Annotated in this window: 53 protein-coding genes (2 of these 53 only partly in view); 26 read left to right on the top strand and 27 right to left on the bottom strand. The window is 51.0% G+C overall.

All coding sequences use genetic code 11. The features are described from left to right. From ACO0LI_RS03590 to ACO0LI_RS03580, 3 genes are all read left to right on the top strand, one after another. Nucleotides 1-257, top strand: the final stretch of a protein-coding gene (locus ACO0LI_RS03590; protein WP_423030899.1) for a DUF2076 family protein. Its footprint begins 505 nt before the window's first position; 257 of the gene's 762 nt are visible here — the last part of the coding sequence; its start codon lies beyond the left edge, outside the window; its stop codon occupies nucleotides 255-257. 221 nt (nucleotides 258-478) lie between these two features. Further along, a complete protein-coding gene (locus ACO0LI_RS03585; protein WP_423030897.1) occupies nucleotides 479-2,215 on the top strand; it encodes a DUF1800 domain-containing protein in 1,737 nt (578 codons plus the stop codon). A 19-nt stretch (nucleotides 2,216-2,234) separates the two neighbouring features. Next, a complete protein-coding gene (locus ACO0LI_RS03580) occupies nucleotides 2,235-3,437 on the top strand; it encodes a DUF1501 domain-containing protein (RefSeq protein WP_422949285.1) in 1,203 nt (400 codons plus the stop codon). On the opposite strand, the gene ACO0LI_RS03575 is transcribed toward ACO0LI_RS03580, so the two are convergent. Beyond that, the gene (locus ACO0LI_RS03575) at nucleotides 3,409-5,670 is read right to left on the bottom strand and encodes an ATP-binding protein (protein ID WP_422949286.1); all 2,262 of its coding nucleotides are present in this window, start codon (nucleotides 5,668-5,670) and stop codon (nucleotides 3,409-3,411) included. The genes ACO0LI_RS03580 and ACO0LI_RS03575 overlap by 29 nt on opposite strands. A gap of 487 nt (nucleotides 5,671-6,157) precedes the next feature. Here ACO0LI_RS03575 and ACO0LI_RS03570 point away from each other — a divergent pair, with 487 nt between their 5' ends. Continuing rightward, nucleotides 6,158-6,418: a DUF1161 domain-containing protein gene (locus ACO0LI_RS03570; RefSeq protein ID WP_422949288.1), complete on the top strand. Its 261-nt coding sequence runs from the start codon at nucleotides 6,158-6,160 to the stop codon at nucleotides 6,416-6,418. Nucleotides 6,419-6,519: 101 nt separating this feature from the next. Here ACO0LI_RS03570 and ACO0LI_RS03565 read toward each other — a convergent pair whose 3' ends face one another. Together ACO0LI_RS03565 and ACO0LI_RS03560 are read right to left on the bottom strand one after the other, a co-directional pair. Then, nucleotides 6,520-7,014, bottom strand: a complete 495-nt coding sequence (locus tag ACO0LI_RS03565) for a GNAT family N-acetyltransferase (protein WP_423030895.1) — start codon at nucleotides 7,012-7,014, stop codon at nucleotides 6,520-6,522. Between the two features lie 32 nt (nucleotides 7,015-7,046). After that, nucleotides 7,047-7,385 (bottom strand): hypothetical protein, encoded by a 339-nt coding sequence (locus ACO0LI_RS03560; RefSeq protein ID WP_423030893.1) that lies wholly within the window; start codon nucleotides 7,383-7,385, stop codon nucleotides 7,047-7,049. 302 nt (nucleotides 7,386-7,687) lie between these two features. On the opposite strand from ACO0LI_RS03560, the gene ACO0LI_RS03555 reads away from it, so the two are divergent. From ACO0LI_RS03555 to ACO0LI_RS03510, 10 genes are all read left to right on the top strand, one after another. Further along, a complete protein-coding gene (locus tag ACO0LI_RS03555) occupies nucleotides 7,688-8,191 on the top strand; it encodes a hypothetical protein (RefSeq protein WP_423030891.1) in 504 nt (167 codons plus the stop codon). Between the two features lie 135 nt (nucleotides 8,192-8,326). Next, nucleotides 8,327-8,671: a DUF1840 domain-containing protein gene (locus ACO0LI_RS03550; RefSeq protein ID WP_422949292.1), complete on the top strand. Its 345-nt coding sequence runs from the start codon at nucleotides 8,327-8,329 to the stop codon at nucleotides 8,669-8,671. A 4-nt stretch (nucleotides 8,672-8,675) separates the two neighbouring features. Beyond that, the gene (locus ACO0LI_RS03545) at nucleotides 8,676-9,560 is read left to right on the top strand and encodes a lysophospholipase (RefSeq protein WP_423030889.1); all 885 of its coding nucleotides are present in this window, start codon (nucleotides 8,676-8,678) and stop codon (nucleotides 9,558-9,560) included. Nucleotides 9,561-9,777: 217 nt separating this feature from the next. Further along, nucleotides 9,778-11,244 carry a 16S rRNA (cytosine(967)-C(5))-methyltransferase RsmB gene (rsmB, locus tag ACO0LI_RS03540; protein WP_423030887.1) on the top strand — a complete coding sequence of 489 codons (1,467 nt, stop codon included), beginning with the start codon at nucleotides 9,778-9,780 and terminating at the stop codon, nucleotides 11,242-11,244. Between the two features lie 56 nt (nucleotides 11,245-11,300). Continuing rightward, complete coding sequence (locus tag ACO0LI_RS03535) at nucleotides 11,301-11,888, top strand: DUF4390 domain-containing protein (RefSeq protein ID WP_423030885.1); 588 nt, start codon at nucleotides 11,301-11,303, stop codon at nucleotides 11,886-11,888. Beyond that, nucleotides 11,885-14,299 (top strand): ATP-binding protein, encoded by a 2,415-nt coding sequence (locus ACO0LI_RS03530; protein WP_423030883.1) that lies wholly within the window; start codon nucleotides 11,885-11,887, stop codon nucleotides 14,297-14,299. The genes ACO0LI_RS03535 and ACO0LI_RS03530 overlap by 4 nt, the downstream gene beginning before the upstream one ends. Before the next feature lie 241 nt (nucleotides 14,300-14,540). Then, nucleotides 14,541-15,263: a response regulator gene (locus ACO0LI_RS03525; protein ID WP_423030881.1), complete on the top strand. Its 723-nt coding sequence runs from the start codon at nucleotides 14,541-14,543 to the stop codon at nucleotides 15,261-15,263. 74 nt (nucleotides 15,264-15,337) lie between these two features. Then, nucleotides 15,338-15,739 (top strand): GTPase, encoded by a 402-nt coding sequence (locus tag ACO0LI_RS03520; RefSeq protein ID WP_423030879.1) that lies wholly within the window; start codon nucleotides 15,338-15,340, stop codon nucleotides 15,737-15,739. Nucleotides 15,740-16,029: 290 nt separating this feature from the next. Next, on the top strand, nucleotides 16,030-16,287 hold the full coding sequence (locus tag ACO0LI_RS03515; RefSeq protein WP_422949299.1) for a BTH_I0359 family protein: 258 nt from the start codon (nucleotides 16,030-16,032) through the stop codon (nucleotides 16,285-16,287). Between the two features lie 320 nt (nucleotides 16,288-16,607). Next, nucleotides 16,608-17,639, top strand: coding sequence for an adenosine deaminase (locus ACO0LI_RS03510; RefSeq protein WP_423030877.1), 1,032 nt, complete (start codon nucleotides 16,608-16,610; stop codon nucleotides 17,637-17,639). A 36-nt stretch (nucleotides 17,640-17,675) separates the two neighbouring features. Here ACO0LI_RS03510 and ACO0LI_RS03505 read toward each other — a convergent pair whose 3' ends face one another. Together ACO0LI_RS03505 and ACO0LI_RS03500 are read right to left on the bottom strand one after the other, a co-directional pair. After that, nucleotides 17,676-18,842: an NAD(P)/FAD-dependent oxidoreductase gene (locus ACO0LI_RS03505; protein WP_423030875.1), complete on the bottom strand. Its 1,167-nt coding sequence runs from the start codon at nucleotides 18,840-18,842 to the stop codon at nucleotides 17,676-17,678. 17 nt (nucleotides 18,843-18,859) lie between these two features. Further along, nucleotides 18,860-19,873, bottom strand: coding sequence for a GlxA family transcriptional regulator (locus tag ACO0LI_RS03500; protein ID WP_423030873.1), 1,014 nt, complete (start codon nucleotides 19,871-19,873; stop codon nucleotides 18,860-18,862). A gap of 124 nt (nucleotides 19,874-19,997) precedes the next feature. On the opposite strand from ACO0LI_RS03500, the gene ACO0LI_RS03495 reads away from it, so the two are divergent. The 6 genes from ACO0LI_RS03495 to ACO0LI_RS03470 all read left to right on the top strand — a co-directional run bounded on the left by ACO0LI_RS03495 (nucleotide 19,998) and on the right by ACO0LI_RS03470 (nucleotide 23,634). Then, nucleotides 19,998-20,264, top strand: a complete 267-nt coding sequence (locus tag ACO0LI_RS03495; RefSeq protein WP_422949303.1) for a tautomerase family protein — start codon at nucleotides 19,998-20,000, stop codon at nucleotides 20,262-20,264. Then, nucleotides 20,264-20,692: an MAPEG family protein gene (locus tag ACO0LI_RS03490; protein WP_423030871.1), complete on the top strand. Its 429-nt coding sequence runs from the start codon at nucleotides 20,264-20,266 to the stop codon at nucleotides 20,690-20,692. Before ACO0LI_RS03495 ends, ACO0LI_RS03490 begins: the two co-directional genes overlap by 1 nt. 76 nt (nucleotides 20,693-20,768) lie before the next feature. Continuing rightward, nucleotides 20,769-21,350: a gamma carbonic anhydrase family protein gene (locus tag ACO0LI_RS03485; RefSeq protein ID WP_423030869.1), complete on the top strand. Its 582-nt coding sequence runs from the start codon at nucleotides 20,769-20,771 to the stop codon at nucleotides 21,348-21,350. 151 nt (nucleotides 21,351-21,501) lie between these two features. Next, on the top strand, nucleotides 21,502-22,752 hold the full coding sequence (locus tag ACO0LI_RS03480; RefSeq protein WP_423030867.1) for an HDOD domain-containing protein: 1,251 nt from the start codon (nucleotides 21,502-21,504) through the stop codon (nucleotides 22,750-22,752). A gap of 49 nt (nucleotides 22,753-22,801) precedes the next feature. Beyond that, nucleotides 22,802-23,338 (top strand): DUF6985 domain-containing protein, encoded by a 537-nt coding sequence (locus ACO0LI_RS03475; RefSeq protein WP_423030865.1) that lies wholly within the window; start codon nucleotides 22,802-22,804, stop codon nucleotides 23,336-23,338. After that, nucleotides 23,338-23,634 carry a hypothetical protein gene (locus ACO0LI_RS03470; RefSeq protein ID WP_423030863.1) on the top strand — a complete coding sequence of 99 codons (297 nt, stop codon included), beginning with the start codon at nucleotides 23,338-23,340 and terminating at the stop codon, nucleotides 23,632-23,634. Before ACO0LI_RS03475 ends, ACO0LI_RS03470 begins: the two co-directional genes overlap by 1 nt. Nucleotides 23,635-23,643: 9 nt before the next feature. On the opposite strand, the gene ACO0LI_RS03465 is transcribed toward ACO0LI_RS03470, so the two are convergent. From ACO0LI_RS03465 to puuE, 10 genes are all read right to left on the bottom strand, one after another. Continuing rightward, nucleotides 23,644-24,834: a hybrid sensor histidine kinase/response regulator gene (locus ACO0LI_RS03465; RefSeq protein ID WP_423030862.1), complete on the bottom strand. Its 1,191-nt coding sequence runs from the start codon at nucleotides 24,832-24,834 to the stop codon at nucleotides 23,644-23,646. Next, the gene (locus tag ACO0LI_RS03460; protein ID WP_423030860.1) at nucleotides 24,831-25,382 is read right to left on the bottom strand and encodes a chemotaxis protein CheB; all 552 of its coding nucleotides are present in this window, start codon (nucleotides 25,380-25,382) and stop codon (nucleotides 24,831-24,833) included. Before ACO0LI_RS03460 ends, ACO0LI_RS03465 begins: the two co-directional genes overlap by 4 nt. Before the next feature lie 41 nt (nucleotides 25,383-25,423). Then, nucleotides 25,424-26,242, bottom strand: coding sequence for a CheR family methyltransferase (locus ACO0LI_RS03455; protein ID WP_422949311.1), 819 nt, complete (start codon nucleotides 26,240-26,242; stop codon nucleotides 25,424-25,426). Further along, nucleotides 26,232-29,744 carry a response regulator gene (locus ACO0LI_RS03450; protein ID WP_423030858.1) on the bottom strand — a complete coding sequence of 1,171 codons (3,513 nt, stop codon included), beginning with the start codon at nucleotides 29,742-29,744 and terminating at the stop codon, nucleotides 26,232-26,234. Before ACO0LI_RS03450 ends, ACO0LI_RS03455 begins: the two co-directional genes overlap by 11 nt. 442 nt (nucleotides 29,745-30,186) lie before the next feature. Beyond that, nucleotides 30,187-30,666, bottom strand: coding sequence for a NuoB/complex I 20 kDa subunit family protein (locus ACO0LI_RS03445; RefSeq protein WP_423030856.1), 480 nt, complete (start codon nucleotides 30,664-30,666; stop codon nucleotides 30,187-30,189). Between the two features lie 118 nt (nucleotides 30,667-30,784). Next, a complete protein-coding gene (locus ACO0LI_RS03440; protein ID WP_423030854.1) occupies nucleotides 30,785-31,681 on the bottom strand; it encodes a lysostaphin resistance A-like protein in 897 nt (298 codons plus the stop codon). A 123-nt stretch (nucleotides 31,682-31,804) separates the two neighbouring features. Next, the gene (locus tag ACO0LI_RS03435; protein WP_422949315.1) at nucleotides 31,805-32,248 is read right to left on the bottom strand and encodes a carboxymuconolactone decarboxylase family protein; all 444 of its coding nucleotides are present in this window, start codon (nucleotides 32,246-32,248) and stop codon (nucleotides 31,805-31,807) included. Between the two features lie 229 nt (nucleotides 32,249-32,477). Further along, nucleotides 32,478-33,398, bottom strand: coding sequence for an RNA polymerase sigma factor SigJ (gene sigJ / locus ACO0LI_RS03430; RefSeq protein WP_423030852.1), 921 nt, complete (start codon nucleotides 33,396-33,398; stop codon nucleotides 32,478-32,480). 95 nt (nucleotides 33,399-33,493) lie between these two features. Then, the gene (locus tag ACO0LI_RS03425; protein WP_422954473.1) at nucleotides 33,494-34,585 is read right to left on the bottom strand and encodes a porin; all 1,092 of its coding nucleotides are present in this window, start codon (nucleotides 34,583-34,585) and stop codon (nucleotides 33,494-33,496) included. A 129-nt stretch (nucleotides 34,586-34,714) separates the two neighbouring features. Next, nucleotides 34,715-35,671 carry an allantoinase PuuE gene (gene puuE / locus ACO0LI_RS03420; protein ID WP_423030850.1) on the bottom strand — a complete coding sequence of 319 codons (957 nt, stop codon included), beginning with the start codon at nucleotides 35,669-35,671 and terminating at the stop codon, nucleotides 34,715-34,717. A 349-nt stretch (nucleotides 35,672-36,020) separates the two neighbouring features. Between puuE and ACO0LI_RS03415 the strand changes: the two genes are divergently transcribed. Further along, nucleotides 36,021-36,866 (top strand): DUF817 domain-containing protein, encoded by an 846-nt coding sequence (locus ACO0LI_RS03415; protein WP_423030848.1) that lies wholly within the window; start codon nucleotides 36,021-36,023, stop codon nucleotides 36,864-36,866. Nucleotides 36,867-37,183: 317 nt separating this feature from the next. On the opposite strand, the gene ACO0LI_RS03410 is transcribed toward ACO0LI_RS03415, so the two are convergent. Further along, nucleotides 37,184-37,726: a hypothetical protein gene (locus ACO0LI_RS03410; protein WP_423030846.1), complete on the bottom strand. Its 543-nt coding sequence runs from the start codon at nucleotides 37,724-37,726 to the stop codon at nucleotides 37,184-37,186. A 692-nt stretch (nucleotides 37,727-38,418) separates the two neighbouring features. On the opposite strand from ACO0LI_RS03410, the gene ACO0LI_RS03405 reads away from it, so the two are divergent. Then, entirely contained in the window at nucleotides 38,419-40,308 is a 1,890-nt protein-coding gene (locus ACO0LI_RS03405; RefSeq protein WP_423030844.1) for an erythromycin esterase family protein, read from the top strand. 44 nt (nucleotides 40,309-40,352) lie between these two features. On the opposite strand, the gene ACO0LI_RS03400 is transcribed toward ACO0LI_RS03405, so the two are convergent. The 6 genes from ACO0LI_RS03400 to ACO0LI_RS03375 all read right to left on the bottom strand — a co-directional run bounded on the left by ACO0LI_RS03400 (nucleotide 40,353) and on the right by ACO0LI_RS03375 (nucleotide 45,182). Further along, entirely contained in the window at nucleotides 40,353-40,622 is a 270-nt protein-coding gene (locus ACO0LI_RS03400; RefSeq protein WP_422954466.1) for a hypothetical protein, read from the bottom strand. Between the two features lie 208 nt (nucleotides 40,623-40,830). Continuing rightward, the gene (locus tag ACO0LI_RS03395) at nucleotides 40,831-41,283 is read right to left on the bottom strand and encodes a hypothetical protein (RefSeq protein ID WP_422954465.1); all 453 of its coding nucleotides are present in this window, start codon (nucleotides 41,281-41,283) and stop codon (nucleotides 40,831-40,833) included. A 7-nt stretch (nucleotides 41,284-41,290) separates the two neighbouring features. Then, nucleotides 41,291-42,295 carry an ABC transporter ATP-binding protein gene (locus tag ACO0LI_RS03390; protein WP_423030842.1) on the bottom strand — a complete coding sequence of 335 codons (1,005 nt, stop codon included), beginning with the start codon at nucleotides 42,293-42,295 and terminating at the stop codon, nucleotides 41,291-41,293. Continuing rightward, on the bottom strand, nucleotides 42,288-43,274 hold the full coding sequence (locus tag ACO0LI_RS03385; protein WP_423030840.1) for an ABC transporter ATP-binding protein: 987 nt from the start codon (nucleotides 43,272-43,274) through the stop codon (nucleotides 42,288-42,290). Before ACO0LI_RS03385 ends, ACO0LI_RS03390 begins: the two co-directional genes overlap by 8 nt. Before the next feature lie 14 nt (nucleotides 43,275-43,288). After that, nucleotides 43,289-44,200, bottom strand: coding sequence for an ABC transporter permease (locus tag ACO0LI_RS03380; RefSeq protein ID WP_423030838.1), 912 nt, complete (start codon nucleotides 44,198-44,200; stop codon nucleotides 43,289-43,291). Between the two features lie 4 nt (nucleotides 44,201-44,204). Next, on the bottom strand, nucleotides 44,205-45,182 hold the full coding sequence (locus ACO0LI_RS03375; RefSeq protein ID WP_423030836.1) for an ABC transporter permease: 978 nt from the start codon (nucleotides 45,180-45,182) through the stop codon (nucleotides 44,205-44,207). A gap of 257 nt (nucleotides 45,183-45,439) precedes the next feature. On the opposite strand from ACO0LI_RS03375, the gene ACO0LI_RS03370 reads away from it, so the two are divergent. From ACO0LI_RS03370 to ACO0LI_RS03355, 4 genes are all read left to right on the top strand, one after another. Further along, complete coding sequence (locus ACO0LI_RS03370; RefSeq protein ID WP_423030834.1) at nucleotides 45,440-45,916, top strand: hypothetical protein; 477 nt, start codon at nucleotides 45,440-45,442, stop codon at nucleotides 45,914-45,916. Between the two features lie 284 nt (nucleotides 45,917-46,200). Further along, entirely contained in the window at nucleotides 46,201-47,397 is a 1,197-nt protein-coding gene (locus ACO0LI_RS03365) for a M20 aminoacylase family protein (protein ID WP_423030832.1), read from the top strand. 72 nt (nucleotides 47,398-47,469) lie between these two features. Next, nucleotides 47,470-48,048, top strand: a complete 579-nt coding sequence (locus tag ACO0LI_RS03360; protein WP_423030830.1) for an ATP-dependent Clp protease proteolytic subunit — start codon at nucleotides 47,470-47,472, stop codon at nucleotides 48,046-48,048. Nucleotides 48,049-48,462: 414 nt separating this feature from the next. Further along, nucleotides 48,463-49,440, top strand: a complete 978-nt coding sequence (locus tag ACO0LI_RS03355; protein ID WP_423030828.1) for an alpha/beta hydrolase family esterase — start codon at nucleotides 48,463-48,465, stop codon at nucleotides 49,438-49,440. A gap of 163 nt (nucleotides 49,441-49,603) precedes the next feature. Here ACO0LI_RS03355 and ACO0LI_RS03350 read toward each other — a convergent pair whose 3' ends face one another. The 5 genes from ACO0LI_RS03350 to dnaN form a co-directional block, all read right to left on the bottom strand. Then, nucleotides 49,604-50,410, bottom strand: coding sequence for a PmeII family type II restriction endonuclease (locus ACO0LI_RS03350; RefSeq protein ID WP_423030826.1), 807 nt, complete (start codon nucleotides 50,408-50,410; stop codon nucleotides 49,604-49,606). Nucleotides 50,411-50,446: 36 nt separating this feature from the next. Further along, nucleotides 50,447-51,613 (bottom strand): DNA cytosine methyltransferase, encoded by a 1,167-nt coding sequence (locus ACO0LI_RS03345; RefSeq protein WP_423030824.1) that lies wholly within the window; start codon nucleotides 51,611-51,613, stop codon nucleotides 50,447-50,449. An 825-nt stretch (nucleotides 51,614-52,438) separates the two neighbouring features. Beyond that, on the bottom strand, nucleotides 52,439-53,311 hold the full coding sequence (locus tag ACO0LI_RS03340) for a hypothetical protein (protein WP_423030822.1): 873 nt from the start codon (nucleotides 53,309-53,311) through the stop codon (nucleotides 52,439-52,441). A 760-nt stretch (nucleotides 53,312-54,071) separates the two neighbouring features. Further along, on the bottom strand, nucleotides 54,072-56,567 hold the full coding sequence (gene gyrB, locus ACO0LI_RS03335; protein WP_422954395.1) for a DNA topoisomerase (ATP-hydrolyzing) subunit B: 2,496 nt from the start codon (nucleotides 56,565-56,567) through the stop codon (nucleotides 54,072-54,074). 226 nt (nucleotides 56,568-56,793) lie between these two features. Next, a protein-coding gene (gene dnaN / locus ACO0LI_RS03330) for a DNA polymerase III subunit beta (protein WP_110254682.1) crosses the window boundary here: on the bottom strand, nucleotides 56,794-57,671 show its 3' portion. The gene runs 229 nt beyond the window's last position; 878 of the gene's 1,107 nt are visible here — the last part of the coding sequence; its start codon lies beyond the right edge, outside the window — the gene reads right to left on this strand; it ends in the stop codon at nucleotides 56,794-56,796.

Genomic DNA, 57,671 nt, shown 5'->3' with positions numbered 1-57,671 from the left:
TGATGGGTGGCCAGCATCATGCGGCCAGTACTGACAATGCCGCCGCGCAACTCAACCAGGGTGGTGGTGATCTGATTCCCGGTTATTTTGATACAGGCAATACCAGCAATCCTGGCAATGCCAGTGACACCAATACCAATATCAATACCAATACTGACAGTACCGCCCATGCATCTCCTCTGGCTGATGCTGCTCCTGCAGAGTCTGCATTTGCGGATGACAATTATTTTGATGGTGATGGTCTGGATCTGGCCTGACACCTTATCCTCTGCCGGCTGATGAAAACCCACCTCATCAGCCCGGTTCGCCAGCAGGCTTGCTTTCCAAACAGGCAAGCCTGTTTGTTATCTTCCAGTTGACAGGCACGTATTTTTGTTACAGCGCGTTACGAAAATGTGGGTAAATATACATATACTGCGTATCACGGTTTATCGATTGATGCGTTATAGATGGATGTCAACGGAAAAGGCAGAGCGAAATGACGACCCGACTGAATTTGCAACATGCCCTGGCTGCCAGCATGCTGGTCTTGCTGAGTGCCTGTAGCACCACTTCCCAGCAACAGGCAACGGATAACAGCAAACTGCCGCCGGTAGGCAATACACTGAGCAAAGCCGCAGTGGCACCAGAAGCCTTGTTGAACCGTCTGAGCTGGGGCAGCAATCCATCCACATTGCAGGCCATGCAGACCGTGGGCCCGGACCGTTACCTGGACCAGCAGTTGCGCGGGCGCAATGCCACCCTGCCTGCTGCGATACAGGCGCAGGTCAATGCGATGACTATTTCGCGTCAACCTTTCATGGATACCATGCGCGACCTGGAAGCACGCCGCGTTGCCTCTGAGCAGCAAAAAGGCACGGACGACACGCTGCGTAAGGAATACCAGCAGGAAATGACACGCCTGGCCAGGGAAGCCGCCAACCGCGCTCTGCTGCGTGACATTTACTCTTCCAACCAGTTGCAGGAACAGATGAGCTGGTTCTGGATGAATCATTTCAATATCCATAGCGGCAAGCACAATATACGGGCGATGCTTGGTGATTTTGAAGAGCAGGCGATACGCCCGAATGCCCTGGGCAACTTCCGCGACTTGCTACGCGCGACGGTCATGCATCCGGCCATGCTGCGTTATCTCGACAATGAATACAATGCCGTCAACCGCCTCAATGAAAACTATGCGCGAGAATTGATGGAATTACACACCATGGGTGTTAATGGTGGTTACAGCCAGAAAGATGTGCAGGAGCTGGCCAGGGTACTCACAGGTGTTGGTGTCAGCCTGAACAAGGATGCGCCGCGCATGAAACCTGAGCAGGAAAAGCTGTATGTCAGGAAGGGCATGTTTGAATTCCAGCCACAGCGTCATGATTTTGGTGACAAGCAAATCCTCGGGCAAACCATCAAGGGGCGCGGCATTACCGAACTCGATGATGTCTTGCTGATGCTGTCCAGGCAACCGGCCACGGCGCGTTATGTGAGCCAGAAACTGGCGCAGTTCTTTGTGGCAGACAACCCCTCGAAAGACCTGGTAGAGAAGATGGCGCAGCGCTTCCTGCAAACCGATGGCGATATCCCGGCGACCCTGCGTACCATGTTTGACAGCCAGGAATTCGTCGCCTCGCTGGGCAAGAAATTCAAGGACCCGATGCACTATATGCTGGCCTCGGTACGCCTCGCGTATGACGGCAATACCATAGTCAATACCGGCCCCATGCTGAACTGGCTGAACATGATGGGCCAGCAACTGAACGGCAGGCAGACTCCGGATGGTTATGCCCTTGATGAAAGCGCCTGGGCCAGTTCAGGCCAGATGACGGTGCGCTTTGATATTGCCAGGTCACTCGCGAACGGCAACCCTGGTTTGTTCAAAGTTGATACGCCAGCACCGCTTGCTACAACGGCCGCCGCCATGCCAGCAGCATCAATGACACCGCCAGTTGCCGCAAGTGGCATGCAAGCCCCGGTAATGCCCGCACCGGCAATGTCACCGGCACCTGCAGCACCCGCATTACCGGCAACAGCAACAGCTCAGGCAGCAACACCTGCGGCGCCGGCTGCACCTAAGCCACCGCCGCCGGCGCTGGCAACTTCGGGCTATGTGAAAAACTGGAGCAAGCAATTCAGCCCGGCCACGCAAACTGCTCTGAGCCAGGCAAGTACACCGCAGGAGTGGAATGCCTTGTTCCTCGCCTCGCCTGAAATGATGCGCCGCTAATCCTCACGGAGAAACAGACATGAAACGCCGAGACTTATTGAAAGCACTGGCCTTACTGCCATCGACTGCCATGCTGGGCATATCCAGCCAGGTGATGGCTGCACCCGCCACACAAAACCGCCTGCTGCTGGTTTTTTTGCGCGGTGGCTATGATGCCAGTAACCTGCTGATACCGACATCGAGCAATTTTTATTATGAATCACGACCCAATATCGCGATTGCCAGACCAGGCTCGACACCAGATGCTGCTCTCGCGCTGAATGCTGACTGGGGCCTGCACCCGGCCTTGCGCGAGACAATTTACCCTATGTTCCAGCAGGGTGAAGCTGCCTTCATCCCGTTTGCCGGCACCGAGGACCTGACGCGCAGCCATTTTGAAACCCAGGACAGTATAGAAATGGGCCAGCCCTTGAATGGCAGCCGCAATTTCCATTCCGGCTTCATGAACCGTCTGGCCAAGGTGCTGGGCAATAATGGCAAGATGACAGCCATGTCCTTCACCGACCAATTGCCACTGGCGATGCAGGGTAGCGCCCACATTGCCAATACGGCACTGCGCAATGTCAGCAAGAATAATGTTGATCAGCGCCAGCGCGACCTGATCCTGCAGATGTATGCCGACACCAGCCTGTCACAGGCAGTCAAGGATGGTTTTGCCATGCGCGATGAAGTTGCCCGCGAAATGCAGGAAGAAATGAACAGCGCCAACCGCAATGCGATTTCGACCAAGGGTTTTGAGCTGGAGGCACAAAGGATAGCCAGGCTCATGCGTGAGAAATATGCGCTAGGCTTCATTGATGTCGGTGGCTGGGATACCCATGTCAACCAGGGTGGTTCCAGCGGTACTCTGGCGGTCAAGTTTGAAGAGCTGGGTCGTGGCCTGGCAGCTTATCGCAAGGAAATGGGCGACAACTGGCGCAATACCACGGTAGTGGTCATCAGCGAGTTTGGCCGCACCTTCCGTGAAAATGGCAAGCACGGCACCGACCATGGCCATGGCAGCGTGTATTGGGTATTAGGTGGCGGCATCAAAGGCGGACAGGTCGCTGGTGAACAGATTGCGCTGGAAGCTGGCAAACTGTTCCAAAACCGTGACTACCCTGTGCTCAATGAATACCGTGCTGTGCTGGGTGGCTTGTTTGGCCGTATTTATGGCTTGAACGCGAACCAGCTTGATCAGGTATTTGCCGGAGTCAAGGCAAGGGATCTGGGTTTGGCGTAGGTAATTCCAGCCCGCCATTGACTTCTGTATGCAGGGGCAGGTCTATATAAAAATGCGTGCCAGTATGCAAGACATCCTGGCCCTCACCACCTACCTGCACAGCGTCATGCCCGGCATCCTGCGCCATGTAATAGCCTATATCGCCATGCATTTGCCGTATGATGGCCTGGGATATCGCCAGACCCAGGCCTGTGCCTCCCTTGGCGCGGGTGTCTGAAGAATCTGCCTGGGAGAATTTCTGAAACAGGCGGTCGCGGAAGTTCTCGGGTATGCCTGCGCCCTGATCTATCACCTCGATACGGATAAGATTGTCGTCCCTGGCCATGCTCATTACCTGCACCACAGCCCCCTCGGGTGAATACTTGCAGGCATTCGACAAGAGATTGGCCATGACTTGCTGGAAACGCCCTGTATCCACCATCACCATGGCTTGCTCCAGCTGGCTGCCAAGTACGATTTCAGTATTCATGCTCTGGGCAAAAGCCTGATTATTGCTAATCGCTGTTTGCAAGAGGTTTTGCAAAGGCAGGCATTCAAAGACGAAGTCCATCTTGCCAGCTTCGATTTTCTGGATATCAAGCAAATCATTGATGAGCCGCGTCAGGCTCTCGCTATTCTTGTGCGCCATACCCATCAGGGCAGAGATTTTGTCAGGCACAGCCCCCATGGCGCCGCCCATGATGAGACCTAGCGACCCGCGTATGGCGGTCAACGGTGTGCGCAGTTCATGGCTGACGGTGGAGATGAATTCGCTCTTCATGCGCTCCATCTTGCGGCGTTCGGAAATATCCCTGACGATGACGATCAGCTTGCGTCTGCCCGCATGGTAATACTCGGTGATCGCCAGTTCTGCCGGGAACAGGCTGCCATCCTTGCGCATGCGTTCAGCCTCGGTACGCAGGCAGCCTGTTTCCAGGAATTCGCGGCGGCTCATGGCCAGACCCAGCAAATCAGGCTGGCCGGGTGGCGAAAAGAATTTGCCATTCTTGCCCACCACCTCACTGGCCGGATGTCCGTAGATCGCCACAGCAGCCGGGTTCAGTGCTTCTATCTTGCCGGTATCATCGATCATGATGATACCGTCCGCCGCATTCTGGAAGATGGCTTGCAGGCGGTCGGATGAATCTTTGAGCGCAATTTGCTGCTCGGTCAGGTTTTTGAGTAGATGCGCCTGGTTGCGGTTGATGACTTCAGCCTGTTGCTTGAGTTCCGTCGTGACGACCAGGTCCTGCTCGCGTCTTTCCAGTAAATTCACCAACACACTAAAGGCGGCGACGATAGCCAGGATGCCACTCATGGCGACAATGACGATGCCTGTACTGATTTTGCGCCAGTCAGCCAGATATAAATCTTCATCGACAGAAAAATTGATGATCAGTGGATATTTTTCGAGTGACTGCACGGCAGCCATCCGCGTAACAGATTTACCACCTTCTGACATACGCGGATTATTGGTGATCAGCACACCTGATTTCTTGTTTTTTTCATGTACCAGTTCATAGGTGCTACCCGTCAGATTACGCATGCCCATGACTTCGCCACGCTCTGGCCAACGCGCCAGATAGGTAAAGTCATTGCGTAGCAAGCCTATGGTGGCATGGCCATCGGCACTGAGTTTTTCATAAAACTGTGAATAGAAAGAAGGCGACATGCCAAGGATGACAACGCCTATGAATTCACCATCACTACCCGTCAGCCTGTGGCTGAGGAAAAACATCCATTTGCCGGTCGTTTTGCTGCGTACTGACGAACTCAAAAAAGTACCCTGTACCGGATTATCGCGCTGGGCGATGAAGTAATCACGGTCCGCCAGACTATAGGTAGGGGCGGGGAAGTTGCGCGAAGTATTGATGACATTGCCATCGACATCCAGCACGGAGATGACTTCTACAGCGGGCGATAATGCAGCTTTTTCACGCAGGAACTGGTGAAAATCATGGGTAGATAATTTGCCTGACAAATATTCAGCACTGACACTCCAGCGGTCCTGTATGCGCTCGGCGATGCTATCGAGTGCCGTATAGGCAAAATCCATCTGCTGGCTGACGGTTTCTGCCAGTACGACACTGAAGGTTTCAGTCTGCTTTTCCCACTTGCCGATTTCCTGTATGCGCAACATCCAGATAGCAGTCGCTGCACCGACGATGATGGCCAGCACCAGACTGGCCGCCAGCGCAATGGCTAAACGGCTGGTAGGCAATCCCGCTGGCTTCAATTCATGTCGTCCGGTCACGCTCAAAGCTGATCCTTGTGCTCAAGTCTGGCAAGTTGATAGACCCGTAAGTTGATAGACCCCTATATTGCCTGAAGTGTTGGAGTTTTGATTTTCAAATAATACTGTAATGTAAATATATTCTATTCCGGCGCTCAACAGTGACTGATATGTTTTTATATCGACAAGAAATAGACATAATCAAGGCAGTCTGGAACAAAGCGCAAGGTGCACGGCCAGTCGGCGGGATCGTGCCGCAACATGTGAGCCAGCATCAGCATGCCATCATGGCTTAGTCCCAGTTGCTGAAATGCACTCTGCAACACCGGAACTTTAACAGTCAGCAGCAAATTTGCAGACGATTTACCACGCTTTCTATGAAGAAACTATTTATTCCTGTTAAAAATATCCGGGAAATGTTACGGTTTTAAGAAGATACCCCAGAGACGAAGCAAGCATGGTTTGCCAGGGGGCGTATATAAAAAAACTTGGAAAGGGAACGGGCAAAATGAGAAAAAGCGTTTGGATCAAAAGTCTGGCCATCAGTTTATTGCTCAGCAGCGCACCGGCCTGGGCCGAAGTCACTTCCTGCGAAACGATCAAGGACAAGGTGGCGGCAAAGCTGGAAGGTAAAGGAGTTAACAACTACAGCCTGCAGGTAGTCTCCAAAGACACTGAAACCAAACACCGTGTGGTTGGCACCTGCGAAGGCGGCAAGAAGAAAATCATCTACAAGAAGGAAAAGGCTGGCAGCAAGGCCGAAGAATAAGCATTACGCCAAACTGATCAGACTGACCAGACTGATCAGTTTAACAAAGCGGATTTGCCCAGCCACCCTGGCTGGCAAAGCCGCTTTTTTCTTTTGCTGCCTTACAGCTCCCTGATCATGTAACAGGCTGGCCCGACATAAGTGCCCAGCTTTGCCTGTTGCTCTTCATTCAATTGAGTCTGCTCCATGAATCCCTGGCCTTGCCAGTAAGACTGGGTACTTTGCACAGACACCAGGCAGACATATTGCCAGCCTTGTGCGCCTGCATATTCCAGCGCAGAGGCAAGCATGGCACGCGCCAGCCCTTGTCCGGCCTGTTCAGGTGCAACCGCCATATCATGCAGGTAAAGCGCATTGGCTGGCTGGGCCGGCTGAAACTCTTGCCCCAGGGCAGATATTCTCCCATGGCGTGAGGGATAGGCAGCGAGGTAAGCGACTACCTTATCCCCTCGCTCAACCACCCAGGCACAAGTTGGTGCAGCCGCCAGGCGGCTGGCCAGTAATGCCGGGGCTTCCACCATGTCGGCTACATAAGCCTGGGTCTGTATGTGATAGACAGCCGCCAGATCGGCTGGCTGCATGGTGCGTACCAGCATTGCCTGATCTCTACTTGATTTCTAATTGATCTCTACTTTGGAGCCTTGGCACTGGCTGAAGCGCTGCTTTCTTCGGCTTTGGGAGCTTCTGATTTCGCCAGTTCGGGTTTGACGACATCAATTTTGTTTTCCCGCATATAGTCGTTCATTTCCTTCCATCCCGCATACACGGCTGAACGGGCGGCATCGGGATTGAGGGCATAACAATCTTCTATGGCGCGGCCAGCATGGCGGCAAGCGCTGCCGGTGGCACGGGCATCTGATTCGCGCGCTGCGGCGTCCCTGGCTGGATCGGGCAAACCCAGACGGTCGCAAGCCGTCAGCGATGTCAGCATCAGCAAAAAAATCCCGGAGAACTTAAAAAATGACATCACGGCACCAAAAAATGAAATGAAAACTTACCAGACCTGCCTTTGCAGAATGGTCTAAACGTAGTTGTCGTGCGCAGTTGTCATGCGCAGTTGTCATAATACCCCACTGTATACCTGCACAGAATGGCTTGTTGCTGAAGACAGAGAGGAAAACACCTGCCAATTTTGCGGACCTTCTTTCAGATGCAAAAACAGGCGCGCTCTGTACAAAGGAATTATCATGTAGCACTTGAGACATGTTGTTGACGGCAAGAAAGCTATAAACATGAATGTCTTCCTGCAATCTTATCGATTTGATCTCCATGAAACCTGTACTCCGTTGTGCCCTGATGCTTGCCAGCCTGCTACTGCTGAATGCCTGCAGCCCTAAATTTGACTGGCGCGATGCGCGCGGCACCAATGCACCTTTCACCATCCTGATGCCGGGCAAACCCCTGAGTGACAGCAAGGACATGCAGCTCGAAGGCATCAAAGTGAAAATGGATATGCTGGCCGGTGAAGTCGGCGGCATCAGTTTTGCCGTTGGCAGTACCAAGGCGGAAGATGCCGGCAAAGCAGGCCTGATCATGGAAGCTATGAAAAAAGGCATGATCAACAACATTCAGGGAACACCGGAAACCAGCAAAAGCCTGAGTGCAGACATGCTTCAAGTGCACGGCAAACTGCGCAATGGCCAACCTGTCACGATGGTGGGGCGTTTTCTGGTACGTGGCCCCTGGGCATATCAAATTATCATGCTTGGTCAGGAAAAAGACATGAAACAGGATGTCATCGACACCTATATGACGTCTTTCAAATCCAACTGAAGCAACAATCTGAAACGACAAGCCGCTGATTTGGGATTATTATATAAGGACGCGCAGCCAGCCCAGTGCCGCTAGCGCACTGCAGGTGTTTGGCCGCATTATCTCCACATGTCTTAGAAAAAAAGGGAAACGCCCATGCTGATCACGTTTAAATCCAAAGCTGCTACAGAAATCACCATGTACAAGGAACATGCGCGTCGCATCCTGGAATTGTTGAATAAAGATGTAGATCGCGGCATCATCACGCCGCCTGAACTGCCACACGCCATACAAACCATAGAAGCTGCCGTTGCCGAAAGCAAGGCACATCCAATTTCTGAAGAAGTCAGCCGCGACGTCAATGCACACCACAATGAGAACGGTGATGACAATGACCACGAAGCGCCAGAAACAGTGAGCTTTGCGACCAGGGCCTTCCCTGTGCTTGAAATGCTGCACGCCGCCAACAAGATGCAGCGCGAAGTGATGTGGGGCGTGTAAAGCCATGACTTCCCACGTAGAAAATACCAGGGAATTTGAATTACAGACCAGTGATGGCAAAGCCATCTTTGTACGTGACTGGCCACTGGCAGATGCGCTCATGGAGCAGCCCCGGCAAGGGGTAGTCATCATGCATGGCCTGGGCGAACACTGTGGCCGCTATGCCCATGTTGCCAGATTCTTCAATGCCCTGGGTTTTGTCGTGCGGACTTATGATCACCGCGGCCATGGTCAGTCTGACGGTGGCAGCGGTGACGTACCAGACTCGATGTGCCTCTTGCGTGATACGCAAATGGTAATCAGTGACTTTAGCCAGTCACTGGCTGGCCCGCCCATATTATTAGGGCATAGCATGGGCGGCCTGTTCGCTGCCCGTTATGCGCTGGAGCAATTAAGCCCCTTGCGCGCGCTGATTTTATCTTCCCCTGCGCTGGCGATACGTATGTCCAGCCTGCAACATGGCTTGCTGAAAGTAGCTTCCAGCCTGATCCCCGGCGTTGGCTTGCCAAATGGCTTGCAAACCCGCTATTTATCCCATGATGGCGAAGTGGTACTTGCCTATCAAAACGATGCCCTGGTGCATACCCGCCTGAGCGCACGCCTGCTGACCAGCATGTTGCAGGCCATGGATTATTGCCATGCCCATGCTACGGAATTAAGCATCCCCCTGCTGCTGATGGTGGCAGAGGACGATCACCTGGTCGATCCTGCCGGCAGCAGGCGTTTTCTGGAAAAATTGGATGCGTCCCGGTTCAGTGAGCATTTTTACGCCGGTTTCTATCACGAGATATTTAATGAGCTCGATGCCACCAGGGTATTCGACGACTTGCGCACCTGGTTGGAACTCCAGCAATTTACCCCTTTGGAACAGATACAAAAAGCCGCCTGAAAGCAGTTTATCTGATGGTGAACATGGAATTGGAAACCAGCCAGGTATGGTTTCGCCCTGAAGAAAACAGATTAAGGCAGCAAGGCTGTTACACTAGCGCCCTTTCGCCATGATCCGGTCTGCCAGTTTTATGGGCAGAATGTGCTGGCGGGCGAATTTATGTTAAATTGCCACAAAGGCAATTTATTGCAGTATTGCGAATCCATCCAATAAAAATATGCAAGATCAACCAAGAAAAACCCTGGGCCGACCAGCCAAACCTGCCCGCAGTACCAATGCAGCGAGTGGCAATGCGAATGACAGCACTGCGCGCGCAGGTAATACATCCCGCGACAGCAATAAGCCACAGGTCGAATTTGAGACGGTAGATGTCAAGACAGACTCGCTGGCTTTCAGCCTGGTCGGTGCAGCACAGGCAGTGGCCTATGTGCTGGAAGGTACGGCACTGCCACAGGCGTTGACGCGGGTATTTACGCAAACCAACCCTTTGCCGCAAGCCCGTGGAGCAATCCAGGATATTGCCTACCGTACCATGCGCCAGGTGGGCCGGGTTGATGCCTTGCTGAAGATCATGACCAACAAGACGCCGGAACCGGCATTGTTATATAGCATGCTGTGTTGCGCCCTGACCTTGCTGGTGGGCAATGAAGGTGATGAAGAAAAAGCGTATGAAGAATTTGTGGTGGTGGATCAGGCAGTGAACGCCGCCACCTCCAGCCCGCACATGGTATTTGCCAAGGGCATGGTGAATGCCGTACTGCGCCGCTACCTGCGCGAAAAAGATGAATTACTGAAGCTGGTCATGAAGCAACCGGCAGCCGCCTGGAATTACCCGCAATGGTGGGTAGATCAATGCAAGGCTGCCTACCCGCAAGACTGGCAAGCGATCTTAAGCTGTGGCAACCATGCCCCGCCTTTGACTTTGCGGGTCAACCAGCGTGCCAGTACGGTCGCTGCTTATCTGGAATTACTGGCCAGCCAGCAAATCAGTGCCAGCCAGATAGGCCCGTTTGCCGTGCGCCTTGACCGTCCTATGCCGGTACTGAACATCCCCGGCTTTGAAGCTGGCGTGGTATCCGTGCAGGATGCCGCAGCGCAACTGGCCGCTCCTTTGCTGGATGTGCAGTCAGGCATGCGGGTGCTTGACGCCTGTGCGGCCCCCGGCGGCAAGACTGGCCATTTGCTGGAACTGGCCGATATTGAACTGACTGCCGTCGATACCGACCCGGCCCGTATCCAGCGCATTCATGAAAACCTGGCGCGCCTGAAATTGTTTGCGACCATCAAGGAAGGCGATGCCACCCGTAATAACTGGTGGGATAGCCAGCCGTATGACCGCATCTTGGCTGACGTGCCCTGCACGGCCTCTGGCGTGGTCAGGCGTCACCCGGACAGCCGCTGGCTGCGCCGCAAGACCGATGCCGCCCAACTGGCGGCCCTGTCCGCCCGCATTCTGGATAATCTGTGGCGCATGCTGAAACCGGGCGGCAAGATGCTGATGGTCACCTGCTCAATCTGGCCGCTGGAATCCGAAGCCCAGGCGGCCGCCTTTGCCACCCGCAACGGGGCAGAACGCCTGGATGCACCAGGCCAATTACTGCCCATCATGGGCAATACGTCCGAAAGCAACAACGAACATGACGGTTTGTTCTATGCATTGTTTCAAAAACCACTGCAAAATTAACGAATGCCAACAAGTTCAAGCTATCATTAGCAGACTTTTGTTTCCGTATTGATTGCATGTTCAGACGTTTCGCTTCCCTGCTGCGCCAGTTTTCGCTGACTTTGATGTTGGCGCTGTTGGCAATGGCAGTGGTGCCTGCGGCCCAGGCTGCCGATGTGGAAGTCAAAACCGCCAGGATAGAAGCCAGTGACGAGGGTTACCGTCTGGCCGCCAGTTTCTCGCTGGAACTCAGTGACAGCTTGCGCAAGGCTATCCGCGATGGCATCCCGGTATCGTTCACGACTGAGGTAGAGCTGACCCGTTCACGCTGGTACTGGGTGGACGAAAAGGTCGTGCGCAGCGAATACCTGGTCAGGATTGCCTATAATGAGTGGACGCAGCAATATACCGTCACCATTAATAATGGCTTGCAACAAAACTTCGCCTCTCTCGACACTGCCCTGAACCTGGTGACACGCCCGAATCGCTGGCTGATTGCTGACAAATCCCTGCTCTCGGCCGGTGCCACCTATAATGTTGCCTTGCAATTGCGCATGGGCCTGAGCAAGATCCCCATGCATTTGCAGATACCCAGCTTTAACGACAGTCACTGGAGCCAGAAAACCGAGTGGAAGCGTTTTTCCTTCAAGGCTGAAGACAAGTGACAAGATTTTTGCGGTATGCACTAATTATCGGCGGTGCTCTGATGAGCATCCTGCTGTTTTTCCTGACCACTGTTTCAGAGAATTCCTCGCGCTTTGAGCGTTACTATGAATGGCTGCTGGACGCCAATGCCGTGGTTGCGATGGCCTTGCTGGTACTGGTGCTGACGCTGGTGTTGCGTTTGTTTCGCCGTTTCCGTGCCAAGGAGTTCGGTTCCAAGCTGATGACCAGGCTGGTGGTCTTGTTTGCCCTCGTCGGTATTTTGCCGGGCAGTGTGATTTACCTGGTGTCGGTACAGTTTGTCTCTCGCTCCATCGAATCCTGGTTTGATGTCAAGGTCGAGTCTGCGCTCGATTCTGGCAAAAACATGGGGCTGACTGCGCTTGATTTCTTACTGGCGGATTTGCAATCCAAGGCCAATGACATGGCTTCAGAATTGTCTGATCCATCTGAAAGCTCGATGTCCATCCACTTGTCGCGCCTGCGTGAACGCATGCAGATACAGGAAGCCACTATCGTCAATAGCAAGGGCCGCCTGATCGCCTCTGCCAATGATAATGTCGGTAGCCTGCTGCCTGAATTGCCTACGTCTGAAATGATCAGGCAAGTCAAGTTGTCGCGTTATTACGCTGCCAGGGATGAAAAGCTGATACAGCCTGCAACGGATGATCCCACTACCAGCTCAGCAAGTTCTGCAAGCGCGGCAAGTTCAGCCATCAGCGCAGAAACCCGTGGTGCCACCAGACCGGCATTGGCACCTGAACCTGCCCGCATCCTGCGCTCGCGCGTGGTGGTGCCACTGCGCATGACGACTGGCTGGATATCCCTGCAAAATGAAGCCCTGTACCTGCAATTAATACAACCTGTACCAGCCAATCTGGCCATGCATGCCGAAGCGCTGAGCAATGCCTCGCGCGAATACCAGGTGCGCTCGATAGGCCGGGTGAATCTGAAAAAGATGTACATCATCACCCTGACGCTGACATTATTGCTGGCGATAGTCGCTGCGATTACCAGCGCGTTTTTGATATCAGGTGAACTGGCCAGACCGCTGTTGCTGCTGGCAGAAGGTACCAAGGCCGTGACCGAGGGTAATTTCTCACCCCGCCCCATTGTCACCAGCACCGATGAGCTGGGCAGCCTGACCAAGTCTTTCAACACCATGACCAGGCAATTATTCGATGCCCGTGCCACGGTAGAAAAAAACCGTAATGAGCTGGAAAATGCCAAAGCCTATCTGGAATCTGTGCTGGCGAATATGTCGGCCGGTGTGATGGTGCTGGACCAGAATGGCAATCTGGTGACTTGCAATGAATCGGTAGAACGTATCCTGCAACGCAGGCTGGAAAGTGAAATCAATAAGCCGCTGGCCGATATTGATGGCATGCAGGCCTTTGCCTTTGCCATTTCCAAGGCTTTTTCTGAGCAGCATGCACAGTCAGCCGCCGGCGGTGAAAATGAACGCGAGCAGCACTGGCAACAGCAAATTGAAGTGCCGCGTCCGAATAAAGGCAAGAAAGCTGCAACGCCAGCAACACCGAGTGCACCAGGTGAAGCCGTCGTCGCAGAAGACGAACAAAGCATTACCCTGCTGGCGCGCGGCTCGCATTTGCCGGTGGCGTCGGGCAGTGGCTATGTTGTCGTATTCGATGACATCAGCAACATCATTTCTGCACAGCGTTCCATTGCCTGGGGTGAAGTAGCGCGCCGCCTCGCACATGAAATCAAGAATCCGCTGACACCGATACAATTGTCGGCAGAACGCCTGCAAATGAAATTGCAGGACAAGCTCAGCGAAACCGATGTACTGATACTCAACAAGAGCACGACCACCATCGTCAACCAGGTGACATCGATGAAACGTATGGTCGATGATTTCCGTGACTATGCGCGTACGCCGCCAGCGGTGCTCATGCCTTTGAATCTGGCTGGCCTGATTGATGAAGTGCTGCACCTGTATATCGCCGGCGATGGCAGGGACGCCATCAAACTGACCATGGCAGCGAATTTGCCCAAGGTCATGGGTGACGCCACCCAGATGCGTCAGGTAATTCACAATCTTTTACAAAACGCCCAGGATGCGGTTGCAGACAATACCACTCCCGGTTTTGTAGCGCGTATTGATGTCATCACCGATGTAGTGCGCTACACTGGAACGGACCAGATCGCGCGCTCTGCGGTACGCCTGTCAATTATCGATAACGGCCCGGGATTTTCCAGCAAAATCCTGGCTCGGGCTTTTGAACCCTATGCCACTTCCAAACCACGCGGCACCGGTCTGGGGCTGGCAATGGTGAAGAAAATCATTGATGAACATGGCGGCAGGATCGATATTCAAAATCGCAGCGATACAAACGGTGCAAAAGTAGCGATTTTGCTGTTAAAGTTAGCACCGGATTCAAATACGGCATAAGTTCGCCGTACTTGCAGTAATAGTTGTGCAGTAATAGTTGTGCAGTATTTGTTGCGCAGTAGTTGTTCCGATATTCCCAAAAGAGGAATACGGCTAAAGAGCAGAAGGGGCACTTTGAAATTGTCATTCAACGCAAGCACATCGTTTTCACCAGCCCGTCTGGAGCAAACCATATGCAGACTTGAACATCGAACGGTAAGAAGCACCCAAAAAAACATAGAGGCGGTAATAGGGTAGATTTATGGCAAATATATTGGTCGTAGATGATGAAATGGGTATCCGTGAATTGTTGTCTGAAATTCTCGGTGATGAAGGTCATGTGGTTCAACTTGCTGAAAATGCTCAGCAGGCGCGTCTTGCCAGACAGGAAGCCAGGCCGGATCTGGTCTTGCTCGATATCTGGATGCCGGACACGGATGGCGTTACCCTGTTAAAAGAATGGCAGCGTGACGGCTTGCTGACGATGCCTGTGATCATGATGTCAGGTCATGCCACGATAGATACAGCGGTTGAAGCAACACGGATAGGTGCCTTGAATTTCCTGGAAAAACCCATCGCCCTGCAAAAACTGTTGAAAGCAGTGCAGCAAGGCCTGACTCGCAGCACAGAGCCAGCCAAACCGGCAGCACCTGCCTTGCGCGTGATCAGCAATGATAATCCTGCCAGTACGGGCATGTCCGGCAGTTTTGGCAATGCAACACCGGCCTATGAAGCCAGGCATTTTTCTGCTGCCCAGCCTGTTGCTGCTGCACCAAATAATCAGTTCGCCAGCCTGTCGTTTGACTTGCCGTTACGCGAAGCCAGGGATGCTTTTGAACGCATTTATTTTGAATACCACCTGAACCGCGAAGGCGGCAGCATGACCAGAGTGGCAGAAAAAACCGGCCTGGAACGCACGCACCTGTACCGCAAACTGAAGCAGCTGGGCGTTGAGTCCATGAAGTATGCGAAACGTGGTGAATAATATTGCAACACAGCATGATATGGGTAGTGCGTGAGTAGAATGTGAATAGAACGTGAGTACGGCGTGAGTGCAAAGTGACAGCAGCAAAAGCGCAATTACATCTGATACATGGCGCAAGTTACACCGAAAGGGAGGCGGCAATTGCAGCCTCCCTTGCCTGTTTACCTTGTAACAGCGCAGGCAACAGCGCCGCCACCGACAAAAATGTCGTCATCCTCGAAGGCTTGCCTGATGGGCAAGATATCCTGCACCCCACTGAGCTGCTGCACGTCAGCCGCATTGCCCCCGGCTGCTTCTGTTGCATAGGCAACCTCAGCCTGCGCGTCACATTGAACCGCGCCCTCAGGCAAAAACCAGCTAATATATATTTAGGCATCGCCAGTGATGCCCACCTGGATAAACTCCTGCTAACACTCCAGGACCCTGCCTACACTAACTTGCTTGAAATCAACAGCACTGGTACGCCGAATTCTTGATCTTTTCAAAATCAATATGATGTAGCGTCGTCAATGCCAGAATAGTCACATCAGACACTAGCTTGTGAACCAATGTTAAGTCGCTAAAGTCTAGACGTTGCCATGCCGTAATACTTGGTAACAGCACAGTAACGCAGTCGCAAGTGCCGTTGAGGAAGCCTAGCGAGCATCACAGCCTCAAAATCGTTCCACGCTTAGCTTCATCATCGGCTATTGCTTGAAATTCGCTGTATTTACATCATGTACGGTTAACCCGGAGGCATCCCCTCCAGCCAGAAAGGATGCATAAAATGAATATCATTTACAACAGCGATCAATATAGCGTCATCGAATATGGCGCAGATACTGACCACGAAGCCCTGCGCTTTGGTGGTTATGAGATTACCGACAAGGCAGTACGCCGTGAATGGTTTATTGGCGGCCCGCTGGCGATTAATTTCCGCAAGGACGTGACTGAACTGATCGCCAATGAACCCAGCATAGAAGAAATCGATGATTTCCTTGGCCAGTTTGATGGCTATATGGGTCAAAGCGTGTTGTTGCACTAATCTGCACTAATCTGTACCAACAGGTATCCGGCACCACCGGCAGACAATGAAAACGACGCGATAATCAATATGGGCGATGGATAGGGGCGATGGCTATGGCCGTCGTCCATACTAGCAAATACTAGCCCGTACTACTTTGCGCCTGTTCAACTCTGCTGGCTGTAAAAATCCCACATCATCAAGCACTGGCCTGTATCAATATGCGGCCATCTATACAGAACATCACCTGGTTTTGATATCCTGAAAAGGGTGCAGTGATATCTTCAGCGTATCATTGCCATATTTTTTATCTGGCATTACCCTTTTTCAGGTTCAAGATCATGAATACTCAACTGCACGACTTTATCCGCGGCCTGCCCAAGGCAGAATTACATTTGCATATAGAAGGTTCGCTGGAACCTGAACTGATGTTTGCTCTCGCGCAAAAAAACGGCGTGCAATTACCGTATGCCAGCGTAGAAGAAGTACGCGCTGCCTACGACTTTGCAGACTTGCAGTCTTTCCTGGACCTGTATTACGCCGGTGCTGCCGTGCTGCAAACCGAGCAGGATTTTTTTGACCTGACGCATGCCTATATAGAACGCGCCCTGGCTGACAATGTGCGCCATGTAGAATTGTTCTTTGACCCGCAAACCCATACTGCGCGCGGCATACATATCACTACCGTGTTTTCCGGCATCGCCCGCGCCTTGCGTGAAGCGCGTGCCAGACATGGGTTTTCTGGTGCGATGATCTTGTGCTTCCTGCGTCACCTCAGTGAAGAAGATGCCATAGCCACGCTGGAAGCAGCCCTGCCCTTGCGCGATGAATACGCTGACCTGTGGACAGGTGTGGGTCTGGATTCTGCCGAAGTCGGCAACCCGCCAGAAAAATTCGCCCACGTGTTCACGATCGCGCAAGCCATGGGTTTTCGCCTGGTCGCACATGCTGGCGAAGAAGGCCCGCCAACCTATATCCATAGCGCCCTGGATGTCTTGCAAGTCGAACGCATAGACCACGGTGTGCGTGCAGAAGAAGATCCAGCCCTCATGGCCAGGTTGCAGCAAAGCCGCATGCCACTGACGGTCTGCCCCTTGTCAAATTTAAAGTTGTGCGTAGTCAAGGATATGCGCGAACACAACCTGGCGCGCATGTTGCGGGCCGGTTTGTGCGTGACCATCAATTCAGATGACCCGGCTTATTTTGGTGGATACATGAATGCGAATTACATCGCCACCGCCGACGCGCTGGAACTGGGCAAGGAAGAATTGCTGCAACTGGCGCGCAATGCCTTTGAAGCCTCGTTTGTCACGCCTGAACAAAAGCAGGTCTGGCTCGATGAGCTGGATGCTTATGCTGCCAAGGCTGCATAAGTGGACAGCTTTAAATCACGCTCTTAAATCACACTCTTAAATCACATTCTTTTCCAGCAGCGGCCTGCCATCAAGTATGCGTTGGGCAGACAAGGGCGATAAATCCAGGCTGCGGTAAGTGCCATCTATCAATAGCTCTGCAATACCGCGCCCGGTAGCGGGTGCGTGTTGCATGCCATGGCCGCTAAATCCATTCGCCAGTATCAGGTTCGCTAATTGCGGGTGTGCACCGATGACGGCATTCTGGTCAAACACATGGTATTCATAATAGCCAGCCCAGGCTCTTTGCATGCGCAGGGCTTCAAAAGCGAGAACGCGATTGGCCATGATTTGCCAGACTGTATCGAACTGCTCATAATCTGCTTCCAGCGGTACGTCATCAGGATCATCTTCCGGTGGCAAGCCACATATCCAGTGCTGGCCTTCTGGCCGCAACCATAGCCCGGATGGATCTATGATGAGTGGGCAAGCGGGCGTCTGCGCCGGGCTGGAGACGACGAACACCGTACGTTTGCGGCCAACCACGGGCAAATCAAAACCGGTACCCAGCAGTAAAGGTCGCGCCCAGGCACCGGCTGCATTGACGGCGACATCACATTGAATGACAGAACCATCCTGCAAACGTACGCCGCTTACTCTGCCCTTCTCATGCTCAAAGCCTTGCGCATCTGCCTGCAGATAACTGACACCCAGGCTGCGCGCCTTGCGGCGAAAGGCCATCAGCAAGGCATAACCATCAAACCAGCCTTCGCCACTGAGACCCAGCGAACCCAGTGCCAGGTCATCGACGTTCAGCCAGGGAAATTTCTGCTTCAATGCATCTTGAGCTAGCAGGGCGACATCAACATTTTCATGCTTTTGTATCTCATGATTTTCACGCAAAGTGGCCGCGCCAGCATCGCTGGCAAGATACAGATAACCATGTTCGCTGAGACCGAGTTCCGGCAACTCGCCATCAACAGCGAGATGCTGATGCAAGTCACGCAGGAAGGCGATGCCGAATTGCGACATCTGTATATTCAGCGGTGTGCTGAATTGCTGGCGTATCGAACTGGCAGACAGGGCGGACGAGGCGTGGGTATAGGTCGGGTCACGTTCGAGCACGGTGATCCTGCCCTGGAAACGGGGATGCACGGCTAAAAAGTAGGCCACCGCACTGCCGATGACGCCACCACCAATGATCGCTATATGTCTGTTATCCATTGCCGTCCTTATGCACTCTAGAATCTCAATCCAAACCTGCGCCGGTAATCCTTGGGCGTCACTTGTGCCCATTGCTTGAAGATTTTACTAAAGCTCGACACATCTTCATAACCACAACGCGCTGTAATATCTTCGAGAGACAGGCGGGTGGTTTCCAGCAAAGCCTTGGCGCGCTCCACCCTTAATTGTTGCACATAGTGGATGGGGCTGAGTTTCATCGATTCCTGGAAGCGCCTGAGCAAAGTCCGTTGGCTGACATTGCAATAACTGGCCAGGTCAGCCATGGCCCATTGTTGATCCAGGCGCTTGTTCAGCCAGCGCCGTGCACGCTCAATAACGGCATGACCCTGATCCTGCATGATGGCCTTGGCGACATAGGGCGCCTGGCTGTTTCTATTGGCATCAACCACCAGTATCTTGGCCGTCATCTGGCGCAGTTCTTCCCCCGCAAAATGTCCTACCAGCCATAACGACAAATCGATATAAGAAGTCACGCCGCCAGAAGATACCAGTTGGCCATCCACGACGATGAGCTCTTCTGCCTCCAGTAAAACCTGCGGGAAATTCTTGCGAAAATATGCGCTGAGCCACCAGCTAGTAGTCGCACGGCGACCATCAAGCTTGCCCGTCCTGGCTAGCAGGCTGGTGCTGGAACAACTGGAAATCAGCAGACTATCCTGCTGCAAATAAGTCTCCATCAATGCCTGCTCAGGTGCCAGCGCATCAAGCAAGCCATCAAGCTGGTTGCTGTCTCTGTGATCTACGCCAGGCACCATGAGGGCATCAAGCTTTTGCTTATGAATATCGTGTGCCTGAAAATGCAGGCCATCTACTTCTTGCAGTATGTCACCACGGGCGCTGACCCAGAAGGCTTCAAATTGCACAGGCTTGCTACCCGCAGGGCGTATGCCTGCCAGGGTATTGGCAATGGTAAATACATCCAGCGGCATGACTGCCCCGCTGCGCAGGCAGCCGGGATAGACCAGTACGCCTATGCGTATGATTCCTTCATTTGTTGTCTTCATTGTCATTTGGCTGCCTTGTCCAATTTTTACCGCCTGTCCAATAAACACCTTTTTTTGTCGATTCAGCCAATGGTAGTACTTTTCTGCACACTGCACAATGAAGTCTCTTACAACAGACAAGGAGTACGACATGCCCTACGTGCAAATCAACACAATTAAAGGAATGCTGAACATAGAGCAGAAACAGCGCCTGCTGGAAAAAATTGCCGATGTACTGGTAGAAGTGGAAGGTGGTGGCAACGCTGAATTCAAGAAATCCATCTGGATCAATATCCAGGAAAGCGAGGCTGAGGGATGGTCCATGAGTGGCTTGCGTCCCTCAAGCCAGCAAATCGCGCAATTTACGACGGCCAGGGATGCACGCAACGGCAAACAAGACGCAGAGAGGGCAGTATGATGAGCTATCCCGCCCTGTCGGGCTTTGTACTGGCCCTGCTGGCTCTATTCGTCAAAGCCAGCCTGCTGAGCGGCGTACAGGTAATCAGCCGCATACGCAGCCGTCGCTATCTCTTGCCAGAGGATGCAGGCATGTTTGGCCTGCGCTCTGTAGAAGCAGAGGCCGACCTGGTACAGCGCTGCGCCCGCGTCTGGCGCAATGATGTAGAAAACCTGCCGCTCTTCCTGGCCCTGGCGCTGACTTATACCTTGCTCGGTGGCACGCAAGCAAGCGCCAACTGGCTGTTTGGCAGCTATGTACTGATACGCTACCTTCACACCATCGTCTATCTGCGTGGCCTGCAACCCTGGCGGGCAATGCTGTATCTGTCTGGCATGGCGGTGTGCTGGATAATCGCCATCAGAATACTTCTGCAAATGCATCTGTAAGGCAGTATGCTGTTATCTTTGATTCGCTGACTCAGTTTATCTCAGTTTATCTCAGTTTATTTTTGGGGGAGAGCAAATGGCTTTCATCGGTCCGGATGTCACACTCGACAAGCCCGCGTATATCCATGAAACAGCGCAGCTGTATGGCAAGATCAGCATAGGCCAGAATGCCTCGATCTGGATGAATGTGGTGGCACGGTCTGAGCATAAGGAAATCATCATCGGTGCTTATACGAATATCCAGGACTTTGTCATGCTGCATATCGGTGACCAGACCCCGACCATCATAGGCAGCCATTGCTCCATTACCCATCATTGCGCCATTCATGGCTGCACCATCGGTGATAACTGCCTGATAGGTATCAATTCCACCATCATGGATGGCTGCGTGATAGGCAATAACTGCATTATTGCGGGACATACTTTTCTGAAAGAAGCTACTGTCATTCCTGATAATTCCATCGTCATGGGCACACCAGGCAAGGTCATACGCACGCAAAACAATTATGTGCGCAACCGTCTGAATGCCTATATGTATTACAAGAATGGCCTGGCCTATGCGCAAGGTGAATACCGGGAATGGGCAAGGGAAGAATTTCCGGCAGAAATCATGGCTGAAATTGCCATACTGAATGCCCAGCTTGCTGCTGGCGAATGACAATTTAAGTTAAAACCTGACAACAAAGTCACGATAAGCCTGGCCTGGGATTGACATGCCCACGGCAAATATACACACTGAAACTTCTGGCGAGTCTTGAACATCAACAGCATCAAGATGCGCTATCTCAGTTTGAATCGAAAGGGCAGCCATGGCGAATACCCTGAGCAAATTCTTCAACCGCCTGTTCGGTGCAGAACAGGCCGCGCCAGTCAGCGCCCAGCCTGCATCTGCGCCTGTGGCTGAGCCCGTGGCAAGCCCCAAGGCAGTTGCGCCAGCAACCACTGTCCAGCACGAACCTGTCATTGCAATACCAAAAGCTGAGCCCGCTCCTGTGCCAAATTCTGCGTCGAATTCTGCGCCAAATTCCACACTAACTTCTGCACCAGCGCCTGCTCCACAAGCCGCCACCAGCGCCACTATCAATCCAACAAAACTCAGCGCCTGGAAACCTGCGCTGCCGGTAGAGACCCTGTTCTTTGACTGGATCATGGGCTACCCCGGTGAAGGCAGCAGCCTCATCGATAATGAACAACTTGCCATGCAAGCCTTGTATAAACTGCTGGCATCTGACCTCAACGATGCCGTCATCGTGCCACGCGTGCCCAGCGTGATACCCCAGTTGCTGAACAGCCTGCGCAGCAAAACTATCTCTACCGGAGAATTGTCGGGCCAGATCGTCAAGGATGTGGTGCTGGTCGGGGAAGTCATCAATACCGTCAATAGCGCCCTGTACAACCCGGCTGACCGCATCAATAGCCTGGAAAAAGCCGTCATGATATTGGGTGAAGAAGGCTTGCGTCTGGTGATCTCCAAGGTCGCCTTCCGCCCCATCATCAACCTCAATGCAGGTAAATTCACCCGCCGTGCCGCCCCGCACATCTGGGCACAGTCAGAAAAATGCGCAGTTGCCTGCCATACCCTGGCGCGTGATATGGACCCCTTCCATGCCTTTTTGACTGGCTTGATGAAAAATGTTGGCCTCATCATTGCCTTCCGGCTGCTGGACCAGGTATGTGTGCAAGGCAAATTCAAGTATTCCCCTGCCTTTCAGCCCATATTCGCCTCAGTTGCAGCAACCCTATCTTACCGTGTTGCCCAGCGCTGGGAATTTCCTGCGCATGTCATATTGGCCCTGCAACAGCAGACTGGTGGCAGCAAGGCCATAGAATGGAGCCCGCTCGGTCATCTGCTGCACACGGCTGACCTGATCGCCAAGACCCGCCTGCTGGTCAATCACGCCCAGTTGAATAGTGCCGACAAAAAACTCAGGGTGGGCCTGAGTCCGGATGAAATCCATTGCCTCGATCATTTAAATGAAATCCAGTTGTATGACACAACAGGGGTACAGCAACATCCGGAAGCAGAAGCGCAAACTCAGGCAGGTAGTGTGGGACAATAGTGGTTACGGCAAATATTGCCTGTCTCACTACCACTAAAGAAAACCCACTATGAACATCCCCGGACTTGGCCCAGTAGAAAAAGATGAAGAAAATGGCTGGTACATCAGCCAGCCTGTACTGATACCAGCCTTGCAAGAACAGGAATATGAATTCCTGCTCGAAGGCTATGATGAAGCCGACGATGCCAGCAAGGCAGACTTTCACAATGCCATTGCCAATTTCATCAAGCTTGATCCTGCCGTCCTGACAAAGGCAGAGGCTGATATCTATGCCTATTATCAGGACACAGCCAACTACCGCAAATCAGAAAAACTCGATGTGGTGCAGATAGCCCAGCCTGCAGATGTGTGGCAGCATATACAGTATGGCTATGAAGCCCTGGTAAGCCAGCGCCCGAATGGCGACAAGACGGTGTATGTTTCAGTGGAATGCGATTGTGACTGGGATGAAGAAAATGGCTTGCAACTGGTTTTCCGCAATGGCACAGAAATCAGCAAGCTCGGCCCTTTTGATGATTACCTCAGCAATGCCGATGCCTTTGGTGAAGCCAGTCTCGATAAAGTGGTATATCAAAGCCGGGGCTGATGACAACAATTGAAATCAGGCCCAGGAATGGTGATCAAACCATAGACTGGGCTGATTTTGCCGGAGCCGATAAGCTGTCCCAGTTGATCTGGGATGGCTTCTCGGAAGCAGATGGCGCATGGCACTACATGAATTTCACCGCAGACATGTCGATCTGGGAATCTACGCAGGACGCCAGCACCATCACCATGATTTACAAGAATGATCACCTGACGCAATTGCTGGTAACACCTGGCATTGCTTACATATACCTGTTACCCCTCATACAAAAATTCCAGCTCACTACAACCCCATAAATATTGGATTCAGGTTTCTGTCAAAGGCAATACGACTGTAAAGGTAGAACCTTCATCGACCACGCTTTCGACCATGACAAATCCGCCATGTGATTCTGCCAGTTGCCGGGTGATATACAAGCCCAGGCCCAGGCCGCCAGAGGAATCTGAATTCAGGGCACGCTCAAATGGCGCAAAAATACGTTGCAGGTTTTCATCGGAGATACCTATGCCCCTGTCCTGTACCCGGATGTGCACACTGTCTTCCTGCACCACACCAGACACGGTAATCGGTCTTTTGGCCCCATAGCGCAATGCATTGGTCAGCAGGTTGATGAGCATTTGCTCAATGCGGAACTGGTCCCACATGCCGGTCACTGGTTCTATGGCTTCGAGCTCTATGTGGCTGCCGCTCGAAACTGCCTGAGCACTCAGGTCATTGACGACACGTTGCAGCAAACTGGCCAGCTCGGTAGGTTGACGGCGTATGGATAACTGACCGCTCCTGATGCGCGAGACATCCAGCATGTCATCAATCAGACGTACCATGCTCTCAATCTGGCGGCGGTCACGCTCCACCATTTTGCGCATGTTAGTCTCATTAAAAAACTCAGTGTTGTTGCGGTCCAGTTGCAGGGTACGTAACTGGGATTCCAGAAACAGGGTATTCAAGGGTGTGCGTAACTCATGCGCGACCATGGACATGAAATCATCGCGCATGCGCACAGCACGCTGTAATTCTTCCTGCGCAAAATGCAAGTCTTTCAGCAAAGCTTCCTGCTGGGCCCGGCTGATTTCCAGCGCCAGCACTTGCCTGCGGCTTTCATTACGTTGCTGATACAGGGCAACGAAGACATTTACCTTGCTTTGCACTGCATGAATATCCAGAGGTTTGTGCAAAAAATCTACTGCGCCTGTTTCATACCCCTTGAAGGCATAATTGAGTTCCTTGCCTGCTGCACTGACAAAAACGATGGGAATATGCCGCGTTTTTTCTGTACTGCGCATCATCTCGGCCAGTTCAAAACCATTCATGTCCGGCATTTGCACATCCAGTATGGCCATGGCAAATTCATGCTCCAGCAATAATGCCAGCGCCTGGTCACCAGATGCAGCCTGGAAAATCTGACGGCCCTCATGACGGATGATAGCCTCCAGCGCCTGCAGGTTTTCTGGCTTGTCATCGACGATCAAAAGTTTCGCTATATTGTTCGTGTTCATACTGTGGTTTTCAATCTTAATAACAACTGATGAATCTCATGCAAGGGCAGTATCAAATCAGGCTGCATTTGCGCTAGGGCGGCCTTCGGCATGGTGGCAACTTGCGCCTCGCCAGGATCCTGGACTACCGTTAATCCCCCATGATTTGCAATACAACTCAAGCCATAAGCCCCGTCCTGATTGGCGCCTGTCAGTAATATACCCACCAGGTGCCTGCCATACACATGGGCAGCAGACTCCATCAGGATATCAATTGAAGGGCGCGAAAAAAATACTGGCGCTTCACAGCTTAAGGAAAAACTGTAATCTGTTTCTATCGACAAGTGATAACCGGCACTGGCAAAATAAATCGTGCCAGCGCTGATGATATCCTTATCACGCGCCTCACGGACTGGCAATTTTACAAAATGTGCGAACAGTTCAACCAATTTGCTTTCACGGTTCTCTGGCAAATGCAGCAAGACAATAATAGGTAAGCCATAATCAGCTGGCAAACCCGTCAATATGTCTTGCAATGCACTGATACCCCCAGCCGAGGCGCCGATCACGATTGTTTTTTTTATGTCCGCACCGGGCATGGTCGCGTCAGTCAAATCTTGCGGAACAAACGATCTTGCTTTGACAATGCTGTGAACTTGTCCGCATAGGCAGAGAAGTCCAGGCTTTCTTTACTGCCCAATGTCAGGAAACCTTTATGACAAAGCGACTCATGAAACAAACCCAGTGCCCGGTTTTGCAAGCCCTTGTTAAAATAGATCAGCACATTGCGACAGCACACCAGATGCGTTTCTGAAAATACACTGTCGGTTGCCAGACTATGGTCGGCAAAAGTAATATTCTCTGTCAGGCTACGATCAAACAGGGCCGTGTCATAGGCGGCAGTGTAGTAATCAGACAAATTATGCAGGCCACCAGACTTTAGATAATTGCTGGCATAGCTCTCGATTTTTTCTAGCGGATAAATACCCTTCTTGGCTGTTTCCAGTGACTGCGGATTGATATCTGTCGCATAAATCAGCGTACGCTCCAGCAAGCCCTCTTCACGCAGCATGATGGCCATGGAATACACTTCCTCACCTGTGCTGCACCCGGCAATCCAGATTTTGAGAGAAGGGTAAGTTTTCAAAAATGGCAAAACCTGTTCGCGCAATCCAAAAAAATAAGTCGGATCGCGGAACATCGATGAAACAGGTATCGTCAGGAACTGTAGTAATTGCGAAAACACTTTTGGGTCATGCAAGACTTTTTCCTGCAATGCAGAAATAGTCGCACATCCCAGTTGATTGATGGCGTGCGACACCCTGCGCCTTTGTGAAGAACCGGCGTAATCACGAAAATCATAGCTGTACTTGAGATAGATTGCTTCCATCAGCAAGCGCAGCTCTATGTCATTAATACTAATCTGCATGGCGCTCCAGGTGTGGCATCCAAATACGTAACAGTGCATACAGGCGGTCAAGATCAATAGGCTTGGCCAGGTAATCCGTGGCGCCAGCCAGCATGCATTGTTCCTGATCGTCTTTCATTGCTTTGGCTGTCACCGCAATGATGGGCAATTTCTGGAAGCGTGCATCCTGCCGTATGCGTCGGGTTGCTTCCAGCCCGTCCATGCCCGGCATCATGACATCCATCAAAACCAGGTCAATATCGGGCACTTCATCAAGTTTGGAGATGGCCTCAAAACCATTGCGGCCTATCTGCACATTCACGCCTTTTTGCTCCAGTGCACTGGTCAGGGCGAAAATATTGCGGACATCATCATCGACCAGCAAAATCTTGCGACCTTCAAAGATACGGTCACGGCTACGCACCTCTTTCAGCATATTCTGCGCCTGCGATGGCAATTGCGACTCTACCTTGTGCAGGAACAGCGTCACTTCATCAAGCAGGCGCTCTGGTGAGCGTGCGCCTTTCAGGATGATGGAGCGCGAGTATTTCATCAGATCAGCTTCTTCAGCCTGCGTCAGATTCCTACCGGTGTAAACAATCACAGGCGGGAAGGACGGGATATTTTCCAGCGTCATGCGTTGCAATAACTCATGCCCCTGGATGTCTGGCAATTTGAGATCAATGATCATGCAATCGAATACCGTCGTGCGCAATAACTGCAAAGCCTGCTCACCCAGTTCTACTGCGGTAATTTCCACATTCAAATCACCCAGCAACTGGATGACGCTGTCTCTTTGACGTGCATCATCTTCGACCACCAGGATACGTTTGATTTCCTGAGTAAATTTCTCTTCCAGTTTATGGAACACATTTTTCAACTGGTCACGTGTCACCGGTTTATTCGCATAACCTATCGCACCCAGATGCATGGCGGCATCACTGCGCTCCATGCCCGATACCATATGGATAGGGATGTGACGGGTCAGCGAATCTTCTTTCAATTGCTGCAAAACTGTCAGGCCAGAACGGTCAGGCAGGCGGATATCCAGCAGAATGGCATCTGGCAAGAACTGACGTGTCAGCGCCAGCCCTTCTTGCGCGCTTTGTGCAACCAGACAATTAAACTGCATTTCATGCGCCAGCTCATAAAGGATGCCGGCGAATGTCAGCTCATCTTCGATAACCAGGATGGTGCGGTTACGGGTAGAAAGATTAGCCCTGTCGTCCGGGAATTCGACAGTCGCGACTGCCATCACAGTTGTGGGCTCGGATGCACTCGCAGTTGCAAAAGACTGCGGGGCGACGGGAAGTTGCGCTGCTGTCGTGGCAGATGCAGAAGCAGGCTGTCGCACAGCTTGATTTTCAGTCACTACCGGAGTCTGCCATTGCTCTGGCAGCGTCAGGGTAAATGTACTGCCCTTGCCTATCGTACTGCAAACCCGGATACTGCCACTCAACAATTTGCTAAGGTCGCGCGAAATTGACAAGCCCAGGCCAGTGCCACCATAACGGCGGTTAATCGTGCCATCAGCCTGCTGGAATGCCTCAAATATCGTTTCATGCTGGTCTGCTGCTATGCCTATGCCAGAATCAGACACGGCAAAACTGATCATGTGATTTTGATCTGCAGCAATACGTAAAGTCACGGTCCCGGCTTCGGTGAACTTGATGGCATTTGATAACAGGTTCTTTAATATCTGATCTACCCGTGCAGGGTCGGAGACGATCAAGTCTGGCGCACCAGGCTCGATTTCTACTGCGAATGTCAGTTTCTTCTGGTTTGCCAGAGGCTGGAAAGTCCTGCTTAATTCTTCCGCCATTCTGCGCAAAACTATTTGCTGCGGGCTCAGTTCCAGCTTGCCCGCTTCTACCTTGGAAATATCGAGAATGTCATTGATCAGATTCAGCAAATCATTGCCAGCAGAATAAATAGTCTGGGCAAACTTGATTTGTTCATCATCCAGATTACCCTTTTTATTATCCGACAACAACTTTGCCAGTATCAATGAGCTATTCAGGGGCGTGCGCAATTCATGCGACATATTCGCCAGGAATTCTGATTTGTACTTGCTCGCTCTTTGCAAATCCTGGGCATTTTTTTCCAGCTCGACTTGCGCCGTATTCAGGGCGGCATTTTTACGGTCCAGCGCGCCCGTCTGTTCTGTCAGTTGATCATTGATTTGTTCAAGTTCAGCTTTTTGATTTTCCAGATTTGCTTGTGATTCTTCCAATACACGTGACTGTTCTTCCAGCTCTTCATTGGCGGTACGCAGTTCTTCTTGCTGCACCTGCAGTTCTTCATTCAATTGCTGGGTTTCTGCCAGCACATCCTGCAATTGCTGACGATACAGTGCGGCACCTATGGAGGTGCCTATATTGTCTGCAAGCAGTTTGAGCAAGTCGAGATCACGCTCCTGCACAGAGTCCATGAAACCCAGTTCCACGACCCCAATGACTTTGGCTTCATTGGAGAAAGGCAGCAACACCAGCATTTTTGGTTTGCTACTCCCCAGGCCAGAGGCTACTTTCAGGTAGTTATCTGGAACATCACGCAATGTCAATATACGGTTTTCACTGGCCGCCTGCCCGACCAGGCTTTCACCCCAAAGGAATGAATTCCCCAGATTTTCATCTTTGGAAAAGCCATAAGATGCGACTCTTTGCAGTACATTATTGCCTTCACGCACATAAAAAGCAGCAACACTGACATTCAAATATTTTGCCAAAAATTCAAGTACACGATCTCCCACAGCGGGTGCCGCCAGTTGACCTATGACTTGCTCGGTCAGTTCAGTCTGACCAGATTTCAACCACGCCTGCTGCTGCAATACCAGCGCATGATCTGCATGTTTTTTGAGGGCATTACTATAAGAAGTAGACAGACTCAGCAAATCACGCCTGCCCAGCATGGCCAATAAACCAGCGAGTATTAGTGAAATCGTCAGGTAGATACCAATAATCATCGTGACAGTTTGCTTGGATGCGTTATTACGCTCCCATAGCAAACTTCTTTCCATCGTAATGGCATCATCGAACTCATTGCGTATCTGGGTAAACAAGGCCCGGCCACGCCCGGCACCGATGGCAGCCAGATAGTCTTGCTTGTTACGCTTCATGTCTATGATGCCCAGCGAGTATTTTTCCCATTCGGCTTGCAGACTTTGTATGCGTTTGAAGCGGTCGACTTGCACAGGATTATCACTGACCATCTGTTCCAGGCTGTGCAGGCGGTTGGCTATTTGCGATTTATCAACATCATAGGTAGCAAGAACACTTTCCTCACCTGTCACCAGATAACCACGCATGCCACTCTGCAAATTGACAGAGTATTGTGATGCTTCATTGATATTGGCGATCACCTGTACGGTATGCTCCACCCATTTCAGCGCAGACAATAAATAGAAAATCATGCCGACAAAGATGGCGGCACTGATCACGCCAACCACCAGCGGGAGTGAAATATTGCGGAAAAGGATGCGCTTGAAATCGTCCTGGTCAGTTTGGGAGACTGGCGTGATCATGCTTTTTCCTGCCTTTGCATAGGGAAGAAGTTGACTGAATAGGGCCTGGTACTGTGTCTTTGGGTACTCATACGTTTTCCGGTTCGTTCTGATCGCAGTATTGATTCAGCATTCCTGGATACGGCAACCAGGCAAACACCGTATCCCTGTCTGGCTATTTATGCACAGCAGGGGAATGTCAAAATTCTTTAATTTTTGATTATATAGTTTTTACAATCAGAATCCCATTCGGCAAAAATCAATGAGAAATTGCAGATTGTAATAAATCCATGCAGGATCTTGTGTGCGATAGCTCTCATAGCGCATACCGCGCCATGCAGCTTGATTGGGAAATAGATGCGGGGAGATGCGGGGATTTGTGCGGGGAACTACAGGGAAATGCATTTTGATGGGGCAAAAGAAGCATGCCCCCGTATTTGCACAAGCAGGAAAAGGCTAGCAGCTAGAGCTCTATCATGGTCTTGCTGCGTATCTTGCGCTGTAATTGTATGATCCCGTAAATCAGGGCCTCGGCGGTTGGTGGGCAACCGGGTATGTACACATCCACAGGCACGATACGGTCACAACCACGCACCACCGAGTAGGAGTAATGATAATAACCACCGCCATTCGCACATGACCCCATGGAAATGACATAGCGCGGCTCTGCCATCTGGTCATAGATACGGCGCAGGGCTGGTGCCATTTTATTGGTCAGTGTACCGGCGACGATCATCAGGTCAGCCTGCCTGGGGCTGGCCCGCGGTATCATGCCAAATCGCTCCATGTCATAACGTGATGCTGCTGCCTGTATCATTTCCACGGCACAGCAGGCCAGGCCAAAGGTCAGATACCAGAGGCTATTGGTTTGTATCAGTTTACTGACGTCGTCCAGACGGGTCAGCAAAACATTGTCTTCTCTAATGACTTCCAACTCTTCCATCATGGCTCCCTTCATTAATGACAGGGAGCAGTCTAGTCATGACAGTTAATTCATACTTGTACCAGTGCGACGGATTTGTACCGACACGTCATGGCCTGCAAAAAAAATTAAGCCAACATCAGGCCAACTTCGGATAGGTGAACAAGATGAAGTGATACAGATTAAAAGCCGCATGCGTGAGTATCACCCACTCCAGTCTGCGGGTCTGGTGATAGATGATGGCATAACCCAGCCCGGCAACCGTCGCCAGCGCAGCATATTGCGTGCCACCACCCAGATGAGCCAGGCCAAACAAGACTGCAGATACGGCTATCGCGAGATAGCCATAGGCTGGCTTGTTACCCAGACGGTAGATGGCTTCCTGTATCAGACCACGGAAAAATGCCTCTTCTGCCACGCAAGTCAGCACCAGGTTCACTGCAAAGAAGAGCAGGGTTGATTCTGGCAGCTTGGGAAGAAAGCGGAAAAATTGCATCGCCAGGCCCAGCCCTGTGAGGACGGCGATCGTCAGCAAGGCTGGCAGGGCAATGCGCTTGCCATCTGCCAGGAATTGTTTCCAGCCGCTGGCACGCGAACAAAACAGACTCAGCAGTAAATAACCTGCCATGCCTTTATCAAAATTGGCATACAGCGTAAACGGGATGGCATCATCGCTGAACCTGACTTTGTCCAGCAACAGGATATTGTAAAAGCCGGGCACTTTGTGCATCGCCAGTAACAGCGCTACCAGCAGTGCCAGCACGCCGGCGACTATGCGCAAGGCAAGTGGAAAAGTATTCCTGACGCTCGCCCACAGCAAGAGTGCCAGAACCAGCAGTACCACCGCTGCCACAGGTGAGATGAGGCCGCTGATCAAAGCCAGTATTCCTGCCATTACAGCAAGCAGGTGATCGGGTACCAGATTTTTGACAGGCCCGGCCAAAACTATTGTGGGTAGCCACGCTGCCGCGATGGCGGCATACAAGAATAAATACGGAAGTATCTGGAGGAATGGCAACTCAGGCACTGTAGTCATGGGAATAATCCTGTCAGGCAGTTGTTCAGGTCATACAAGACCGCCAAGGATAAATAATTTTATAAAAATGTCAATATTTATCCTTGAGCTTGCACTGGCCTAACTGACGACTACTGCTACGAATTAGCGCATGCTGAAACTTTTTCCGCTGGCGATGGCAATGCGGTTCCACGCATTCATGAGGCCAATCACAAATGCCAGATCTACCAGTTCTTTTTCAGTGAAATGCTTTGGCAATTCCTGTTGCAGCGCTTCATCGACATGTTTGCCTGCGATATTGGTCAAGGCTTCGCTCCAGGCCAGTGCAGCCCTTTCTTTTTCACTGAAACAAGGAGCTTCGCGCCAGCATACGAGGCTGTTGAGACGCTGGAAATTGTCGCCATGCTCGAGCAAGTCATGTGCATGCTTGTCTACGCAAAAGGCACAGCCATTGATTTGAGATACCCGCAAGAACACTAGGTCAATGAGAGATTTGCCAAGGCTGCTGGCATCCAGCACCGTGTTGACGCCAGCAAGGGCTTGATAAGCGGCAGGTGCCAGGCCAGGGAAATTGAGTTTGAGTGTCATGATAATTCTCCAGTTTTTGAATGAGTCAGCGAAATTGCTTTCTTCATCTATAAGACGCTGGAGAAAACCGGTTTGTGACAGGTAACTGAAAAATATTTAGAAATTCCTGATTAAGCCAACTTACTTTCCTCTCGTAGTAGCGGCTTCAGCCGCGAATCTCTGACACTGGCAAGATGATCGACAAGGCCCGCTGTTCGAGGCTGAAGCCGATCCTACAGAGAATCAGGACTCATTCCTTATTCAAAGGTATGCTCAGCCCCTGATAAGCCTGCAATTTATCCGGATTGCGTATGGTGTATAGATCAAGGATTTTTTCACCATCGCTGACGATGGAGATGGTCGCATCCAATTTGCCATCGATAAAGCGCAGCAAGCCGGGCTCGCCATTGATACTGACTTCAACAAACTGCATGCGTTGTGGGTAAGTTCTGGCGACGACATGGTAGAGGCGCGCAATGCGGGCTGCGCCATGCAGGATGCGGTTGACAGAGGCGATCTTGCCGCCGCCATCGCCTATCATTTGCGCATCGGCGGCAAACAAGGCACTGAGTTCTTTTAAATTGCCGCTTTGTGCCGCCAGACTAAAACGCTGCAGCAGTTGTCTGTGATGATCACGGCTGACCTGGAAGCGCGGTTTTTCCTGGAGTACCCTTTCTTTTGCGCGGTGTACCAGCTGGCGGCAGGCGGCTGCCGTCTTGCCCAGCATGCCTGCGACTTCCGGATAATCGACATCGAATACTTGGTACAAAAGAAAAGCGGCGCGTTCTTCTGCCGATAATCGTTCCAGCATGGTCAAAAACGCTAGCGAAACATCGCTGCTGAATTCTGCCATCAGTTCTGGCGTCTGCTCATCGACTTCTATCACGGGTTCTGGCAACCACGGGCCGGTATAGTTTTCGCGCTCGCGCTTGAGCACACGCAATCTATCGATGCAAAGACGGCTGATGACAGTCACCAGCCAGGCCTGGGGTTCACGGATTTGCAGTAACTCTTCATCGCTGAGCGCATGCCAGCGCAGATAGGTGTTTTGCACCAGGTCTTCAGCCTCAGCCCGGGACGCCAGCATGCGGTAGGCAATGCCAAACAGGCGGGGTCTATGGTCAGTAAAGCTTTGCAGGCGGTTCATCATGGTGGCGTCCGGTAGGTTCATGATGATAAGACGAAATAGCCCTTCAATTTGTGACAGCAGAATAGAAAAAAACCGCAAATCTTTCAATATACGGTTTTTTCGTCAGCTTAAGCAAGTCAGAATCTGTGGCGTATGCCAGCAATGACACTGGTAGCACGATCCGCCGTGCTGATCTTGTCGCTCATCAGCACTGCATAGACGTCGGTACGCTTGGACAGGTTGTAGTCATAGCCTGCCGACAGGGTGTCGCGCTTGTATTCTGTGTTGGCGGTCAGCGTGCCATTGCGTTTGGTGTTTGCATAGGCCAGCAGGATGTCGCCACCACCTGCGGGTATCTTGGCGCCCAGGCTATAAATCTTGTCATCCATCTGCTTGCCGGCGGCATTGTCGTTTTTGCTGGAAGTATAAGTCGCATACAGCTTGGCGGCTGTCAGGTCATAACTGGCACCAACAAAGTAAGCGGTCTGGTTATTGATTGAAGCAAAATTCACAGGTGCAGATGTGGCATCAACAATCGCTGAACCACCCAGGGGATTTGATACCTGCACTTTTTGGTAGAAGGCACTCAGCGCCAGCGGGCCGTTGAAGTACAAGGCATTCAGACCTATGTTGCGCGTGCCGGTATCACCGGCTTTTTCACCAAACTGGTAATGCATATTGGCGCTAAAGCCTGAGAAATTGGGGGTGCTGTAAATGATTTCATTGCTCCAGCCTGAATCGCCTGCGGCTGAGTTGGCCCAGGTGCGTGAAGCAAAGCCACCAGATGGTACATACCAATGCAGCACCAGAGGCGAAACGTCAAAGGAATCACCAAAGGGATTGAAAATCACCACAGGCAAGAAGCTCGGTGCCAGGTCGCGCCCCAGCGAGACACGGCCAAAGCTGCCGGACAAGGCAACATTGGCATCGCGAGAAAACAGGGTATCGCCACCAAAACGGCCTGACTCACCGGTATCAGGGCGCAGGAAGGCTGTCAGTGCAAATTCTGCCTTGAGGCCACCACCGAGGTCTTCTACCCCTTTGAAACCAAACCAGGACGTGGTCATGCCACCGGGTGTAATGGCAGCCGTGCTAGCCTTGTCACCACTCATTTTGACCGAGCCTACCGACAAATCCACCAGGCCTTGCACGGTGACACTGGATTGCGCCAGCGCAGTACCTGCGCACAAACAAGAAGCGACCGCCAAAACTATGAATTTCATCTGCATTTTCATCTTTTCTTCCTTCTCTCAGGTTTAACAACGATTTTTTTCAGCGTGGTGGCAAATCAAACTTTGTCAGCTCAATCAAGTTCAGGCAGGGTTTGGGTGCATCCGGCCAGTCAGCAGGCGCTGCATTTATTTAACAACATAGGGGTGGACTTGTTTCCAGTGTTCTGCGATATCGATACGGCGGCAGACCCAGACCTTGTCATGCGATTGCACATAATCCAGAAAGCGCTGGAAGGCGCGGAAACGCCCGGGCCGCCCCAGCAAGCGGCAATGCATGCCTATGGATAGCATTTTTGGTGCATTGTCGCCCTCAGGATCACCTTCGGCATACAAGAGGTCGAAACTGTCTTTGAGGTAATCATAGAAATGCTCGCCGGTATTAAAACCCTGGGGCGTGGCGAAGCGCATGTCATTGCTGTCCAGGGTATAGGGCACGATCAGATGTGGATGCTGCTGACCATCGCTGGTCGTCACTTGCGTCCAGAAAGGCAGGTCATCACCATAGTAATCGGCATCATAGGCAAAGCCGCCATGCTCCACCACTAGTTTGCGGGTATTCGGTGAATCACGCCCGGTATACCAGCCCAGCGGTGCTTTGCCAGTCAGCTCGCGCATGATTTGCACGGCTTGCTGCATGTGTTCACGCTCCAGGGCTTCATCCAGGCCTTGATAATGTATCCAGCGCAGGCCATGGCAGGCGATTTCATGGCCGAGTTCACCGAAAGCCTGCGTCAGCTCGGGATGGCGCTGCAAGGCCATGGCGACACCAAACACGGTCAGCGGCAACTGGCGTTTTTCAAATTCACGCAAGATGCGCCAGACACCAGCGCGGGAGCCATATTCATAGATGGATTCCATCGACATATGGCGCGCTTCATAAGCTGCTGCACCAACGATCTCGGATAAAAACTGCTCAGACGCACGGTCGCCATGCAGCACACAGTTTTCGCCACCTTCTTCATAATTCAGGACAAATTGCAGGGCTATCCTGGCCTGGCCCGGCCATTGCGCATGCGGGACATGGCGGCCATAGCCTATGAGGTCGCGGGGATATTCACTGGAAGGCTTACTGGACTGCGTCATACTTTCATTCTCCGGGTACATGCTGTTCAGGACGTGCTGGTCCTGGCTTTCGTCGTTCTGCTTGAGGTAGATGGCGAATGCAAGTGACGTGCCATCTTTGCATTTGCACTAAATCATTTTTCAAATTCGTCTACGATTGTCAGCAATTTTTCAAGCTTAGATATACTGCTTTTAGTATATGTTCTATTACGCATCAATTAAACAACATAGTCTTTTTCGCAACAAGCAATAAGTGTTCAAATAGGTGCGCAAATAAGTGCTCATTAAATGCTGTGTAAGCGCCCTGTAACAAAAGCAAGCATCTCATCTTCATGCCGACAAGCGCGGCAGGCTTGTTACAATGCAGCCCATGCGCCTGCAATCCATAGACCAATTCCTCATCCAGCCTCCCCAGCCTGAAAACCTGGCAGGTTTCCGCCGTTTTTTACTGGAGTTCTGGTATTTCGGTATCAAGGAGGCGCGTGCCTGCCTGTTTGTCGGCCTGTTTTTTGCGTCGATACTGATCGTGCCGAGGGCGGGACTGTTTGGCTTGCCGCGTTACGATGTGCTGTTTGTGATTGCGCTGCTGATACAGGGTGGCATGGTCTGGAGCAAGCTGGAAACTGTCGATGAACTGAAGGCCGTAACCCTGTTCCATATGGTAGGTTTTGCGCTGGAGGTGTTCAAGGTTTCGGGCCAGATACAGAGCTGGGCTTATCCTGAATTTGGCTATACCAAGCTATGGGGGGTGCCACTGTTCAGCGGTTTCATGTATGCCAGCATAGGCAGTTACATCATCCAGGCCTGGCGCCTGTTTGATTTGCGCATACGCCATCATCCGCCTTACTGGATGGCTGGCCTGATAGGCATACTGATTTACCTGAATTTTTTCACTCACCACTATATCGGTGACTATCGCTGGTATCTGGCGGCCTGTGCGCTGGGCTTGTATGCGCGCTCGTCAGTAGTATTTCGCCCGCTCGACCGTGACCGCAGCATGCCTTTGCTGCTTTCTTTTGTGCTGATAGGTTTCTTTATCTGGCTGGCAGAAAATATGGGCACCTTCTTTGGTATCTGGCGTTACCCCAATCAACTGGGTGCCTGGTCCACTGTGCATGTGGGCAAATGGAGTTCGTGGTCCTTGTTGGTCATCATGACCTTCACCATTGTTGCCCACCTCAAGCATATCAAGCGACATATACATATCGCTGAATAAATCACTGAGCTGATTTCTAAAGTTTCCAGGCAAAAAAATAGCCCGCTATTCGCGGGCTTAAATCCAAACCTTAGGAGGTGTTGGAGGAGACAGGTGTTACTTTAATGCGGTGCAGCATATCTGTATGCTTTATTATCCATATATCAGGTATACATATTTTGAATATCTTTACAGTAACAAATACCACTGAATTTTTCTCTTAGGTAAACAAAGCCACAGCATAGATACCAGTTATGTTTTATCCATCTCTAGAGTGAATACTCAAACTGACATTCTGTGTGCAAAACAGCTGAGGCATATCCAGCATTTGGATGCTATCAATGCCGCTTCAATGCTGATTTGTTGCGACGAGGCATAGCCTTGAACACCAGAACTTGCCCGCGCTCGCGACAAGCCTGGATGATATTGTCGGCCCACGCCCTGGTGACGAGGTAGTTACTGCCACTCATCTCTGCTTCGGTGGCGACAACATCGGTTTTTAAATCTACCCTGGCTTTATGATGCAACCACGATAAGCCCTCTTCTTCCACCGCTTGCGCAAAGAAATTCATGAGGAGGATGGACTGGTCCTCTTTCCAGTAAGCATACAAAGCATTTTCACCGGTCTCGGTTTTGACGCTCGCGATATAAATATGCTGAGGCTTGGCTTTTGCATTGCCGGCATAGTGGCTGACAAACTGCTGCAATGCAGCTCGCATTTCTTTAGTCACTACTACTGCTTGTGAAGTTGCTGCCTGTTCAGATTTGTCTGGCTGTGCCGCCTCGGCAAACAAGCAGTGCGCAGACAGCGTCAGACAAATGAGGGTGCGGGAGATGAGTTGGCGTTTCAAGTGCATGAAGTTCTGAAAGGGAAGTGACATGACAGTAATCATATCATTCTAACAAATCAATACCCTGACCATACAAGGCGAGGGCAGATAGTTCACCAGTTGTGCTAAGAAGGATGGATAAAAAAGGCGAAAAAAAACCCGCAAAGTTTGCGGGTTTAAATCCAAACCTTAGGAGGTGTTGGAGGAGACAGGTGTAACTATATCGCAGCGCAACAAATTCACCAAGATCTATTTTCACATATCAATCATTCATAAAACACATATCAAGCAGACTAAAACTATTTCCTGCCAGAATTGAATTATTCAAACCAATTCATTTCCAGAGTCAGTTGATCTGAAGGCAAAAAAAAACCCGCGACCTTGCGGTTGCGGGTTAAATCCAAACCTTAGGAGGTGTTGGAGGAGACAGGTACTACTTTATCGCACCGCAGCAAATAAGTCTTCTTTATTTTTGACATAATCGTTATCACTGTTTCAGATATCTCTCACCTTACCCATGGTTTTCGCATATGTCTGCCTCGCTGTCGTCTGATTATCGTCTGATTATCGTCTGACTGTCGCCTGAATGTAGCCCGAGTCTGGCATCACAGTAACCGGGAAATGTAATTTGCATAATTATTCCAGTCTGGTCATTCATTACTCCGGCATATAATGGCAATAATGAAATCTTTCTTATCAAAAAGATTTTTCCTCTCTCTGGCAGACTACACTCAACTCCATCCATGTCATTTTTACGCCTGCACTCCCTGCTCCAGCAATCCGGCAAACCTTTTGTTTATATAGCCCTGGCGCTCGCCTCTTCCTGCGTGGTCACCATGGCTGGAGCGGCAGATCTGGCAACACGCAATCTTGGTTTTGAAGAATGGCAAGCAGGGCCAAGCCTGCCGTCTGGCTGGAAAATGTTGATGGAAGCGCATACCGTCAGCGCCGACTGTGAACTGGCGAAAGAGGGCAAATGTTCAGTCAAGATTGAAAGCAATGCAAAGACCCCTAAAGGGGCGATGACAGCCATAGGGCAAACGCTGGTCGCCAGCACGATAGGTGGACATCCTTTGCGCTTGTCTGGCTGGATCAAAACCAGAGATGTCAACAATGGCCGCGCTGAACTCTTGTTTCAGGTTGATGGCAAATTAAAGAAAGCCGTGGCAGAGGCCATGCTGGCCAAGCGTGGCCCTACTGGCAGCATGGACTGGCAACGCTTTGAGATTAAAGTGCCAGTGGCCGCCAATGCAGCGTTTGTTCATTTTGGTGTCGGCCTGGTGGGCGAAGGTACGGCCTGGTTTGATGATATAAAACTGGAGGTCGATGAAAGTATTGCGGTGCCTGATATCGCGGAAATAAAGAAGCCCGCGCGTCCACAAAAGTTCATGCAATTGCTGGATGATCAGAGCCTTGCCCTGCCTGCCGGACTGATCCCAACCATACAACCCGCGTGGCAAGTAGGCATACAAAAAAATGCCCACAGCCTGCGCTCACTTTTTAGCGATGACTTCAGCGACCTGCAATTCCTGAAACCCCTGCTGAAAGACAAGCGCATCGTTCAACTCGGTGAAAGCGCCCATGGTATCGCCGAGTTCAACTGGATGAAAACCCGCCTGATCAAATTCCTGCATCAGGAAATGGGATTTGAACTCATCGCCATGGAAGCATCAATGACTGCGGCCGATGCAGCCTATGTCAATCTCGATAAAACGTCTGCTCTTGAAGCCATGCGCAGCAGCCAGTTTGGCACTATCGGTACCGATGAAACCCTGGACTTGTTCAATTACCTGAAGCAGGGTACGGCAGGCAAACCTCGCCTGATACTTGCTGGATTTGATAATCAGGACAGTGGATATCTGGGACATCAAAACATCATCGCCAGATTCAAGTCCATGCTGCAGACGATAGACCCAGCCTTGGCCGGGCAAGTGGATGGCATAGAAGAAAAATTGAATGCCCTGCTCAACAAGCAAATACCGGTGACTGCAGCAAGCGAATTGCCTGAGCACTATAAGCTCATCGCCGATACCCTGTTAAAGAACCGCACAACACTGGCAAAGCAGTTTCCAGCATACATGGTAGATATGACGATACAGGAAGCCAGATCAAGGGTAAGCTTTAGCCAGCAACTGGCTTCTTCCTCCATGAGCAATGAATCGATTGAGAAGCGCGACCAGCGCATGGCAGAGAACCTAAACTTCCTGGCGGACATTGTCTATCCACAAAAGAAAATCATCGTCTGGGCCCATAATTTTCATATCGCCAATGACTGGGCAGACAAAGCCCATGCAAAAACCATGGGGGTATGGATGGCAGAAAAACGCCGTAAAGAAATATATACCATAGGTCTGTATATGGGCCGCGGTGTTCTGGGTAGCTATGGCAAGGAAAGCTATACTGAAATTGCTGCACCACCAGCAGGCAGCATGGAAAGCATACTCGCGAATGGCCGTCTGAAGATGAGCTTTGTTGATTTTTCACTAGCAAAACCAGATGCCAGTAATAGCTGGATGTTCGCGCCAGGCTATGCACGCTATTGGGGTATGACGCCAGAGGCGATTACTCCAGCCAAAGCCTATGATGCCGTGATTTATATAGACAGTGTTACTCCTTCAGAGTATCCACACTGAGCTCGAAAACATGACGCCTGAAATATGCGCAGACTGTGCATGTTTCAGGCCGAACCATCATCAGCACCAGCCAGATTATCGACGTCAAAATCAAAGTCATTGTCATTGCCTGACTGGTTTGCAGAACGCCTAGCCTGTTGTCTCTTTAACTCTGCGGCGGCCTCTTCTTCTTGCCGTTCACGTTCACGGATATCGCGCAATTCTTGCCTGGACATGACGATAGTTTCAGGGAGGGCAATGCCGCACTTTTCGCATTTGGCGTAGCGCCGGTTAAAGACGGCGAAACCACATGCAGGGCATTTTTGTTCAGGCATTCGACTCTCCGGCTTTATCATTTGTCAAACAGCGCATCAACCATTCCTGTGACTCATGAGTAGATCAAACGCCAAAAGATAACAATCAGGTATTTAAATGACAAACTGAAAAATGCGATGACTCAACTTCTTGAGTACGGCGATGATTTAAACAATTGAATGAGAAGAAAATTGAGCGATTAATTATACTCATTAAGGCTGCTAAATCTCAGATGGAGGAAATATACAAAAGCATGGCTAGCGCATCTGCTTCAAACTTGGGATCGTCTTTTAAAGCATATGTCAGCATACTGGCAAGTATTAATCCTTGTTCGTCCCGTGAAAGTTTCTTAGACCATGGAAAAATTGGCTCTTCACTCTTCTTATAAAATGGAGGGAAATTTCTATATGCGGAAGGTTTCCAACATGCCCCTCCATAATGCCGTAATCGGGCTTCATTTGAGATAATTTCACATGCTATGCACCTGGCAAAGGCAGACAAATGCTCTTCGTCTTCATGCAAATCCAATTTACTGACATTTGCCAGCAAGATATCAGCAACTGATTCAAATCGCTGTTTAACTATCCCTGCGTCCAGCAAAGCACAGCCCTCAATAAGTTTCTCAAGCTTTTCTTTACCTTGAAACTCAGTACCATCAAGCACTATTCTTTGTAGTGTCATAATTTACTCAGGTATTTAAATGGCAAGCTGAAAAATGCGACGGAGCCACTTCCCTGAGCAGGGGCTGTTCTGTCACGCACCTCGGCATCGCATGCGGGCAGCGTGGATGAAAGTGACAGCCAGTCGGTGGATTTAGCGGGGAAGGAATTTCACCCTTGATGGCGATGTATTCCATCTTGCGCACTTCCAGCCTCGGGGCGGATGCCAGCAAGGCTTGCGTGTAGGGATGGTTAGGTCGTTCAAAAATTTCTGTCGTCGCGGCGGATTCAACCACGCGGCCCAGGTACATGATGAGTACACGGTCAGACACATGCCTGACGACGCCAAGGTCATGGCTGATGAACAGATAAGTCAGGTTCAGTTCATCGCGCAGTTTGATGAACAGGTTCAAAACTTGCGCCTGTATCGACACATCCAGCGCCGCTACAGCTTCATCGCACACCAGCAGTTCAGGCTTGACGGCCAATGCTCTGGCGATGCCAACACGGGCACGCTGGCCACCAGAAAACTGGTGCGGGAAGCGCTTTAGCACAGCCGGGTCCAGCCCTACTTTTTGCAGCAGGTGTTCTACATATTCCTGCTGCTCTGCAGCCTTGATGATGCCATGCACGACCGGAGCTTCACCGACGATGTCTTGCACACGCAGGCGCGGGTTCAGCGAGGCATACGGGTCCTGGAATATCATTTGCACGGCCAGTTGCATTTGCTTGCGTTTGACCTGGTCCATGTCTGCCAGGTTTTCACCACGCCACCAACGGGTACCATCCGACAAACTATGCAGGCCCACGGCCATGCGCCCGAGCGTAGATTTGCCGCAGCCGGATTCACCAACCAGGCCGACGACTTCACCCGCTTGCATATTCAAATCAACCTGATCAACGGCGTGGACAATTTGCTGTTTGCTGTCAGCACCGAATAGCTGGGTCAGCTTTTCAGTCAGTGCGACAGGTTTGGCAAAACGCTTGCTGACCTGGCGCAGTTCCAGCAGGGCTGGCTGGCGGATATCAGTCATGCGTCACCTCTGTCACTGCGTGCATGGGATGGAAGCACAATACACTGTGGCCCTGAAGATTTTCGGTCACCGGCTCCTGTTCACAAACCGCACTGGCACGTTCACAGCGCAAGCGGAATGCACAGCCTTGCGGCAAGTTCAACAAGGATGGAGTTGACCCAGGTATCTGGCGCAGGCTTTGGCCATGCAGGTTGCGTGATGGTGAAGAAGCGATCAGGCCATGGGTGTAGGGATGCATAGCCTGTTCCAGTACTTGTTGCACGCTGCCGCTCTCGACTATCTTGCCTGCATACATGACGGCGACAGTATCAGCCAGCCCAGCCACTACCGACAGGTCATGGGTAATCCAGATTAGTGCGGTACCAGATTCACGGCATAGCTTTTGCATTTCATACAGGATCTGCCCCTGTATGGTCACATCAAGTGCGGTAGTTGGTTCATCGCAGATAATCAGTTCGGGCTCATTCAAAAGTGCAATGGCGATTGCCACCCTTTGCCGCATGCCGCCAGAAAACTGGTGCGGATAAGCCAGCAGCCTTTCATCTGGCGAGGGGATACCAACCTTGACCAGGGCGGCGCGTGCCATGTCGCGTGCTTTTTCACGGCTGACCTGCTGATGGGCAAAGATGGTTTCCATCATTTGCGTATCGATGCGCAAGACCGGGTTCAGGGTCATCATCGGGTCCTGGAATATCATGGCAATACGGTTGCCGCGAATTTGCCGCATGGCTTCTGCCGACAGGCTGCGCAAGTCCTGTCCCTTGAATAAAACCTTGCCTGCCGCGACTTTGCCGGGTGGATCGATCAGGCCCATGATGGAATAAGCCGTCATGGATTTGCCAGAACCGGATTCACCGACCAAGCCCATGATTTGCCCAGGCTGCACGCTGAAGCTGACATTATTCACCGCACGCACAGTACCGGCACGGCTGGCAAATTCAGTCTGCAGGTTTTGCACTTCCAGAGTTGCAATCGTCATGATGTTTGTTCCACCTATTGCGTCTGCAAGCGCGGGTTCAAGACATCGCGCAAATGGTCAGCCACCAAATTGATGGATACCACCGTCAGCAACAAGGCCAGGCCGGGATAAAAACTGATCCAGTATTTGCCGGACAACAGGTATTGATAGCCATTGGCGATCAGCAAACCCAGTGAGGGTTCAGTCACTGGCAAACCCAGTCCCAAAAATGAGAGCGTCGCTTCCAGCGAAATCGCTGATGCCACCTGCAAAGCTGCAATGACAATTAATGGCGGCAGACAATTCGGCAGCAAGTGACGCCAGATAATGCGTGCAGGTGACAAGCCCAGGCCAACTGCGGCTTCTATATATTCTTTTTGTCTTTCTACTAGTGCCGCACTACGGGCCGTGCGTGCATAGTAAGCCCATTGAACCAGCACCAGCGCGATAATGATCTTGCCAACGCCCTGCCCTGTCAGCGCCAGCAAGATCATGGCGATCAGGATGGCAGGGAAAGATAACTGTATGTCAGCAATACGCATGATGATGGCTTCGACACGGCCCCCCAGATAACCCGCCAGCAAGCCAAGACTCAGCCCGATTGCCAGCGCAATCACGGTGCTGGAAAAACCAACGATGAGCGAAATACGCAAGCCATAGAAGATGGCCGACAACATGTCGCGGCCCTGCTCATCAGTACCTAGCAAAAACGTGTGCTTACCATCGGCAGAGAGTTTGCCGGGTTCCAGACGTGAATCCATGACATCCAGCGCCATCAGGTCATAAGGATTTTGCGGCGAGATCAGTGGTGCAAATATCGCAAGCAAGACCAGCAGCAATAAAACCAGACTGCCCAGGCTGGCGATGCGGCTGGCAAAGAAGTCGCGCAAGAAGCGCTGCAAGGGCGTTTCAATTTTTGGAGTGATTGCCTCAGTCATCGCGGTCATAAAATCAGCCCCGGCTTTCTGACAAACGCACGCGCGGGTCCAGCAATGAATACACCACATCCACCACCAGATTGATGAGAATGAACAGGCTGACGATCAACAGCAGGTAGGCAACGATGACCGGCCTGTCCAGCACGCGTATCGAATCAATGATGAGTTTGCCCATGCCAGGCCAGGCGAACACCGATTCAGTGACTATCGCAAAGGCGATGATGGAACCAAATTGCAAGGCGATCACAGTGACAATAGGGATAAGGATATTCTTGAGTACATGCACGCCGATGATGCGGCTATTGCGCAAACCCTTGGCGCGGGCAAAGCGCACATAGTCTTGCAACAGCGCTTCTTGCGCACCAGAGCGCGTCAGGCGTATCACCATGGCGATATTAAAAAGTGCCAGGTTCAGCGCAGGCAAGAGCAAATGCCTGAGACCATCGATACTCAAAAAACTCACAGGTATGCCCAGCAACAGCGTCGTCTCACCACGCCCGCTGGAAGGCAACCAGCCCAGTTGCACGGCAAACACCATGATCAGCATCAGCCCTACCCAGAAGGTAGGCAGGGAGAAGCCCAGTATCGATACCGCCATGATACTTTTTGCAGCAATACTGTCAGGCCGCAAGCCGGCCAGCAAACCCAGCGGTATGCCAAGCAAGATCGCAATCAAGATGGCAAATACGGCCAGCTCCAGTGTGGCGGGCATGCGTTCCAGGATCAGGCCCAGGGCGGGTGTCGCATAAGCGAAGGAGCGCCCCATGTCACCAGCCAGGGCATTTTTCAAAAATAGCCAATATTGCTGCGGCAGGCTCTGGTCCAGGCCAAAGGCAGCGATGATACGCAGGCGCTCTGCCTGGTCTGCCTCAGGGCTGATCAGGATGTCGATGGGATTGCCTATCGCATACACGCCAGCAAATACCAGCAGTGACATGAGCAGCAAAACTGCCAGGCTTTGCAGCAGGCGGCGCAAGATGAACCCTGGCATGTATCAGACCTGCCTTGAGATTATCGGCAGATACAGGGAACCCGCATGGGCTGGCCCATGGCTGGTTTTCCGGCATGAAAGTTTCATGAGTATCTGCATTGCGTATATATTGTTTTACTGTCTTTTAGCGAATTTTACAGGCTTTATATCAGGCTCGTGCGCAGACTCGTGCGCAGGCTCGTGCAGACTGTACCATCTGCTACACTAAGCAGGCTGCGGGCCTTGCCTGCGACTCTACCCGTATAAACTGAGCTTACATGCCCATCAACAAGCGTATTGCATTGCGTATTGCCCTGCATCTTTTCCTGATCCTGCTGGTCCTGATACTGCCACCTTTGGTGTATGACTACATCAGTCATACTAAACTCAGCAATGTGCCTGGCATGCTCATGCTCGGTGGCCTCAGTTACCCTGCTTATTTTTCTTACCTGGCCACACGCCTGCGCAGCGCCCGCGCCAGACTGATATTGCTGCATCTGATCGCGCTGCTGACGATCTCTTTCTTCATGCTTGATGCCAGTGGCCGCGCTACCCCACTGATCGTACTCTTGTTGCCCGCCATCCTCGGTTTGATCACGCTGCCTGCGGCGCTCATTGCCCGGTTGCGCAAGCAAAGGGCACTCGCAATCACCTGCCTGTGGAGCAGTCTGGTGTCTGGCCCCTTGGGCCTGATACTAAGCATGCTGGCCATTTATGGCGCGGGCATGAGTGCCATGTCTGGAATGCGCTGGTAAGGTAAGCTGGTCAAGGCGTTTAGTCAAAGCAGTTTTTGTACTATGTATATACGATCCTGGCACAGATGGACCACTACCAGTTTGCCCGGAATCTGGTATCTTTCTCTATACTGAAGAAACATGACGTAAGCGGGTATTCAGGTATTGAGCCTGATTTGGCAGAGATACCGTGCTGGCTATCATTTTTCTTATCAACAGGATAACATCCTGCTAAGAATAGCTTGTGCATATGTGCCAGTAACTTATTGCCAGCGCATTGATGCAATGCAATCCGGAGACAAAAAATGAATCTGATCGACCCTATCGTCCAATTCCAGGCCGAAATTCAGCAAATCCGGCGTGATATCCACGCCCACCCTGAGCTTTGCTTTGAAGAACACCGTACTTCTGAAGTTGTCGCGCAAAAGCTGGAGTCCTGGGGCATACCCATCATCCGCGGTCTGGCAGGCACAGGCATAGTCGGCGTACTCAAGAATGGTACTAGCGAACGTGCCATAGGTTTGCGCGCCGACATGGATGCCCTGCCCATGCAGGAAATCAACACCTTTGCCCATACCTCAAAACACGATGGAAAAATGCATGCCTGCGGCCATGATGGCCACACAGCCATGCTGCTGGGAGCGGCGCATTACCTGTCCAAGTATAAAGAATTTGATGGCACCGTCTATCTGATCTTCCAGCCTGCAGAAGAAGGCGGTGGCGGTGCGCGCCGCATGATAGAAGAAGGCATGTTCGACAAATACCCTATGGATGCAGTGTTTGGCATGCATAACTGGCCGGGCGTTGCAGTAGGTACTTTTGGTGTAACACCAGGCCCGATGATGGCCTCGTCAAATGAATTTGAAGTCATTGTCAGGGGCAAGGGTGCCCATGCGGCGCAGCCGCACAAGGGCATAGACCCTATCATGGTTGCGGTACAAATGGCACAGAGCTGGCAAACCATCGTCAGCCGCAATGCCAGCCCGCTGGAGTCTGCCGTCTTGTCAGTCACGCAAATCCATTCTGGCAGTGCCACCAATGTGATACCGGATGAAGCGACGCTGATAGGCACGGTACGCGCCTTCAGCACCGAAATGATAGACCTCATCGAAAAACGCATGCGCACCATTGCCGAACATACGGCGGCGGCTTTTGATGCCCAGGTGGATTTCCGCTTCAAGCGCAATTACCCACCCCTGATCAACCATGCCAAAGAAACCGCTTTTGCCGCAGAAGTCATGCGCAGCGTGGTAGGTTCAGACAAGGTCGATGACCAGGTAGAACCCACCATGGGCGCAGAAGATTTTTCCTTCATGCTGCAAGCCAAACCGGGTTGCTATGCCTTTTTGGGCAATGGCGATGGTGGGCACAGGGACATGGGCCACGGCCTCGGGCCTTGCAACTTGCACAACCCCAGCTATGACTTCAATGATGATTTGCTGCCCATAGGCGCAACTTATTGGGTCAGGCTGGCCGAAGCCTACTTGAAAAAAAGCACCTGAGCTGCCATTTACCCAGCCTGTATTTTAAAAAATACCATCTATATCTAGCAGTCCAACCTTAAGAAGACTTTCATGGCCGACGAAAAAGACAACAACGAAGTACAACGCAGCCCTTTCCTCGAAGAAAAGGCCTTCAAATCCCGCACCGTGCTGGTATTTGGCACCATCAATGACAAACAGGCGGCTGAAGTCAGCAAGCGCCTGATCGCCCTGTCGGCAGAGTCCAAAGACCCCATCACCATCCTGGTATCTTCCCCCGGCGGCCATGTCGAATCTGGCGATGTTATCCATGACATCATCAAGTTCATCGATGCACCGGTGAATATTGTCGGCACAGGCTGGGTAGGCAGTGCTGCTGTCAATGTTTTCCTGTCCGTCCCCAAAGAGCGCCGTGTCTGCCTGCCAAACACCCGCTTCCTGATACACCAGCCCAGCGGCGGAATAGGCGGCCAGGCAACCGACATCGCCATCCAGGCCCGTGAAATCGTCAAGATACGCGAACGCATCGCCGCCCTGATCGCCAAAGAATCCGGCCAGACACTGGAAAAAGTGACTGCCGATATCGACCGTGATTTCTGGATGAGCGCTGCTGAAGCCAAGGAATATGGCCTGGTATCACGGATTATCATCAATCAAAGTGAACTGTCCTAAGACCAGCCTTTACTGAACAGTACCCACTGACCAGGCTCTCAACTCCAGTAAGATCAGGATATGGCTCGCTGCATTAAGTGAGCCATATTTAAATGTGCCAAATCAAGCGAAACGAAGAGGCCAGATTCAGAGAAGCATACCGCAGCAGCGGCCAAAGACATCATCGCGACGAAGCACGCAAGACCGTGATCTTGCTGTGACACCGCTGTAGTGCTTCGTACTACTTTGGTACTGCTTCAAGCTGCTTAGTACTGCTTAGTACAGTTACGTCTCCTCACTCCCTGAGCTTGGTGCTTATTTGGGTGCCTGCTTGGGTGCTTATTCAGGCATGTTTTAGGCAGGTAAATAAAAGGTAGTACAACCCGGCGAAGGATGGGGATTTCCCTTCACTCGCCCAGCCACTGAAAGTGCGCAATGAAAAGAGTACTACGCTGGTTTGCCTGGAGCCTGCTGGGCCTGCTCACCCTCATCGCGCTATGCGGCGCACTGTTCGCCTACTTCATCTATTCCCCCGCACCCGTACGCCCCGCCTTGTCTGGCGCTGTGCAAAAAGGCAGCATACAGGCAGGCGGCATCAAGCGCACCTACATCAGCTATGTGCCACGCGACCTGCCCAAAGGCGCACCGCTGGTGCTGGTCATGCACGGCTCAGGCCAGAGCGCAGAAGACATACGCGTAGAAACCGGCTACGGCTTCGAACGCCTCGCCGACCAACATGGCTTCGCCATCGCCTACCCTGACTCCTACAGCTTTGACTGGAATGATTGCGGCAAGATCGGCGACTACCAAGTCAATGGCCGCGACATCGACGATGTCGGCTTCCTCAACGCCCTGACCGACAAACTCATCAGCGACCTCGGCACAGACAAGACCCGCGTATTCGCCACCGGCGTCTCCGCAGGCGGCTTCATGTCACTACGCCTTGCCCTCGAATCCCCAAGCCGCTTCCGCGCCGTAGCTGCCGTATCCGCCAGCGTGCAGGTCCCCCAAAACTTCCGCTGCAAGCCCGCTGGCACCGGCACCTCAGTCATGATCATGAACGGCACCAAAGACCCGCTGGTCCCATACAACGGCGGCGAAGTGAACCTGCTAGGCCTGTTCTACAAATGCGGCGACGTACTCAATGCCCGCGCATCAGCACAATATTTCGCAGACCTGAACAAGATCACCGCCGCACCCACGGCACAGACGACCGCAATATCAGGTGTCGATGTGGAACGCATAAGCTGGAAGCACGATGGCAAAACCGAAGTCGAACTCGTCGCCATCCACGGCGGTGGACATGGCTTGCCACAACCCTACTACCGCCGCGCCCGTCTGCTAGGGCCGTCGCCGATGGCACCGAATGGGGCGGAGATGATATGGGAGTTTTTTGCAAGGCAGCAGCAGTGAGCTTTGCAGCTGGTAGATTCACGTTGCTAAGCGCTCGGCAGCCGATTTCACCTACCGTCATAAAGACAATGCAGTGAATGCGATTTATGCGTTTATAAATCGCGTTTCTGTTGAATAACTAACGCATCGTATTGCGTTAATTATTCAATTCCTGATGAGTTATCTAGATAGGTAATGATGCTTGAGATTTTTGAGATTTTTTAGGTTTAGGTGACTTTGGTCGTGCCGCGCCACTATTAAACTCTAAAAGTTTGGCCCAATTAATCGCCCCATCATCGCCAGAAAAATCGATTAGAAATTCTTTGGCGAAGCGATTCTTTGCTCTATCAAAAGATTCTTGAAATTCTGGTCGATGATTAATAGGTTTTTCACCCATCATCTGCACTATTCTTAAATAAAAATCCGATTCATTTGTAATCAACTCCCAGAATGCTTGTCCAGCCAGTTCCTTAAAGTTTACTTTGCTTCTAGCAGACTGCTGTTTCCGCCCATAGCAATACCCGACTACAGGGTCGAAATGCAATGCAAGCTTTAGTAATCGCTTGTTGAGAGCTGCAAAATTCTCGCCTTGCTTTTTCTTGCTATCAGCATTGAAAACGTTAACACCAGACTTCACTGCGATTGGCATTACTGATCTAGATGTTGTAATCGTAATATCAACACCCTCTCCATCTGAAGTATTGACCGTGTGAGTTGCTACTGGAAATGCCTGCTGAGCTACCCATTTCGCTAGAGGTTCAAAAAACTCATTTCCAAATAAAGTTTCATCTGAGCTAGAAACGTGTGCTCTTAAAATTTCTTCAACAATCTCACTTGCATCAGCTACTCCAACTGCTTTATAGAGATAAGGATTCTTTCTTTTAAGAGTGTTGATGAGTTTCAGATCATCTAATGCGACAGTACGTTTGCTATAGAAAATATCTAAAAGCTCACCAATTTTATCTTCCAAAAGTTTTGTATCAATAGTCATGAATATCTCTTGAGTTGACTGAGCAAATTAACTTTATTACTTTCCAGAGAGGGCTTGTGACATTTGCCTCATTGTGTCGTGAACTGATGTCCCACGCATCCTTTTTACCCGGATTTCTGAATTACCCAAAGCGACAGATATAAGCATTTGCCCGATTGCTCTGCCAAGTGGAATAGGTACAGCATTACCAATTTGACGGTAACAGTCAGTTGCTTTTCCTTCAAAAACCCACGAGTCAGGGAACTGTTGAATGCGTGCATACTCTCGAACGGATAATGGACGAGTTTCACGGGGATGGCAAAGCAATGTTGCTTTTTGGTTGGGACTAGTTACTAGGGTCGGGGATGGTTCTGAGTAAGACAAACGGCGATAAAACCCTACTTTTCCTCCGCCTGATTCGTACGCGCCACCCATTGCTGCCTTCGCTATGTCGGGAGGCAGTGATCGCCAATTACCTCCTTCGGGAACTAATTTTAGGTACTCGTTAATAGACGATGAAAAATTCCCGTGCGGCCCAGCATCATTAAGATTACCAATTGCGTCAAATAATGTTCTCCATCGCATTTCAGCCATTTGGTGCATATGGAAATGCGTTGGAGATGGAAGGAAAACGGCTTCATTATCTCTGCTACCAATTATTACTAATCGTTCTCTAAACTGAGGTGTCCCATAATGTACGGCATCAAGAACACCATGCACTGTGTGGTAGCCTAGCTCTTTAAACTTCGCCAAGATATGCGATATAAGGGGCGGCGAGTTTTTATCTTCAGGATCTGATGGCATAGACGCTAAGCCTTTAACGTTTTCCATAACAAAGAAACGTGGCTTTATAGTTTTAACGACCTGAATAAACTGGTTATATAGCATTCCACGTTCATCTTGAACACCGAGACGTTTTCCTGCGGTTGAGAAAGATTGGCAAGGTGGTCCACCAACAACAGCAAAAACAGAATCTTTTTTTAATTTTCCAGGTTTTAGTAGAAAATTACACGATGGATCAGCTTGAAGTAAATCACGGATATCCCCTTCTACTGCTACATGCCCATTCTTACGAATGGTTTCTACGCACCACTTATCATAGTCTTGTGACACCGCAACATGCAATCCTGCATCTATAAGCCCTAGATCAAGACCCATTGCGCCTGAGAATAAAGACACGACAGGAAATACCGGCGTTCCTTCAATGCTTACAACATTTTTCATTACAGCTCCAATTTAAATACTTGTAAGAAGAAGTACAAATGCGAAATCCTTAGAGCCTCAAATCAACTATCACATTAATGAAAAAAGCTTAATTTTCCGACCTTATAAGCTAACATCAGAGGTGTTAGCAATGCGAACTTTTCAGCTATCGAATGATTTCATGTCCGTTCTTTAATTGGACAACTACAAGCGCCGCAAAAAATATCTTACATTTGCTTAGCCTCAATTTCGAATAGAGGGAACTGTTTGGTTGGATCCATTATTTGAATCCATACTCCATTCCATTTTTGTGGCTTCTTCAAAGAACCAACTATTATAGGCAATTTACTGACAAACCTATACATATTCGTATTTCAAGGACGAGATATATCAACTGAACTAAGGTGATTGTTTGTTTCCTTATTGAATTTGCCGTAGTCAGCTTGATCCACCTCCACTTCGTGTCGATAATTGCTACAGCTACAACAAGTCATGCAGCCTTTCAGGTATTCAATATCCAGGCGAAATTGTTTTAAATTGAGTTGCAGTTCACGATTTTTTCAATTTCGGTTTAAAGCCGGTTTGCGAAACACTTATTTATCTATGACATTTGATGTTTGTTGCTCAATTTAGGCACTCTTTGATTTGATAGCTCTGGACAGTGTTTCGATACATCCCAATTGTCCTGCGATTTCCCGTAATTGAATCTAATTACGTATATATCAGGAGCTAATAATATGTAGTAATGCCCGCCGATCATTTTTTTGTCCTAATTAACAAGAAATGCCCTTGTCCAAAGCGTGGGTTTACTGCGAAAGTTCCTATGATCTTGTTTTGATCGCACCATCAAAAACCTTGAGTCTCAAAGAAATCCTTTGCATTTTTCTTCGCTTCACGCAATCCATTGCTGAATCGTTCTCTATTTTCTATAATCCGATTGACCATGAAGAATTTTTCAAAATAGTCATCAATAATCGTCTCGGTACGATTTCGCCCAATTTGTTCAATCATTTCGATTGAAATACTTTTGTTTGGTATCCTCGAGTGGATCGACTTTGCGCGTTCATTTATGCGTTCTTTGGTGCAGTCCATCTTCAGATAGCCGTCTATTAACTTGTAAAACCAATCTTCAGCTATTTGCACCAAAAAATATCCTTCCTGAAGCGGCCAAGAAGTCAATGCTTCAAATCCTGAGTCAGCATCTCCACTCACAAGTAATGGTCGATAAAAGGCACGGAAAGCGCCAAATAACTCCGCCCCGTCCGTTGATTCCGATGGCCCGATCAGGCCCCAACATGGCGCGGCTTCCATAGGGCGGATCATTCCAAGAGACCATGCACCAAAACAAGATGCGAAACAAACCAGAAGATTAAATTTGGACGCTTCGTTGAGCTCCTCCAGCAGAGGCTTTAAATCTGACCAAAGACAGCTACTGCCATCAGCAAATACGATACCGCTCGCATCATCATATCCATGAGTCTCGATATGCAAAATTGGCTTTTCACCCGTTTCCTTTGCAAGCCGAATTAATTCACGCAATTCCACGCGAAACTCGTTTTCGCTAGAGACTTTGCGTAAGATGGCCGGTATTACATGTGGATTGTCTTCGGTCAATCCTTCCAGATAAAGCAGCAGTTCACTCCCAGATTTGAAGTCCGCCGGATTATCCGGATCCAGCGATTCAATGATAACGACTTTGGTATGTGTAGATGTTGCCATATTTTCTTTCATTGAAATTGTTTGGCGTAGAGATGCTCATCTACGATGATATTTCATTTGTACATGTCGTTTGAAATCATCCTACTCATCAATATTTCTCATCTTTAACATATTCAATAAACGTCGATCGCGGCCCTACGTCATCGTCCATAAAAACGGTAAAAATTTGATCGACTGCAAGGCATCTTCAATCTGTATTTTGAGAGCGAGATAGACTGTGGGATGCATAACCGTTTACGAGAAATGGCTTGAGTTGATTTCGCTCATGCCTGTATAGTTTTGATTGCTGACACTATCCCGGCTTCGTCGCTGGGTCACATCATGGTCAGTTGGAAAGAATATATGGCGATTACTCAGTTTTCGCTTTTGTTGTTACAGAATTGATTGATACTTAGAATTAAATTTGGCCGCAATCTCTTGCTTACTCTTTCGCAGCAAAACGATTTCGGATGGGGCTAACATTCTCGGCCCGCGTAAAGTATTTAGTTTCTGATTGAGTAAGGCAGTCGAAGTCGTAATGGGACTTGTCCCGCTATCAGCTTTTGGAGTTTCTTGCATATTTGCCCTTGATTTCGTCAAATGCTTTTTATTTACATCAGTATAGCCGAATGTTGTCCTTCGCTTATTCCACTTGCTCCAGCATGAAAATCTCAAAGCTTTGAAGAAATCAAAAGAAAGCGATACATTGGTGTGAATGCAAAAAAGGCCAACCATTCCTGGTTGACCTTTTTACTTTACAGCACAGATTCTGGTGGCAACATCAAACGTCAATATTCCCCGCCCTTAACGCATTCGATTCAATAAACGCCCGGCGTGGTTCTACGTCGTCGCCCATCAGTGTCGTGAATATCTGGTCGGCGGCAATCGCGTCTTCGATCTGTACTTTGAGCAGGCGGCGGACTGTGGGGTCCATGGTGGTTTCCCAGAGTTGGCTTGGGTTCATTTCGCCCAGACCTTTGTAGCGTTGTTTGCTGACGCCGCGTTCGGCTTCGTCGCGTAGCCAGAGCATGGCCTGGTGGAAATCGTGGACGGCGATTTCTTTGGCTTTTTCGCCTTCGCCACGGCGGATGAACGCGCCTTCTGTGAGCAGGCCTTTGAAGGTTGTCGCGGCGTTTTCCAGCACCTGGTAATCGGCACCATCGACAAAGTCGGCATCGATGCTGCTGACCTTGATGTTGCCGTGGTACAGGCGTTCTATGCGCAGGCTGAAGGCGCCTGAGAGTTCGTCGCTGCGTACTACTGCTTTTACTGCGTTGTCGCCAATGGCGGCGGTCAGGGCGATGGCGGATGCTTCTGCGTTTTCTGCGTTATCCAGTTTCAGCGTGACGCCGGTCATGATGGCGGTGAGGGCGGCGCGATCGATGACGCGGGTCAGGCGCATCATGATGGCGTTGGCGAGGTTGTACTGGCGTACCAGTTCGCCCAGGGCTTCGCCAGTAATGGGAGCTGCGCCTGTGCCTGGTGTCAGGGATGCGCCGGTCAGGGCCACGGTCATCATGTAGGTGGCTTCTTCTGCATCATCCTTGAGGTAACGTTCATCGCGGCCTGCCTTGACTTTGTAGAGTGGTGGCTGGGCGATGTAGATGTGGCCGCGTTCTACCAGTTGTGGCATCTGGCGGTAGAACAGGGTCAGCAGCAGGGTGCGGATGTGGGCACCGTCGACGTCAGCATCGGTCATGATGATGATGCGGTGGTAGCGCAGTTTGTCGGCATTGAATTCGTCCGGGCCTATGCTGGTGCCCAGGGTGGCGATCAGGGTGGTGATCTGCTCACTGGACAGCATTTTTTCAAAGCGGGCTTTTTCTACGTTGAGGACTTTACCGCGCAATGGCAAGATGGCCTGGAACTTGCGGTCACGGCCTTGCTTGGCTGATCCACCCGCAGAGTCACCTTCGACGATGTACAGTTCACACAGGGCGGGGTCTTTTTCCTGGCAGTCGGCCAGTTTGGAGGACAGGCCCAGGCCGTCCATGACGCCTTTGCGGCGCGTCAGTTCGCGGGCTTTGCGGGCTGCTTCACGGGCGCGGGATGCTTCGACGATTTTGCCGCAAATGATTTTGGCGTCGTTTGGTCGTTCTTGCAAAAAGTCAGACAGGGTCTTGGCGACGATTTCTTCTACCGGGCCACGTACTTCACTGGAGACGAGTTTGTCCTTGGTCTGCGAGCTGAACTTTGGTTCTGGCACTTTGACGGACAAGACGCAGGTCAAACCCTCGCGCATGTCGTCGCCAGTGACTTCTACCTTGGCTTTTTTGGCGTATTCGTGTTCTTCAATATACTTGTTGATGACGCGTGTCATCGCGGCGCGCAGGCCGGTTAAATGGGTGCCACCGTCGCGCTGCGGGATGTTATTGGTGAAGCACAATACCTGTTCATTGTAGGCGTCATTCCATTGCATGGAGACATCGACAGTGATGGTGGTGTTCTGGTCAGACTGACGTTCACCTGTGGCCTGGAATATCGTTGGGTTGAGTATGCTTTTGTTTTTGTTGATGTATTCAACAAAGCCGCGAGTGCCGCCTTCGAACGCAAATAATTCTTCTTTGCCGGTGCGGTGGTCGTTGAGCTTGATGCGCACGCCATTATTCAGGAAGGACAATTCGCGTATGCGCTTGGCCAGGATTTCATAATGGAATTCAACATGGGTGAAGATTTCTTCGTCAGCCCAGAAGTGGACTTCAGTGCCGCGCTTGTCGGTGTCACCCAGGACTTTGATGGGTGAGGTAACGACACCATCAACGGTTTCCAGTTCGCGGTTTTGCGGTACGCCACGGACAAATTCCATCGCATACATTTTGCCATCGCGGCGGATAGTCAGCTTCAGCAACTTGGACAGGCCATTCACGCAGGACACACCCACGCCATGCAGACCGCCGGATACCTTGTAGGAGTTTTGATCGAACTTACCGCCGGCATGCAGCTCAGTCATGACGATTTCTGCGGCGCTGCGTTTTGGGTCGTGCTTGTCATCCCATTTGATACCGGTAGGGATGCCGCGGCCATTGTCAGTGATGGAGATGGAGTTGTCGCTATGGATGGTGACATTGATCTCGGTACAGTGACCTGCCAGGGATTCATCAATCGAGTTATCCAGCACTTCAAAGACCAGGTGATGCAGACCGGTGCCGTCCGAGGTGTCACCGATGTACATGCCGGGGCGCTTGCGCACGGCTTCCAGGCCTTCCAGAATCTGGATTGAAGACGCGCCGTATTGATTGGGCTGCGCTGGAGTGTTGTCTTGGGTGTTATCGGACATGGCTACCTTCTAAAAAAACGAACTGTTTTGGACAATTTTGTAAATCGCCCAATGTGAAACATATTCAGGGACTGCTTTGTCATTCTTGTTCAGGCTGGATTCAGTGTCTGCGTTGTTGATGCAATACGGCGAACGACACTGGATTCCCGCCTGCGCGGGAATGACGGTAATGAGATTGCCGTGAATTTAATGCACTGCTTTCACGGCAATTCAGCAAATAAAAAAACTATATCCGCATCGGCATGACGACATATTTAAAGTCGGTGTTGTCGGGGATAGTGATCAGTGCGGATGAATTGGAGTCGCCCAAAGACACCGATATCTGGTCACATTTGAGGTTATTCAATACATCGAGCAGATAGCTGACGTTGAAGCCGATGTCGACGCTGTCGCCACCGTAGTCGATTTCGATTTCTTCTATCGCTTCTTCTTGGTCGGCATTGGTCGATAGTATCTGCATGAGGCCAGGGGTGATGACGCAACGCACGCCCTTGAACTTGTCAGACGTCATGATCGCGGCACGCTGCAATGAACGCAGCAATTGTTCGCGGCCCAAAGTGAAGCTGTTTTTATAGCCTTTTGGGATGACGCGGTTAAAGTCAGGGAACTTGCCTTCAACGAGTTTGGAAATCAATTCGATATCGGCAAAAGTCAGTTTGACCTGGTTGTTGGCGATGTCGATCTGTACCGGGTCTTCCTTGTCTTCCAGCAGGCGCTGCATCTCGATGATGGTTTTGCGTGGGATGATGACTTCATGACGCGGGAACTCTTGTTCGACTTCAACCTGGCAAAATGCCAGACGATGACCATCAGTTGCGACAGCGATAACGTTCTTGCCATCAACGACCAGCAGCAAGCCATTCAGGTAATAACGAATGTCTTGTTGCGCCATCGAGAAATGCACCATGTTGAACAGGTGCTTCAGAGTTTTTTGTGGCAGGTTAACGCTGGCATTGAAATGCTCGGCCTGGGCAACGGTAGGGAATTCTTCTGCCGCCAGAGTTTGCAAAGAGAAGCGTGACTTGCCTGACTGCACGCTCATCTTTTTGTTTTCAAGCTTGAGGACGACATCATTGTCATCTGGCAGGGCGCGCAAAATATCCA

The organism is Undibacterium sp. Tian12W (genome assembly GCF_049339405.1).
Classification (GTDB): domain Bacteria; phylum Pseudomonadota; class Gammaproteobacteria; order Burkholderiales; family Burkholderiaceae_D; genus Undibacterium.
This window is presented reverse-complemented; position numbering and strand designations above follow the sequence as displayed.

Coding starts and splice junctions, on each gene's coding strand:
- ACO0LI_RS03585 (WP_423030897.1), top strand. CDS start 479: ATGACGACCCGACTGAATTTGCAACATGCCCTGGCTGCCAGCATGCTG.
- ACO0LI_RS03580 (WP_422949285.1), top strand. CDS start 2,235: ATGAAACGCCGAGACTTATTGAAAGCACTGGCCTTACTGCCATCGACT.
- ACO0LI_RS03570 (WP_422949288.1), top strand. CDS start 6,158: ATGAGAAAAAGCGTTTGGATCAAAAGTCTGGCCATCAGTTTATTGCTC.
- ACO0LI_RS03565 (WP_423030895.1), bottom strand. CDS start 7,014: ATGCTGGTACGCACCATGCAGCCAGCCGATCTGGCGGCTGTCTATCAC.
- ACO0LI_RS03560 (WP_423030893.1), bottom strand. CDS start 7,385: ATGTCATTTTTTAAGTTCTCCGGGATTTTTTTGCTGATGCTGACATCG.
- ACO0LI_RS03555 (WP_423030891.1), top strand. CDS start 7,688: ATGAAACCTGTACTCCGTTGTGCCCTGATGCTTGCCAGCCTGCTACTG.
- ACO0LI_RS03550 (WP_422949292.1), top strand. CDS start 8,327: ATGCTGATCACGTTTAAATCCAAAGCTGCTACAGAAATCACCATGTAC.
- ACO0LI_RS03545 (WP_423030889.1), top strand. CDS start 8,676: ATGACTTCCCACGTAGAAAATACCAGGGAATTTGAATTACAGACCAGT.
- rsmB (WP_423030887.1), top strand. CDS start 9,778: ATGCAAGATCAACCAAGAAAAACCCTGGGCCGACCAGCCAAACCTGCC.
- ACO0LI_RS03535 (WP_423030885.1), top strand. CDS start 11,301: ATGTTCAGACGTTTCGCTTCCCTGCTGCGCCAGTTTTCGCTGACTTTG.
- ACO0LI_RS03525 (WP_423030881.1), top strand. CDS start 14,541: ATGGCAAATATATTGGTCGTAGATGATGAAATGGGTATCCGTGAATTG.
- ACO0LI_RS03515 (WP_422949299.1), top strand. CDS start 16,030: ATGAATATCATTTACAACAGCGATCAATATAGCGTCATCGAATATGGC.
- ACO0LI_RS03510 (WP_423030877.1), top strand. CDS start 16,608: ATGAATACTCAACTGCACGACTTTATCCGCGGCCTGCCCAAGGCAGAA.
- ACO0LI_RS03505 (WP_423030875.1), bottom strand. CDS start 18,842: ATGGATAACAGACATATAGCGATCATTGGTGGTGGCGTCATCGGCAGT.
- ACO0LI_RS03500 (WP_423030873.1), bottom strand. CDS start 19,873: ATGACAATGAAGACAACAAATGAAGGAATCATACGCATAGGCGTACTG.
- ACO0LI_RS03495 (WP_422949303.1), top strand. CDS start 19,998: ATGCCCTACGTGCAAATCAACACAATTAAAGGAATGCTGAACATAGAG.
- ACO0LI_RS03490 (WP_423030871.1), top strand. CDS start 20,264: ATGAGCTATCCCGCCCTGTCGGGCTTTGTACTGGCCCTGCTGGCTCTA.
- ACO0LI_RS03485 (WP_423030869.1), top strand. CDS start 20,769: ATGGCTTTCATCGGTCCGGATGTCACACTCGACAAGCCCGCGTATATC.
- ACO0LI_RS03480 (WP_423030867.1), top strand. CDS start 21,502: ATGGCGAATACCCTGAGCAAATTCTTCAACCGCCTGTTCGGTGCAGAA.
- ACO0LI_RS03475 (WP_423030865.1), top strand. CDS start 22,802: ATGAACATCCCCGGACTTGGCCCAGTAGAAAAAGATGAAGAAAATGGC.
- ACO0LI_RS03470 (WP_423030863.1), top strand. CDS start 23,338: ATGACAACAATTGAAATCAGGCCCAGGAATGGTGATCAAACCATAGAC.
- ACO0LI_RS03465 (WP_423030862.1), bottom strand. CDS start 24,834: ATGAACACGAACAATATAGCGAAACTTTTGATCGTCGATGACAAGCCA.
- ACO0LI_RS03455 (WP_422949311.1), bottom strand. CDS start 26,242: ATGCAGATTAGTATTAATGACATAGAGCTGCGCTTGCTGATGGAAGCA.
- ACO0LI_RS03450 (WP_423030858.1), bottom strand. CDS start 29,744: ATGATCACGCCAGTCTCCCAAACTGACCAGGACGATTTCAAGCGCATC.
- ACO0LI_RS03445 (WP_423030856.1), bottom strand. CDS start 30,666: ATGGAAGAGTTGGAAGTCATTAGAGAAGACAATGTTTTGCTGACCCGT.
- ACO0LI_RS03440 (WP_423030854.1), bottom strand. CDS start 31,681: ATGACTACAGTGCCTGAGTTGCCATTCCTCCAGATACTTCCGTATTTA.
- ACO0LI_RS03435 (WP_422949315.1), bottom strand. CDS start 32,248: ATGACACTCAAACTCAATTTCCCTGGCCTGGCACCTGCCGCTTATCAA.
- sigJ (WP_423030852.1), bottom strand. CDS start 33,398: ATGAACCTACCGGACGCCACCATGATGAACCGCCTGCAAAGCTTTACT.
- ACO0LI_RS03425 (WP_422954473.1), bottom strand. CDS start 34,585: ATGCAGATGAAATTCATAGTTTTGGCGGTCGCTTCTTGTTTGTGCGCA.
- puuE (WP_423030850.1), bottom strand. CDS start 35,671: ATGACGCAGTCCAGTAAGCCTTCCAGTGAATATCCCCGCGACCTCATA.
- ACO0LI_RS03415 (WP_423030848.1), top strand. CDS start 36,021: ATGCGCCTGCAATCCATAGACCAATTCCTCATCCAGCCTCCCCAGCCT.
- ACO0LI_RS03410 (WP_423030846.1), bottom strand. CDS start 37,726: ATGTCACTTCCCTTTCAGAACTTCATGCACTTGAAACGCCAACTCATC.
- ACO0LI_RS03405 (WP_423030844.1), top strand. CDS start 38,419: ATGTCATTTTTACGCCTGCACTCCCTGCTCCAGCAATCCGGCAAACCT.
- ACO0LI_RS03400 (WP_422954466.1), bottom strand. CDS start 40,622: ATGCCTGAACAAAAATGCCCTGCATGTGGTTTCGCCGTCTTTAACCGG.
- ACO0LI_RS03395 (WP_422954465.1), bottom strand. CDS start 41,283: ATGACACTACAAAGAATAGTGCTTGATGGTACTGAGTTTCAAGGTAAA.
- ACO0LI_RS03390 (WP_423030842.1), bottom strand. CDS start 42,295: ATGACTGATATCCGCCAGCCAGCCCTGCTGGAACTGCGCCAGGTCAGC.
- ACO0LI_RS03385 (WP_423030840.1), bottom strand. CDS start 43,274: ATGACGATTGCAACTCTGGAAGTGCAAAACCTGCAGACTGAATTTGCC.
- ACO0LI_RS03380 (WP_423030838.1), bottom strand. CDS start 44,200: ATGACCGCGATGACTGAGGCAATCACTCCAAAAATTGAAACGCCCTTG.
- ACO0LI_RS03375 (WP_423030836.1), bottom strand. CDS start 45,182: ATGCCAGGGTTCATCTTGCGCCGCCTGCTGCAAAGCCTGGCAGTTTTG.
- ACO0LI_RS03370 (WP_423030834.1), top strand. CDS start 45,440: ATGCCCATCAACAAGCGTATTGCATTGCGTATTGCCCTGCATCTTTTC.
- ACO0LI_RS03365 (WP_423030832.1), top strand. CDS start 46,201: ATGAATCTGATCGACCCTATCGTCCAATTCCAGGCCGAAATTCAGCAA.
- ACO0LI_RS03360 (WP_423030830.1), top strand. CDS start 47,470: ATGGCCGACGAAAAAGACAACAACGAAGTACAACGCAGCCCTTTCCTC.
- ACO0LI_RS03355 (WP_423030828.1), top strand. CDS start 48,463: ATGAAAAGAGTACTACGCTGGTTTGCCTGGAGCCTGCTGGGCCTGCTC.
- ACO0LI_RS03350 (WP_423030826.1), bottom strand. CDS start 50,410: ATGACTATTGATACAAAACTTTTGGAAGATAAAATTGGTGAGCTTTTA.
- ACO0LI_RS03345 (WP_423030824.1), bottom strand. CDS start 51,613: ATGAAAAATGTTGTAAGCATTGAAGGAACGCCGGTATTTCCTGTCGTG.
- ACO0LI_RS03340 (WP_423030822.1), bottom strand. CDS start 53,311: ATGGCAACATCTACACATACCAAAGTCGTTATCATTGAATCGCTGGAT.
- gyrB (WP_422954395.1), bottom strand. CDS start 56,567: ATGTCCGATAACACCCAAGACAACACTCCAGCGCAGCCCAATCAATAC.